We start from the raw sequence: 57671 nt of genomic DNA on the forward strand, positions 1-57671 counted from the left end.
ACTTCCGTCTGCAGGCGCGACGCATTGAGCAGCTTGCGTATCACGACACCCTCCTTCTGTTTCACCACGTTGCACCGCTGTGCTGTGTGCGGTTCAGTATTCGTTCAACGGCGGAAGCGGCGGCTTTTCCGCGCGCTTTTTGCGGGCCTTTTTCGTCGCGCGACGCAGCGCCGTCTCTGTCTCGTTCCATTGCAGCGAAGCACCCGCGCGGCCCGCATAGTACGCCCTGACCGCCTCGATCAACCGCTTGAGCGGCGCGCCTTGCGTGGCGTCGATGGCATCGACGCGCGCGGGGTGCGCGAAATCCGGGCTTCGATCCATCCATCGATAAAGCCGCGGAATGGTCTCCTCCAGCGACCCGTTGCGCGCCGCGCGTCGCAACGCCCGCCAGGCCGGCGCATCGCCCTGCGCGTAACGCCTGCGCGCCGCCGCAACCGAAGCGCTCACGCGCCCGAACAACGCGCGTAGCCGCGGATACGCCCACACAAGCGCAAGCATCGCGGTCAGCACGAGCGCCGCGATCACCCCCTGTGTCCGGTCGATCACGACGATGCGGTGCGCCGCGCCCCTTTCGATTGCGTCGACGGGAATATCGAAGAGCGGCTTTTCCTTCACTGCAACCGCCGAGAAACTCACCGCGGGCAGCACGATCGATTCTTTCTTCCGCGTCGTGGTGTTCCACCATTCGATCGTCACGGGCGCGAGCGTGTAGCGTCCGCTTCGATTGACGACATACGTCATCGTGTCGGTGCGCTCGCCAGCGACGAGCCCCACGCGATCCTGCACGACGTTCTTCGTCGCCTGCGGTTTCGGATACTGCTTGAGCCCTGCCACCGGTTCGAAATCGACCGGCGGAATCAGCATCGATTCAGTGCCCGCCGCGGTCTGTGTAATCGTGCGCGTGATCGCGTCGCCCACTTTCACGCGCGCTAATGATGGTTCGATTTTCTGCGTCGCGGTCAGCTTCGGCGTCGGGAAAAACACGCGCATGCCTTCGGCGCCCGCAGGCACCGTCGCGACGAGCTTGAGCGGCGGCGTCGTCAGTTTCGACGCGCCCGTCGCGCCGCTCATACCGCTCATGCCGCCGGGAAAGACATCGATGATCACGGGCGGAATGTCGAACGTCTTCGCGGTTTGCGGCGCGATCCGGTACGCGCGGCTCACGCCGAACCAGCTCACGCCGTTGATCACCTCGTGCAGATTCGCCGCCTGCTCGTCGGGCAGGCTGACAATCGCGCCCGGCACGGTGAAGAGCGGCCAGGCCGGCGCCTCGGTGAACCATGTGGTCGTCAGCAGATCGACGACCAGCTTGACCTGCGTTCCGGCCACCACCGGTCCCGCCGGTTCGAGATGCGCGCGCGCCAGCAACCGCGGCGCGGTGTCGGCGCGCGCGGAGCCCGTGGCGAGCAGCACGACTATCGCGCACGTTGTGGCAAGCAGCAGGCGGATCAATCCCGGCAGCCTCATTGCGCCGTCCCCGTCGTATCAGCACCCGATTCCTGCTCGAAGCGTTGACGCAAAAACGCCGCCGGCGACGTGTTGAGGCTTCGCATCCATACGTCCTCCGAAGGCGTCGCGATCAGCGTGCTTTGCGCGAGCTTGCCTTTCTTCTTCTCGATCTTCACTTCGTCCGACTCTTCGTCTTCCTCGTCCTTTTGCGGTTCCTGTTGCGGCTGTGCGAGCAGCTTGCGCATCAGGTCGCGATTGCCGGTGGCCTCGCGAAACACGGGCTGCATCGCAAGCGCCCTTTCGTATGCCTTGAGCGCACCCGCGTAATCGTCGAGATGCGCGAGCGTGTTGCCGATGTAGAAATACGCCTGCGCCGTTTTCAGGCGCGAGAACGATTGCAACGCGGCGGCGTAGTCGCCGTCGAGATACTGCGCGCGGCCTTTCCACATCGGATCGTCGAAGTGCCCGGCCGCCGCCTTGTAATCACCGTGTTCGAAATACCAGCGGCCCTGCTGGTCGTGCGTGGCAAAAAGATCGAGCCGTTGCCACGACGCCGTCGGCGAAGCCGCGTGCGCTTCGCGCGGTGCCGAACTGAAGGCAAGCGCGATCAGCACGACCGGCAGCCACTTCACCGTCCAGCCGCGCCGGAATGCGAGCAGCGCCAGCGCGAGCAGCGGAATCACCAGCCAGTAGCCGGTTTCCTTCCAGCGCGGAATCCGCTTCGATTCATCCGCTTCCTCAAGCGCGGCCTGCGCGCGATGCTGTACCCACGCGACGTCGTCATCGTCGGCGCGCATGCTCGCGAGCGGAATGCCAGCTTCGTGCGCGGCCTTGCGGATACCTTCCGCGTCGAACGTGCCCATCAGCGGCAACCCTTGCGCATCCATTTCGATGCGCCCGTCGGCACCGCGAATCGGGCCGCCGTTTTCGGTGCCAACCGCGAGCCACAGCAACTGATGCTGCGTATTCTTCGCCTTCTGCACGAAGGCCTCGGTCTGCTTTTCATCGAAGCCGTCGCTCATGAAGACGATCGTGCCCGTCGCCGGATCTTTCGCGAGCAGATGCTCGGCGATGTCGAGACCCGCGGCCGCATCCTTCCCGTCACGCGGCATCACGGAAGGCGACAGCGCGGGCAGATACAGTTCCAGCATCGCGGGATCTTCGGTGGGCGGCACGACGAGATGCGCGGAGCCGGCGAACACGACCAGCCCCGTGCGCGCGCCCTTGCGTGCGTTCGCGAGATCGAGCACCTTCTGTTTCGCTCGCTCCAGACGCGTCGGCGCGACATCGGTCGCGTCCATCGAACGCGCCACTTCGAGCACGACGACAAGCGGCGCCTTGTCCTGATCGAACGGCGGACGCTCCTGCTCCCACGTCGGCCCGGCCACCGCAATCGCGCCGATCGCGATGAAGAGCGCAAGCGTATGCACGGGCTGAATCCGCCGGCGGCCCGCGTCGCTCACGATCAGGTGTTCCAGCAACTGCGGCGCGATGATGTTGCGCCAGCGCGCGCGCACGTTGTTGCGACGAAACCAGAGCACGGGCAGCAGCACGGCAGGCACGAGCAGCCACAGGAAGAGCGGGCGCAGGAAATGAAACGCGGTGAGATCAATCGCCATGACCGGCCTCGCCCATCTTCACACGCCCGGGCGCCGCTTCCTCGCGCGGCGCGCGGATCATCGCGATCACCAGCGCGAGGCAGTGATACAGCGTGTAGACCAGCAGCGCGAGCGCGAGCGGAATCCAGTAGTAGTCGCGTTGCGGCCGGTAGATTTCACGCTTCACCTTTTCCGGCGTGATGCGGTCGAGCGTCGTATAGACGTCGGCCAGTTCCTGCTGGTTGCCGAGCGCGCGAAACGCGCGGCCGCCCGTGATGTCGGCAATTTTCTGCAGTGCGTCCAGGTCGACCTTGTCTTCGCCGGTTGCATCGGGGTTGCCGATACCGATCGTGTACACCACCAGCTTGTGGTCCTTCGCGATTTCGGCGGCACGTTCAGGCGGAATCGCGCTGCTCGTGTCGTTGCCATCGGTCAGCAGGATCAGCACCTTTTCCTGCGCGGCCGATTTGTCCATCAGCTTGACCGTCAAGCCGATCGCATCGCCGATCGCGGTGCGCTGCCCGGCCATGCCGATCTGCATCTGGTTCAGCAGGATCAGCACGCTGTCGTGATCGAGCGTCAGCGGCGCCTGCGGATAAGCGGCCTGTCCAAAGACGACAAGGCCGATGCGATCGCCCTTGCGTTTCGCGACGAAATCCGCGAGCACGCGTTTCACCGCCGTGAGACGGTCCATGCGCTCGCCCGTCGCGGTATTGACGAAGTCGCGCGTGCTCATCGAGTCGGACAGATCAATGCCGAGCATCAGGTCGCGCGCGGGTTCCTCGTGCGTGACAGGCGCCTCGACATAGACCGGCTTCGCCGCCGCGCCGACAAGCAGCACCCACAACACCGGCATCATCAACCGCTGGGCCCAGTTACGGCGCAGGCGCACGCCACCGGGCGCCGGCCTTTCGCCGGCCGCCTCGGCCATTTCGTGGAAGAACGGCATGCGCACGGCAGAGGCCGTCGTGCGCCACGCGGGCACCAGCGACCACACGAGGAGCGGCACGGGCAGCAGCAGGAACGCCCACGGAAAATCAAATTTCCACATGATGATCGCGGATCCAGTCGCGGGCGTGTCCGACCAGCGCTTCGGCATCGTGTTGTGAAACCGTGGCAAGCGTTTCGGGCGGCGCGTAACTCAGAAGCGACAGCAAGGCGCCGCTTCGCGCGTCGAACTGCCCGCGCGTGCGCGCGAGAAACGCGAGCCACGCGTCGCCCGTCAGCGCCGCGACGCGCTCGCGCGGCGCGGCGGCGAGCGCGGTCCGCTTGATGAGCGGCGCAATGGCAGCGAGTGCGGCGGCGCGATGCGGCGCGTCGTTCAGGCGCGCGGCGAGCGCGTCGAGTTCGGCGAGTGCGATCTTCCGGTAGCGTTCCCTCTGGTGACGACGCCACGCGATCCAGGCCGCCCACGCCGCGAGCGCAAGCAAAGCGAGCGCGACGATCAGCCAGCCAGCGGTTTGCGGCGCCCACGAAACCGGCGCCGGCAGTGACAGTTCCTTGAGCGGCTGCAGCGCGAGCGATGTGTTCGCGGGCGCCAGCGCAGCAGCTAAAGCAGCATCCGCAGCGGCGCTCATATGCCGCTCCCGGCAGACGGTCTTGCCCTTTCGCCGAACAGACGCCGCACCTGCTCGACCGTGGGCTCGTCGGTCGAGAGCGCCATCAGCGGCACGCCGCTCGAACGCAGCAGCTCCGCGACTTCAGCCGTGCGTCCGCTGAAGAGACTCGCGAGCGGCGCGCGCACGCGCTCGTTCTGGATACGCAGTTCCACCTGCAACTGTCCTTCGCTCACCACCAGCGCGCGATGGTCGGGCATGCGCTGCCAGAGCGGATCGAAGATCATCGTCGCGATCACGTCGTTGTGCCGGGCGAGTTGCCGCAGCAGCTGGCGTGTACGCTCGCCCGCACCGGCAAAATCGCTCATGATGCACACCAGATAGTCGTGCCCGGCGAGCTGCAGCACGCCTTCGAGCGCATCGTCGAGCTGGCTGTAGTTCGTGCGCGCCGCGCTGTTCGCGTGCAGCGCGTGGTTCATGCGGGCAATCGTGCCGAAGAGCGTCTTGATGCGGGTCCGGCTGCGCAACGGCCGCACGGGGACCACGGAACTGTCGTTGAAGATCACGCCGCCCACGCGATCGCCCGCGGCAAATCCCATCCATACCGCAAGCGCCGCCGCTTCGGCCGCGACGACCGATTTGAACGCACGCGACGAGCCGAAAAACATGCTCATGCGCTGGTCGACGACGACCAGCAGCGGCCGGTCACGCTCTTCGGTGTATGCGCGGATCTGCGGCTTGCCGGTGCGCAGCGACACCTTCCAGTCGAGATGCCGGATGTCGTCGCCCGGCAGATAGCCGCGGATTTCCTCGAAATTCAGCCCGCGCCCGCGCAGCCGCGACGCATGATTGCCCGACAGAATGCTCGACACCGGCGCGGGCGCGACGAAGCTCAGACCGCGCGCGCGAAACTCCAGCCTCGCGAGATGCGCGGCGTCGACGTACACGCTGCCGGTTGCCGGTCCCAACTCCGCTGCCACGACATCTCCCCTTTCCAGTGTGTCGACTGCGTCAGGCGTGTCGCGCCCGGCTCACGCCGGCACCGCGACCTTCTCGATCAGCCGGTCGATCACCGCATCGGCGCTGACGTTTTCCGCGTTCGCGTCGTACGACAGGATCAGCCGGTGCCGCAGCACCGGATGCACGACCGCGCGCACGTCGTCGGGCGTGACGAACGTGCGGTCATCCAGCCAGGCGTGGACCCGGCTCGCGCGGTCGAGCCCGATCGCGCCGCGCGGGCTCGCGCCGATTTCGATCCATTTGCCGATGGCGGAATCGAGCGCGCCGGCATGGCGCGTCGCATTCACCAGCGACACAATATATTCATCGATGGCGGGCGCCACCGTAATCTGTCCGATCGCCTTTCGCGCGGAAAAAACAATCTCCTGTGAAAGCGTATCGACTGCCGGTTTCGCGTCGTTATTTTCGCGGCGCAATAACCGCAGCATTTCCCGCTCGCTTTCCGGCGACGGATAGCTAATCAACACCTTGAACAGAAAGCGGTCCATTTGCGCTTCGGGCAATGGATAGGTACCTTCCTGTTCGATTGGATTCTGCGTCGCCATTACCAGAAAAAGATCGGGCATCGTGTGTGTCTTTCCAGCCACGGATATCTGGCGTTCTTCCATCGCTTCAAGCAACGCAGATTGAACCTTGGCCGGCGCGCGATTGATTTCGTCGGCGAGAATCAGATTGCCGAAAATCGGCCCGGGCTGAAACGTGAGAATCCGCTCGGCGCCCGATTGCAGGAGCGTTTCGCCGCCCGTGATGTCGGACGGCAGCAGGTCGGGCGTGAACTGGATGCGCCGCATGACCGCGGCAAGCCGTGCCGCGATGGCCTTGACCGTGCGTGTCTTGGCTAGCCCCGGCAGGCTTTCGAGCAGCACGTGCCCGTCGGCCAGCAGCGCGATCAGGATCTGCCTGACCACCGCCTCCTGCCCGACCACCGCTTCGTTCACGCCCGCCTCGAAGCGCAGGATAGTTTCACGCATGGCTGTCTATTCCCCTGATTATTTCATTTTAAATCGAGCGCGGTCGTACAACGAAAGCCTGACGCCAGAGACGTTAAAGCAGCTTGAGCCATTCGTCAAAGCGCATCGCACATTAAAAAAAGCGTGAAATGTCATCAGAAAATTGTTAGCCTGTTTCCGGAAATTACCATGCAGCGCAAAATCAAACGGCAACGGTAAATGCCCGCTGCATTGAAACGCGAATGCTGGAGTTTCACCGCTTTACCTGCACGTGCCATCTCGCATCCAAACGTGCGTCGTTCAGAAACAGGCAGACAGTCAAGGGTGGCCAGCGCTCAGAACGGCACCCACGCGGTTACGAATCTGTTTCGCCGGACCCGGCTCACGAGCCTGCGTCAAGACGAAGCGTTGAGGGTTTAAACGGGTGCGGGTGCAGCGCGTGGCAATCGACGCCGTGCGGCACGCTCACCGGCGTACAGGACGAGAGCCATGAGCGGAAGAAAGCGGGTAGCAGCAGGCGGCGCGGCGACCCTTCAGCCCGGTGTATCCCCTCCATCCCAACGTCCTTCCCAGGCGGGCCCAACGCCCTTTCGCAGGCTGCTGCTGTGGGGCGCCGCGCTCGTGCTGCTGCCTGCCGCCATCGGCGCGGGTGTCGTATGGGCGCTTTCATCGCATGCGCAGCCGCATCCGCAGGTTGTCTACGGTGACGGCACGCACGGCCCGCTCGGCATGGCGCTCATTCCCGGCGGCCAGTTCCTGATGGGCAGCGACGCAAAAATGGCGCAGGCCAACGAACGCCCCGCGCACAGCGTGCGCGTGCATGCGTTCTGGATGGATCGCCATCACGTCACGAACGCCGAATTCCGCAAGTTCGTCGAAGCAACCCATTACGTCACGACCGCAGAAAAAAAGCCCGACTGGGAGACGCTCAAACCCCAGTTGCCACCTGATACGCCGCGTCCCCCGGACAGCGCGCTGGTGGCGGGCGCGATGGTGTTCGTCGGTACGAACCAGCCGGTCCCGCTCGAAGACTACTCGCGCTGGTGGCGCTATGTGCCGGGCGCGAACTGGCGTCACCCGACCGGACCGGACAGCACGATCGAAGGCAAGGACGATCACCCTGTCGTGCAGGTTTCGTACGAAGATGCCGAGGCCTACGCGAAGTGGGCCGGCAAGCGCCTGCCGACCGAAGCCGAGTGGGAGTTCGCCGCGCGCGGCGGGCTCGACCAGGCAACCTACGCATGGGGCAACCAGTTCTCGCCGGACGGCAAGCAGATGGCGAACGTCTGGCAGGGCCAGCAGCCGCAAGCCTTCCCGGTCGTCAATCCGAAGGCGGGCGGCGCGCTCGGCACGAGCCCGGTCGGCAGTTTCCCGGCCAACGGCTACGGCCTGTCGGACATGACCGGCAACGCATGGCAATGGGTCGCCGACTGGTATCGCGCCGACCAGTTCCGTCGCGAAGCGTCGACGGGCGCTGTGATCGACAACCCGAAAGGGCCGACCGTTTCGTGGGACCCGGCCGATCCCGGCGTGCCCGTGGATGCGCCGAAGCGCGTCACGCGCGGCGGCTCGTTCCTCTGCAACGAGGCGTACTGCCTGAGCTATCGTCCGAGCGCGCGGCGCGGCACCGACCCGTACAACAGCATGTCGCATCTCGGCTTCCGGCTCGCGATGGACGAAGACAAGTGGGCCGAGCTGCACAAACGGCAACAGATGGCCGGTCAGGCCACATCGCCAGGCGGTTGAGCCACCCCTCTGCTACCCGTTTCCGCCTGTGCGCTTCGGATACACACCATCAACGGGAGTCTGGATGAAGTTGCCTCGTCGTCGTAGCGGGTTGCGTCGTGTGTGGCGTGTGGCGGGTGCCGCACTGGTCGCCTTCAGCCTCGCGGGGTGCGCGGGCCAGGGCGGCACGGCCGCATCGGCGACGAACGCCACCGGCGCGACGAACGCGGCCACGGCGCTGCCCTCGTGGCGCGATGGCGCGGCGAAACAGTCGATCGTGAAGTTCGTCGGCGACGTCACGCGCGAAGGCTCGCCGACGTACGTGGCGCCCGCCGCGCGGATCGCGGTCTTCGATAACGACGGCACGCTGTGGAGCGAACAGCCGCTCTACTTCCAGTTCGTGTTCCTGCTCGACCAGGTGAAGGCCGCCGCGCCGAACCATCCGGAGTGGAAAAACAATCCCGCCTGGAAGGCGCTCGTCGCGAAAGACCATGCCGCGCTCGCCGGCCAGCAGAAGGCGCTGATGGAACTGGTTGGCACCGCGAACAGCGGCATGACCGTCGACGAGTACGACGCGACCATCCGCAAGTGGCTCGCCACCGCGCAGCATCCGAAGTTCAGGCGGCCGTACACCGAACTCGTGTATCAGCCGCAGCTGGAGCTGCTTGCGTATCTGCGCGCGAACGGATTCAGGACGTTCATCGTGTCGGGCGGCACGATCGAGTTCATGCGGCCGTGGGCGGAGACGGTGTACGGCATCCCGCCCGAGCAGGTGATCGGTTCCAGCCAGCTCGTGCAGTTCGAGACGCATGACGGCCAGCCCGTGCTCGTGCGCATGCCGAAACTCGATTTTGTCGATGACGGTCCGGGCAAACCGGTCGGCATCTATCGCAACATCGGTCGCAAGCCCATTCTCGCATTCGGCAATTCCGACGGCGATCTGCAAATGCTGCAGTACACCGCGTCGGGAACGGGTCCGCATCTGGCGCTCCTCGTTCATCACGACGACGCGGCGCGCGAATTCGCGTACGACCGCCAGTCGAAGGTCGGCAAGCTCGACAAGGCGTGGGACGAGGCCGTCGCCGATGGCTGGACGGTCGTGAGCATGAAGGACGACTGGGCAACGATTTATCCGGCACCGAAGCAGTAGACAACCCGCGGTGCGGGATGAGAAAGCGGTGGGTACGAGGCCGTTCGCAGACATCGCGATCCATGAGAAAGCGCCCGCCAGGCGCGCCGTTCGAGCTGGAGCCAACTCCATTGGAGCAACACGATGAACCTGTTCTCTAGAAAAGGGCGATACGCGATCGGGGCGTCGATGTTCGCGCTTGCGGTCGCCTTCGCGGTTGTCGAGCCCCCTGTTTCCGAAGCCCAGACGCAGACCCAGGGAGCGGCCAAACCCGCACCCAAACCCGCGCCGGCGGCTCAAAAGACAGCAAAGCCGAATATTCTCGTGATCTTCGGCGACGATGTCGGGCAGGCCAATATCAGCGCCTATACGCGTGGCGTGGTGGGATACAGGACACCGAATATCGATCGCATCGCGAATGAAGGCATGATCTTCACGGATTATTACGCCGAGAACAGTTGTACCGCGGGCCGTTCGTCCTTCATCACTGGCCAGACTCCGCTGCGCACCGGACTATCCAAAGTCGGCGCGCCCGGCGCACCGGTCGGTCTGCAGAAGGGCGACATTACCATCGCCCAGGCACTCAAGCCGCTTGGCTATGCAACCGGCCAGTTCGGCAAGAACCACCTTGGCGACAAGAACGAGTACCTGCCGACCAATCACGGTTTCGATGAGTTCTACGGCAACCTGTACCACCTGAACGCCGAGGAAGAACCGGAGCGCCCGTACTGGCCGAAGGACAAGAACGACCCCTACGTGAAGAACTTCTCGCCGCGCGGCGTGATTCACGCCACGGCAGACGGCAAGGTTCAGGACACGGGGCCGCTAACGACCAAGCGGATGGAAACGATCGACGACGATACCGGCGCCCACGCGGAAGAATTCATCCGCAAGCAGGTCAAGACCGGCACCCCGTTCTTCGTCTGGATGAACTACACGCGCATGCACGTCTTCACGCACGTTCGTCCTGAATTCAGAGGCAAGAGCGGTATGCCGGGCAACGAGTACGCCGACGGGATGTGGGAGCACGATCAGGATGTCGGCAAACTGCTCAAGCTGCTGGACGATCTGAACATCTCCAAAAATACCATCGTCGTCTACACCACCGACAACGGGCCGAATGCGTTCTCCTGGCCTGATGCGGCGACCACACCATTCCGCAGCGAGAAAGACTCGAACTGGGAAGGTGCATTCCGTGTACCGGCAATGGTGAGATGGCCTGGGCATATCAAACCGGGCGAAACGTCCAACCAGATGTTCTCGGGTCTCGACTGGTTCCCGACGCTGCTCGCCGCAGCGGGCGACAGCGGCGTCAAGGACCGGCTACTGAAGGGATGGGCCCCCAAGGCGGGTGGCACGAACTTCAAGGTTCACCTCGACGGATACAATCAGTTGCCGTTCCTGACCGGACAGACGAACAAGGATCCACGCACCGAGTTCTACTATTTCGACGACGACGGACAACTGGTCGCCATGCGATGGGATCAGGACGGTAACGCCTGGAAGGCGGTGTTCTGTGAGCAGCGCGCGAAGGGCAACCTGAATATCTGGCAGGACCCGCTAGTCTGTCTGCGTCTGCCGAAGCTCTTTAACCTGCGCATGGATCCTTATGAGCGCGCGGACATCACCTCGGATCAGTACAACGACTGGGTCACGAAGAATGCCTATCTTGACGGCATCGCGACGATGAAAGCGGCGACGTTCCTGGAAACCTTCGTCGCCTACCCGCCGAGCCAGCGCCCCGCGAGCTTCAGCGTCGACGGCGTGCGCCGCCAGGTCGACAAAAAGATCGACGAGTCCTTCAAAAAGCGTGGCCTCGAGTAAAGTAAAGTAGCGGTGCCCGATGCGCCCACCGGCCCTCTGGCGGTGGGCGCCGTTATTTGCAGCATCACCTTCCCGAGGTTGAGTTCCGCTTGCCGATCGACAAACCGACAACCTCCACGCTGGCGAGCCACGCCAGAACCCCACGTCGCGAGCGGCGCGAACAGGAGCGCGCGCTACGCCGCGCCGCGCCCGGTTCGAACGACAGCGACACGCACACGCGGCCGGATCAATCTTGCGCTCCGACGCTGCCCGTCGCGTGGCCCGCCCTGCTGCTTTTTGTTTCGGGCGCCGCGGCGCTCATCTATCAGATGCTGTGGATCAAGCAGCTTTCGCTTGTCGTCGGCGTCGAGGTGCAGGCGGTGACGGCCGGCGTCAGCGCGTTTTTCGCGGGCCTCGCGCTCGGCGGCTGGCTGTTCGGGCGGCTCGCTGACCGCAGCACGCGCCCGCTTCGCCTGTATGCGCTGCTCGAGGGCGGCACGCTTCTCATCGCCGTGACCAGCACGTTCGCGCTGGCGCACGCAGCCGCGCCATTCGCCGTTCTGCAGAATCACGCCGGGCCGGTGGCGTGGGTGATTCCGTTCGCGCTCGTCGGCGTGCCCGCCGTGCTGATGGGCGGCACGCTCCCCGTGTTGATGCGCTCACTCGCGCCGCGCGAAGGCGGCGTCGGACGCGCGGGCGGGCGGCTGTATTCGGCCAATACGCTGGGCGCGATCGTGGGCACGCTGGCCGCGCCATTCGTGCTCATTCCCTCGCTCGGCGTGCAGGGCAGCGGATGGGCCGCCGCCGCGTTGAACGGCGTCGCTGGCGTCGTCGCGATCGGGCTCGCGCGCGGCAGGCGCGCGGCGTTGCCCATTGCGTCCGTTGCGCCCGTTGCATCCGTTGCGTCGCCTTCGGTCGAAGACAAGGATGCGCGCGATGACAACGCGCAGCCACACGGTTCGCGCCTCGCGCTCGTGCTGTATGCGGCGGCGGGCGGCATCGCGCTCGGCTACGAAGTGGTCTGGTCGCAAGCCATCGTGCAGTTCATCAGCACACGCAGTTTCGCGTTTTCCATCGTGCTCGCCACCTACCTGTGCGGCCTCGTGCTCGGCAGCGCCGCCGGTTCACGTTACGTCGAGCGCGCGCGCGATCCGTGGGGCGTATTCGCGATCCTGATCGCGTCGGCGGGCGTGGTCGCGCTGCTCGAAATCGCGGGCCTCGGCGGATGGCTGCTGCAAGGGCAGTCGGCGGTGGCGGCCATGGTGTTCGAATCGACCGGCAGCCTGCTCGCTGCGATGTGCGCGCGTTTTGCACTCGCGGGCCTGTGCATCGTGTTCATCCCGACACTGCTGCTCGGCGCCGCGTTTCCGTTCGCGCTGCGCCTTGGCGTGGACGCGCGGCGCGTGGGACGCGACGTCGGCGCAGTCGTCGCGCTGAACACGGCGGGCGGTATCGCCGGCACGGTGATCGCGGGCTTCGTGCTCGTGCCGGTGCTCGGTCTCGTGCGCGCGCTCGCGGCGCTCGCGGTTGCGGCCGCGGTCGTGGGCGTCGTCGCTGCTTGGGGCGGCTCGCGCGTGGCGCCCGGTGACTCACGCGTAGCACTTGATGGCTCGCGCGGCACATCGGGCGCGCCGCATGTCACGCGCTGGAGCGTGGCGGCACTCGCGCTGGTCGCGATCATGGCGGGCGTGCTGACGCCAGCGGACCGGCTCGCCTCGTTGCTGACGGCGGCGCGCGGCGGCACGCTCTCGTTCTACGAAGAAAGCGCGGGCGGCACGGTTGCCGTCGTCGAACAGTCGGGCGGCGAGCATCCGTTCCGGCGTCTCTACATTCAGGGCGTGTCGAATTCCGGCGACGCGATGACGTCGCTGCGCTACATGCGCCTGCAGGCGCTGCTGCCGCTCATCATCCATCGCGACACGCCGCGCTCGGCGATGGTGATCGGCCTCGGCACCGGCATCACCGGCGGCGCCCTGCTCGCCTATCCCGGTCTCGATCAACGCGTGGTCGCCGAACTGCTGCCCGCGGTCAAACGCGCGGTGCCGCAATTCAAGGGCAACTACGGCATGAGCACCGATCCGCGCATCGACATCCGTCTGCGCGACGGGCGCCGCGAGCTGCTGCGCAGCACGCAGCGCTACGACCTGATCACGCTGGAACCGCCGCCGCCTTCGGCGGCCGGCGTGGTGAACCTGTACTCGACGAATTTCTACACGCTGGCGGCGTCGCGTCTTCAGGCGGGCGGCATCGTCGCGCAATGGCTGCCGCTGCCGACGCAGAACGAAGAGGACACGCGCGCGCTCATCAAGAGTTTCGTGCAGGTGTTTCCGTATGCGTCGCTCTGGACGACCGAGCTGCACGAGATGATGCTGGTCGGCTCGATGCAGCCGATGGAGCTCGACGCGACGCGCATCCAGGCCCGCTTCAGCCAGCCTTCGGTCGCGGCGGCGCTGCGCGAAGTCGGGATCGACTCGCCGGCCGCGCTGCTCGGTACATGGATCACGGATCGCGCAGGCCTCGAGTATTACGCAGCCGATGCGAAGCCCGTGACCGACAACCATCCGCGCATCGAATACGCCACGTGGGTGCGTCGCGACGATTTTCCGCAGACGCTCACGCACCTGCTCGCGCTGCGCACCGAGCCGCCGTTGCGCAACGCCAGCGACGCCCTGCGCACCGCCATGCAGCTCGAACGCAACACGTTGCAGACGTTCTACGACGCGGGCCTCGATGCGTTGCGCGGCGACCGCGACGCATGGCAGCGCGATATCGGCAACGTCATGCACGCGGACCCGGATAATCCTTACTATCGCTGGTTCGTCGGCGGCCCCGGCTGACAATCTTCAAGATTCCGGCACACTCCGGCACACATACAGCAGTGCTACTACGATAAAGTACGCTGCACAGCACCAACCCGTTCAGGAGGGTAACTTGAACCAGCGCGATTCAACCGACATTGCCCGCACACTGCTTGTGATCGTCATCCTGGTGGCACTGACGGTCGGAAGTATCTACGTACTGAGTCCGTTCATTCCTGGCCTCATCTGGGCAACGACCATCGTGGTCGCCACGTGGCCGTTGATGCTCGCCATCCAGCGACGCTGCGGCAACCGGCGGTGGATCGCCACGCTCGTGATGCTGCTCTGCCTGCTCGTCGTGATCATATTGCCGTTGTACCAGGCCATCTCGACGCTTGCGTTGCACGGCAGCGAGATCATGGCGGCCATCAAGAGCCTGCCCAGCTACGCTCTCGCGCCGCCACCCGACTGGATCAAGGACATTCCGCTGATTGGCGCGCGCATCGGCACGGAATGGCAAGTGCTTTCCGATGCGGGTCCAGGCGGGCTGCTCGCCAAGCTCGAGCCGTACCTGAGCATCGGCGCGCGCTGGATGCTCAGTCATGCGGCCGTGGTCGGCGTGTTCGTGATTCACATGTTCATCACGGTCATCATCTCCGGCATTCTCTACATGAACGGCGAGCAGGCGGCGGCATTCATGACGCGCTTCGCCGGCCGGATCGCCGGGCAACGCGGCGAAGGCGCGATCAAGCTCGCGGGCCTCGCGGTTCGCGCCGTGGCGCTCGGCATCGTGGTCACGGCGGTCACGCAATCCGCGCTGGGCGGCATCGGCCTGTGGGTGGCCGGCGTGCCCGGCGCGGGCATCCTGACAGCCCTGATGCTGATGCTGTGTCTCGCGCAGATCGGGCCGCTTCTGCCGTTGCTCGGGTCGGTCGCGTGGCTCTTTTTCCACTCGTCGCATGTGGTCGCGATCCTGCTGCTCGTCTGGTCGATCATGATCGCGATGCTCGACAACGTACTGCGCCCGATGCTGATCAAGCGCGGCGTGAACCTCTCGATGCTGCTGATCCTGTCGGGCGTGCTGGGCGGGATGTTCGCGTTCGGCATCGTCGGCCTTTTCATGGGGCCGGTGATTCTCGCCGTCACGTCGACGCTGCTGAACGCGTGGATCAACGAAAAGCCGGTGACGCCAGGCGTTCAGCCCGCCGGCGATCCAGCTCAGGTGAAGGGAGAAATCTAGCGGGTGACAGATGGATGCCTGTCACCGTCACGCCCGGTGCTTCGATCCGGCGACGACCCTTACGCGTAACGCAGGTGTTCGTCCTTGAGCTCGGGCGAAGCGGCGATCGCCGCTTCGAGTTTCCTGCATAGTTCTTCGGCGTGACGGATGCCTGGCAGACGACGCATCGGGCGCCGTCCGTCACCCGTGTCGAGCACGATCGAACCCGTGCCGAACGCGCGCTGCCACCGCGGATACACCACCGTCACGTTACGGATGCGTGTGAGTTCGAGACTCGAGGTGCGCCGGCTGAAAATGCCCTGCGTCCAGGTAATCCGCCCGGTATCGATCACGATTTCGGTGGACGCCGTCTTGAGAAACGGCAGCGCGACGCCGATCATGACCGCCGCGGCCTGCACCAGCACGAGCGACCACTGGAACTGGAAATCGCCCCTCGTCACGAGATCGATCGCGCCCACCAGCGCCATGACAACGCCGCCCTTCAGAAAGGCCGGGATATTGATGACCTGTGAAGGCGTGCCGCTGTAAATCACCTGCCTCGTCATCGCATGTGTCCTGTTGATGATCGCTTTTGATCAACTGCCGTGGTTTTCCGCCGAAAACGGCAACTCGCCCTGAACCGGAGCCGGAGCCGGTACAGCAGGCTCGCTGCCTGCGGGCGACAGCGCCGAAACGCGCACGCCGAGCAGACGCAGTCTTCGATCGAGCGGCACGCGCTTCAGGCATTCTGTTGCAGCGCGGCGAATTTCGGTTGCATCCGCCGTCGGGTACGGAATGGTCAGATCGCGCGTGACCGTCCTGAAGTCGTCGTAGCGCAACTTGATGCCCACGGTCTTACCAGTATAGCCTTTGCGCCGCAGGTCGTCCGCGACCCGCACGCACAGCCCGGTGAACGTCTCGGAGAGCGTGGCCCTGTCCCGGCGAGGGTGCAGGTCGCGCTCGAAGGTCGTTTCGCGGCTCATCGAGCGCGGCTCGGAACTCACCACCACCTGCCGCGCGTCGATGCCCTGCGCGACGTCGGCAAGCCACGCGGAATAACTCCGGCCGAAGTGCGACTGCAGCAATTCCGGCGCGGCCGCCGCCAGATCGCCGACCGTCGCGATGCCGATGGCCGCGAGTTTTTCGCTCGCTTTCGGGCCGATGCCGTTCACCTTGCGCGCGGGCAACGGCCAGATCCGCTTTGGCACGTCGTCCATGGTCAGCAGCGTGAGGCCGTCCGGCTTGTCGAGTTCGGAGCCGATTTTCGCGAGCAGCTTGTTCGGCGCAATGCAGATCGAACACGTGAGGCCGGTCGCCGCCCGAACCGCCGCCTTGATGCGCGTACCGATGTCGGCCGGCTCGCCCGGAACGTCGGTGAGATCGATGTAGATTTCGTCGATGCCGCGGTCCTCGATCTGCGACGTAAACGTTGCCACGGCCGTCTTGAAGAGGCGCGAATAATGGCGGTAGGAATCGAAATCGGTGGGCAGCAGGATCGCGTCGGGCGCAAGCTGCGCCGCTTTCATCATCCCCATCGCGGAGAACACGCCAAGCGCGCGCGCCTCGTACGTCGAGGTCGTCACGACGCCACGCCCCACGTAGTCGCGCAGCTTTCGAAAGCGCCGGGTGCCGTCCTCGAGCGTTTCGGGCACAGCATTGCGCCCACCGCCGATCACGACCGCCTGACCGCGCAGCTCGGGATAGCGCAACAGCTCCACGGACGCGTAAAACGCGTCCATGTCCAGATGCGCGATGCGGCGCGTGCCAGAAGAAGCGGGAACGGAAGCGGGAACAGAAACGGGATTCATCGTCCGGATATCGTACCTGAAGCGGCGAGCGCCGGCGCCTCGTCGCGCGGGCGATCCGGCCGGGCGTCCACCGCCCGGCCGGAGGTTGCTCAGGGCTGATCGCCCGGCGCCGCGCCGGAGGTTCCGCCGATGCCCGGGGACGGCGCATCGGGCGTCGGCGTCGGCGCCGAGGCGGGCTCGCCGCTGTCGAATCCGCCGCTTCCCTGCGGCTCACTGGAAATGATCGGCGGCAGAAGCGGCGGCTGCGCGCTTGTTGCCGCCGCCGGCGCGGATGCGGGCGTCGACGGCGGCGCCGGCGGCGGCGCTGCAATCGCCGGACGCGGGCGCGGCTTGTGACGCGTGCCGCTCACCACTTCAGGTTTCGGCTTCGCGGAAAAAAGCTGCCCGGCCCATTCGCGCGCCTTCGCAAACCACACGGAAACCGCGCCCGGCTCCTCCTTCGGGAAACGCGCCTGCGGATCGATCACGCGCGAGCGGAGCGCGCGCTGGTAGAAATCGCCGACGATCGGCAACGCGCTGTGCGCGCCCTGCCCCCAGTAGTCGCTGCGCAGCGTCACGCGGCTGTCGTTGAATCCGACCCACGCGCCCGCAACCAGTTGCGGATGCATCAGGATGAACCAGCCGTCGGCGTTGTCCTGCGTCGTACCCGTCTTGCCCGCGACATCCGCGCGAATGCCGAAGCGCGAGCGGATCGTCGAACCGGTGCCGCGATTGACGACGTCGCGCATCACGTCGAGCAGCGTCTGGTCCGCATCGGCCGACAGCGCCTGGCTGCCGGCCACCGGCGCGAAATCGGCCAGCACGTCGCCGTTGCGGTCCTCGATGCGCGTCACCATCACCGGCTCGATGTAGGCGCCGCGATTGGCGATCGTCGCATAAGCCGAGACCATTTCCTTCAGCGTGACGGGGCTCGTGCCGAGGGCAAGCGACGGCACGGCGTCGAGCCTGCTGTCGCGCACGCCCATCGCGCGCGCGAGACGCGCGACCTTCGAAGGCCCGACTTCCTGCATCAGCTGCGCGGTGATCCGGTTGCGCGAATACGTGAGCGCATCGCGCAGGGTCATCGGGCGGCCAGTGGGCGCCACGTCGTCGGAAGGCTTCCAGACTTCGCCGCCCGCCAGCGAGATTTCCACGGGCTGGTCGATGAACGTGTCGTCGGGTGTCGCGCCGTTCTCGAACGCCGCGCCATACACGAACGGCTTGAACGTCGAACCGGGCTGACGACGCGCCTGCTGCACGTGATCGAACGGATCCTGACTGAAATCGCGGCTGCCGACCCACGCCCGGATCTGGCCGTTGCGCGGGTCGATCGCGAGAAAGTCGGCCTGCACACGGGTCTTGCTGTCGCACAGCGCCTGCATGAAGTGCCGGTCGGCGGCGAGATGCTTGAGCGCGTCCGCGTCGTCCAGCCCCGAATCTCTCGCCGCACGATAGTCGGGCGTTTCACGCACGAACGTCTGCATCAGGTCGCGCCCGTTCGCGCATCCCGCACGCGTGCCCCACGCCGAATTCGCGATGCCCTGCAGCGCATTGCCCTGCAGCACGACGGCCTGGGTCGCCATCGTCTGAAGCCGCGAATCGATGGTCGTGCGCACGACGAGGCCGTCGGAATACACGTTGTAGTCGTTACGGTCGGCCCACGAAATCAGCCATTTGCGCAGTTGCTGCGCGAAATGCGGCGCGGGGCCAGGCGACTCGATCTGGCGTTCGAAATCGACTCGCAGCGGGCGCTTGACGAGCGACGCATACGACGCCTGCGAGAGACGCCCGTATTTCACCATTTGCGCGAGCACGATATTGCGCCGCTGCAGCGCGCGTTCGGGATTGATGACCGGGTTGTAGTAGCTGTTGCCCTTCAGCATGCCGGTGAGCGTCGCGCTTTGCAGCACGTCGAGATCGTGGGCGGATTTGTCGAAGTAGGTGCGCGCCGCCATCTCGATGCCGTACGCGTTGTAGAGAAACGGCACCGTGTTGAGGTACGTCTCGAGAATCTCGGGCTTCGTGTAGACCGCTTCGATCTTGAACGCGGTGATCGCTTCCTTGAGCTTGCGCGTGAGCGTGGGCGCGCGGCCGATTTCGTCGGGATACAGGTTGCGCGCGAGCTGCTGCGTGATGGTCGAGCCGCCCTGGCGGTCGCCCGAGAACGTATGCAGCGCGGCCGAAGCCGTGCGCCGCCAGTCGAGGCCGTGGTGCTCGTAGAAGCGGTGGTCTTCGGTCGCGATCAGCGCATCCACCACGTGCGGCGAGATATCGGCAAGCTTGACCCATTCGCGGTTGCTCGGCTTGAACTCGGCGAGCAACTTGCCGTCCGCGGAAAACACGCGCGCCGGCTGCTCGACCTTCGCCTTGCGGATATCGCCGATGCCGGGCGTAAACGGAATCAGCACCAGCACATACAGCAGCATGAGCGCCGGGAAGGCGGCGAACGTGAGCGCGACGCCGCGCAGCGTCGGATGACGCATGCGTTGCAGCCGGTCCGTCACGACAGGCTTGATCCGGGCGAATTGAGCCAGGCAATAGTCACGAACAAACGACGTGTTTCTACGGTCCACGCGGGCCTGCCATCAGCTTGAAAAGGCTGAATCGTACCAAATGCCGTGCGACGTCAAGGCTCAGGGCCAGAAATGGCATGGTGCGAAGGCGCCACGGTTCGTCTGTCAGTGAGCCGGGCCACGCGCGTCGGCGTAGGTATCGCCGACCATCAGGCGCACGATCTCGTCGCCATTCGTGTCCGCGACGCGCCGCTCGCCCGCCACCTCGCCCCGCCGCAGCACGACGATGCGATCGGCGATCGCGAAGATGTCGTGCAGGTTGTGCGAGATCAGGACGACGGCCACGCCCTCCGCCTTCAGCGCGGCGATCAGCTCCATGACCTTGCGCTGCTCGGGAACGCCGAGCGCGGCCGTGGGCTCGTCCATGATCAGCACGTGCGCGTTCCAGTAGATCGCGCGCCCGATCGCGATGGCCTGGCGCTGGCCGCCGGAGAGCATCTTCACCGGACCGCGCAGCTTGCGCGCGGGGATCACGATATCGAGGCGCTCCAGCACTTCGCGCGCGACCTGCGCCATGCGTTCCCGGTCGATCACCTGGATGCCGAATTGCCGCCGCACGGGTTCGCGTCCGAGAAAGATGTTGCTGCCGACGTCGAGATTGTCGGCCAGCGCGAGATCCTGATAGATCGTCTCGATGCCCTGCGCGCGTGCGTCCTGTGGATCGCGCAACTGCATCGGCGTGCCGTTGAACAGCAACTGGCCGGCGTCCGCATGATAGACGCCCGAGATGATCTTGATGAGCGTCGACTTGCCCGCGCCGTTGTCGCCAGCGAGCGCCAGCACTTCACCCGGCATGACATGCAACGAAACGCGCCTGAGCGCCTCGACGCCGCCAAAGCGGATCGAGATGTCGCGCGCCTCGAGAATCGGCGTGCTCATTGTGCTCATTGCGCTCATTGCGCACCTCCGAGCCGTTCCTTGTACTGGTCGATCAGCACCGACATGATGATCACGATGCCCACCACGATGAACTGCCAGAACGCGTTGACGTCGATGAACACCAGCCCGAATTCGATCACCGCGATGATCAGCGCACCGATCAGCGTGCCGATCACATTGCCCGTGCCGCCAAAGAGACTCGCGCCGCCGATCACCACCGCCGCGATCGAATCGAGCAGCATCGGCTCACCGGCGTTCGCGGCACCTGCGGCAAAGCGCGACGTATAGACGATGCCGCCCACCGCGGCAAACGCCGCGGCGATCAGATAGATCACGACCAGATGCCGCCGCACGTTGATCCCCGCGCGAATCGCCGACTGCGGATTGCCGCCGATCGCGTACGTGTACTGCCCGAAGCGTGTTTTCGACAGAATGAAATGCATGACGAGCAGCAGGACCAGGGTGAGCACGACCGGCGTCCAGCCGTGCCCGAGCCACGCGAGACCCGTGTTGTTCACCGCGACCGTCATGCCGCTGCCCGCCGCGAGAAACCCCACGCCGCGCGCGACGCCATACATACCGAGCGTGCCGATGAACGCCGGCACGCCAAGCCGCGCGATCAGCACGCCGTTGACGAACCCCGGCACGAGACACACGACGATCGTCGCGGGAATCGAGAGCAGCACGATCCACGGCGCGTTGCCGCCGGGAATCGTGAACTGCGCGATGCACACGGCCGCGAGCCCCATGACGAAGCCGACCGACAGGTCGATGCCCGCCGTGATGATCACGAACGTCTGCCCGATGGCGAGCAGCAGCGGAGCGCTGGCGGCAAGCCCGATCGATTGCAGGTTGTACGCGTTGAAAATGAACGAACGGTGATCCGATATCCGCGCCCAGACTTCGAAGAACACGAGCAGCGCGCACAGGAAGAGCCAGGGCCAGATCTTGCTGATCAGCGCGAGCCGGTCGAGACGTGAGTTGTCCATGAGTGGTCCGGTAGTCCGGTGGTCCTGGATGGCGGGAGCGGCGCCCGTGCGCGCGTGATCACACGCACGGGGCGTAGGGCCTGCTTCGCTGGCGCTTCGCCAGTCCGGCTAGTTCGAATAGATGTACTGCTTCATCTCCGGCTTGTCGATGTTGTTCTTGTCGAGCACGATGAACCCCGTGCTCTTGAACGGCGGAATCTTCTTGCCGCGAATCGCGTCGGCGGCGAACTTCACGCCGTAGTAGCCGATTTCATCCGGACGCTGCGCGATCGCGATGTCCACGAGGCCGCTGCGGATCTGTTCGTCGATGCCCGGCACGGCGTCGAACACGACGACCTTCACCACGCCCTGCTTGCCCGCCGCCTTGACGCCCTGCGCCGCGCCGCTGCCCGAGAACGTATTGGCGCCGAACACGCCGGCAAGATCGGGATTGCGCGCGAGCACGGCGGCCACGTGCGAGGCGGCCCGGTTCGCGTCGTCCTCGTTGTACTGCGTCTGCAGCACGGTGATGTTCGGATGCTTCTTCATTTCTTCCGCGAAGCCTTCGGCACGCGCGTCGGTGCTCGAGATGCCAGGCTTGTTGTTCTCGCAGTACACGGTGCCCTTGTCGCCGATCGCTTTCGCGAGCGCGCGTGCCGCGACGCGTCCGCCTTCGAGGTTATCGGAAGCGATATAGGAAAGCGGGAAATCCGCGTCGCCCTTGCCGGTCTGGTAATGACCGTCGCCGATGTAGGTATCGACGGTGATCACCTTGATGCCCGCGTCGGCGGCTTCCTTGAGCGGTCCGATCATCTGCTGCTTGTCGACGGGCGAAACCAGCAGGACGTCAGGGTGTTTAGCGATAAACGCCTTGAGAATGGGCACCTGCTCCGTGGTGTTCCATGCCTTCGGCACCTGGAACAGCAACTCGACGTGCTCTTCCTTTGCGGCGCGCTCAGCGCCACGGTGCATCGTGAAATAGAAAGGATCGGTGACGCCGGGCAGCAGCGCGACGACCGGATGCGCGGCGTCCGCGTGCGCGAGACCGGCAAATGAACAGCCAACGACCGTTGTAAGGGCAACCAGATAGCGGGATACGATGCGCTTCATACCTGTCTTCCTCCTGTTGAGTCCGACTGACGGTGCCTGGCCATCCTCATCTTCCCAAGGCTTTGACGCCGGGCAGTGGGCCAGTATACCCACGCACGCTTCACGCGGCCATGGTGTTTTCCTGCATCGATTCCGCATGAATGCTTTCACTTTCCGGCAGACGCGACGCTGCACCGCGATAACTTTCGTTGTCGCGATTGCAGCGTTCAAATCGTGGGATGCGCTGGGCGCGCCTAGAAAATGAAACCAGTATTCAGGAACTTCGACTGATGGTCGTTCACGATGGCGTCGAGCAACACCTTGCTGTCATCGGTCTGCTTCGCGGCGACCATCGACCGGATCGAAAACGCGCGCAACGCATCGGTCACCGAGAGCGTGCCTTCCGCCGAATCCTTGCGGCCGGCAAACGGAAACACATCGGGCCCACGCTGGCACTGACAGTTCAGGTTCACGCGACACACCTGGTTGACGAGCGGATCGACCAGCTCGCCGATCTGCGCCGGGTCCGAACCGAAGATGCTGACCTGCTGGCCGTGATCGGACGTGATCACGTATTCCAGCGCGGTTTCGATATCGCTGAACGTCGTCACCGGGATGAGCGGGCCGAACTGCTCCTCGCGATAGAGCTTCATGCCTTCCGTGACCGGATAAACGACGGCCGGATAAAACAGCGTCTGGCAGAACGTGCCGCCGCCCTCGTTGACGATGTGCGCGCCCTTCGCCTTCGCATCGTCGATGGCGTCCGTCATATACGCGGTTCTGTGCAGGCCGGGCAGCGGCGTGATGTTTACACCCGGTTCCCATGGCATGCCGACCTTCAGCTTGCCTAGCGCTTCGGTGAAACGCGCAAGGAACGCGTCGACAATCGATTCGTGGACGATCAGCATCTTGAGCGCCGTGCAACGCTGACCGTTAAACGACAATGCGCCTAGCAGGCATTCCTTCACCGTCAGGTCGAGATCCGCATCGGGCAGGATGATCGCCGCGTTCTTTGCGTCGAGACCCAGAATCGCGCGCAGGCGGTGCGACTTCGGATGCTGCTTCTTCAGATGGTCGGCGACCTTGCTCGAACCGATCAGCGCGAGCACGTTGATCTTGCCGGTGGCAAGCATATGCGGCACGACCACGGCGCCTGGCGCATAGATCGTGTTGATCACGCCTTTAGGGAACGCATCGCGGAACGCTTCAAGCAGCGGATAAAACAGCAACGTCCCATATTGGGGCGGCTTGAACACCACCGTGTTGCCCATCAGAAGCGCCGGGATCAGCGTCGCGAACGTCTCGTTCAAAGGATAGTTGTAAGGGCCCATGCACAGCACGACGCCAAGCGGCGTGCGGCGGATCTGGCCGATGGTGCCTTCCGCGATGACAAAGCGCGAATTGCTGTTGTCCTGCTCCTTGAGCGCCTCGATGGTCGCCGCCATGTATTCGACGGTGCGGTCGAATTCCTTTCGCGAATCGGCAAGGCTCTTGCCGATTTCCCACATGATGAGGTTAACAATCAGCTGACGCTGCGCGACCATGCGCTTGATGAAATCCTGCATGCACGCGATGCGCTGCGCGACGGCCATCGTCGGCCATTCGCCGCGGCCGGAATCGTACGCGTTGACTGCCGCATCCAGCGCGGCCTCGCTTTCCGTGTCGCCCATCACCGGATAGCTGCCGATCTCGACCTGTTGCACGGAGCCGTCCGGCTGCTTCACGCAAATGGGCGACAGCACGGTCTTGCATGTGCCGTCCCATTTGACGAACTCACCGTCGACGAGCGAAACACGCTGATGGATCGGTGCAGCGAGGCGAAACTCCTCCGGAATGTCACCGGACGCGGGAAAGCGTTGCTTCAGCGTTTCGAAATCGATCGTGGACATGGCCTTGCGCTCCGTTCGTTCGCGTGAACGGCCATTATCGCGTCAAAAATCGATTGCTTGCAGCCTCGACGGGCAGACAGGTAACCTCGCCGCTGCGTCAGCCCGGGGCGGGAATCGCACCGGACTGCACGGCAAGCAGGCGCCAGCCATCGGGCTTGCGGACCCACACGGCGAGCGCGCGGCTTTCGAACGCCTTATGCACGCCACGGGTGGTCATGCGAATCGCCAGCTTGCCGAACACGAGCACGATGTCGCCGTCGGCCTGGTATCGTCGTTCCGTGCGACCGACCTCGTGATAGTCCCAGACACCCGTGCGCAGGCCCTCGATGTAGCTGGATTTCGTGTCGGCGACGCCCGTCGAGTGCATATAGATCAGCTTGTCGTCCAGCAGGCGGTCGAGCACGGGAATATCCTTGCCGAGCATCGATGCGTAGCGTGCGTCTTCGAGTTGCTTGATCTCTTCGATGGCCTGATTTTCTTCATTCATTTTTCATGCTCCTGGATAGGCGATCAGGGCGGCTTCGCCGTCGCCCGTGGTCCGCGGTGCTATACCTTCAAACCCGAGAGACCGGCGATCACCTTCGCGCAGGCAAGGTAGTCTTCGTCACCAAAGCCGGAGGCTTCCGAGGCAGCCATGATCTGTTCGACTGTCGCCCCCAGCAGGACCGGTACGGCAAGCTCGCGCGCGCTGTCGGCAATCAGCTTCAGGTCCTTGCGCATCTGCGCGACGGTAAAGGCCGGCGTGAAGTCGAGGCGTTCGAGCGCGGCTGCTTTCACTTTCAGGTGCGGCGAGCCAATCGCGCTCTCGCTGATGGCATCGAGCGCGACCTTCGGTTCGATGCCGCCCTTCGTGCAGAGTGCGTACGCTTCGCCCAGACTCGCGACGAGCGTCGTCACCATCAGGTTGACCGCGAGCTTCATCACGCGCGCCTGCTCCGCGTCGCCCACCACGCGAATCGTCGATGCCCAGGCCGACACGACCGGCCGGGCGCGCTCGACCACCGCTTCGGGACCCGATACGAACGTTGTCAACGCACCGTTCGCCGCCGCCGCGACGGAGCCGGAGACCGGCGCACGAAGATAGCCGATCTCCCGCGCGACAGCGCTGTTCGCGATGGAAGCGGACGCGCCAACCGAAATCGTGCTGGTCTCGATCAGGAGCGCGCCGCGTTTCGCGTGCCGCAGCGCGCCTTCCTCGCCGGCCAGGATGTGCAACGCGGCACCGTCGTTGGGGAGCGAACTCACGATCGCGTCCGCGCCGGCCACCGCGTCCTTGAGAGAGTCGACCACGTCCAGATTCAGGGCGCGCGCGGCGGCGCGACTCGCCTCGCTGATGTCGAATACGTGAAGGATGTGTCCGGCCGCCGCGACACGCGCGGCCATCGGTTCACCCATCTTGCCGAAGCCCAGCCATACAATGTTCATCGCTTTACCTCGTGTGTCGTTGCCGCTGCATTTGCATTCGCGCCCTCTGCCAGATACGGATTGCCGCGACGCCATGCCCACTGCCGGATCTCCACCTGTGCAAAGAGCCCGGCCTGGGCATACGGATCAGCCTTCATGAAGGCCTGGACGGCCTCTATCGAAGTGGCCTCGAGTATCAGCAACGATCCCGCCTCGGCGCCCTTTTCATCGAGCAGCGGTCCGGTCTGAAGCACCCGCAAACCGTCGGCGGCGGCATCGAGATGGACGACGTGGCGCGCCTTCGTCCGTGCCCGTAGCGCGGTGCTGTCGGGATGGTCTCTCGCAATCACGGCAAAGAACATGGTTTTATCCGTTCCGGGTGAGCACGAAGTCGTTCGCGAGCTCCCAGAAGGGTCCGCGAACACCGAATTTCTCCGCTGCCTCCGGCGAGTCATTGCGCCTGAACTCACGGATCAGCGACGATTTCACCGCGAATACGACGTCCGAATCGAGGTAGGGGTCTTCCGCGTCGAACAGGTGCGTGGTGAGCTTCCTGAATCCCGGCGCGGACACGATCGCGTGCAGATGGGCGGGACGAAACGGAGACCGTGCCGTTGCGCGCAGCAATTCTCCGACCGGGCCATCCGTCGGAATCGGATAGGAGGTGGGCCGGATGGTTTTCATCAGAAATGCGCCGTCCGGCTTCGCGCGATACCAGCCGCGCAGGTTGTCCTCCGGTTGCGACTTGTCCTGGATGTCGTACATGCCGTTCGCGTCGGTCTGCCAGATTTCGATCGTCGCGTCGGGCACCGGCTCGCCGTTGCCGTCGACCACGCGGCCGTGAATCACCAGCGGCGTGTCGTCGCCATCGCGCAGCAGCACCGATTCACCCCATTTGCGCTCAGGCGACCCGGGCACATAAAACGGACCGAGCACCGTCGATTCCGTCGCGCCCTCTTTCACGCCGGCGCTGACCATGTTGACGAGCGCGGAAACGCCGAGGTTGTCGGACAGCAGGATCATCTCCTGCCGCTTGTTGTCGCTGATCTGGCCTGTCCGGGTCAGGAATTCGATTCCCGTGTTCCATTCGCTTTCGGTCAGGCGCACGTCGCGCACGAACGCGTGCAGATGGCGGATCAGCGACTGCAGGACCGTGCGCAGGCGCTCGTCAGGCGTGTTCGAATACCGTTCGAGCACCACTTCGGTCAGTTCAGTTTCGGTCATGTTTCTCATAGCGTCTCCGTTTTTCGCTGGAATTCAAAAGTGTTTCCTGATCTGCATCGGGCGGCTCGCCCACTTTCCGTTCGGCAAGGTGTCATGGCGGCCCGCCTGCCCGCAGGCTCATCGCCCGTTCAATTCGTCGGCCTGAGCAGGCAGGTCGGTCACGGGCAAACGGCTGTGCCGCTTTCTCCCCTCGCCGGCAATCATCACGTTATCGACGTTCGCGAGACTGGTCTGCATCACGATCCCCGAACATCGGCGACATATCCCCGATGCGCGAAGGAGCGAGCAACTGCCGGTTGCTGCACGCTGTCAGCGGCGCGATCCCGTGCATGAAGCTGTTCCATTTCGCGGACGCCTGCAATGCCACGCGATGCGACGACCACGCTTCCACGTCAGGAAAGAACCGGTATAGCAGAACCTGATTGAGTGCGCCGACGACGCTGCTGAAGCCGCCAAAGAGCCCTTCCATCGCAGCCGGGTCTTCGGCGAGCGCGTGCTGCCGGAACGCATTCCAGCAGGCTGGCACCCCACCGGCGGCAAAGTCCAGCGTGGTCTCCTCGACAACACCCGCGCGTCGCGGCGCGCTGAACAACGGCCCCTGCGAGGCAAGCCAGTCATGGCCGTTTCCCCAGTGAGGCGTCAATTCGGGCAGGGGCGCGGGCACGAGAAACCGGCTTTCCTGACGCACGATCAGCGGGCGAACGCGCTCGAAATACGCCTGTAATTCCGCACGCCCGTAAAGACCCAGCAGACGCGTTTGCCAGTCATCGAAACTGTCGTAGCGATACAGGCTGACGATCTGGTCCAGCGAGCCAGTACACGTCGCGAACGAGCCGATCAGGCGCTCGAGTATCGGCTGCAAACCGTCGTCGCCGCGTTCGCGCTGCGCATCCCAGAACAGGTCGGCAGCACCCGGTCGAAGCGTGTAGGAGCGGTGTTCGATCAACATTGCGGCATCCCCTGTGACGGATTCGCGCGGAGCATGCGGCATCAGCCGGGCCCGGCGCCTTCGTAAGCGCGCTGCAGCAGTGCGCGGATCGCCGCCCGTTCGAGCGGGCGGGGATTCGGATACGGCGTTTGCACCACGAGATCAGCGGCACGATCGAGTGCGTCCGCCGCCATGCCGAGTTCCCGCAGCGAACGCGGCACGCCGAGCGACTCACCGAGCGCGTGGAGCCCGGCGACTGCCTGCGGACGCCCGAGCGCGCGCGCGATGCGGGTCAGCGCCTCGCGCGCCGCATCCGCGTTGTAGGCGAGCGCATGCGGCAGGATCACCGTATGCACTTCCGCGTGAGGCAGATTGAAACTGCCCCCAAGCGTGTGGCACAGCTTGTGGTGCAGCCCCATCTGCACGTTGCCGAGCACCGTGCCGCACAGCCAGGTGCCGTATTGCGCGTCGCTGCGCGCATCGAGGTCAGCCGGCGCCGTTCGCAGCCGCGGCAACGCATGCGCGAGCGCGCGAATGCCCTCTTCGGCCATCAGGCTGTAGACCGGATTGCCGTCCTGTGCATACAGCGCTTCGGCCGCGTGCGCGATCGCGTTGATGCCGCTCGTCATGCTCAGGGCCACGGGCAGCGCAAGCGTCAGTTCGGGGTCGTAGATGACGTTGCGGGGCAGCACGCGCCAGTCGCGCCCGGTCTTCTTGATGCCGTCCTCGGTGAGGCCGTATAGCGGTGTCATTTCGGAGCCCGCATAGGTCGTCGGCAACGCGACGATCGGCAGATCCGATTCGAGCGCGATCGCCTTGGCAAGGCCGATCGTCGAGCCGCCGCCGGCCGCGACGCAGCCATCGGCGCCGAGGCGCCGGGCGGCGTCTATCGCACTGCGCGCGACTTCGACCGGCACGTGCATGACCGCGCTGCCCAGCACGCCGGCACATCGGTCGCCGAGAATCCCGGCGATCTCCTCGCCGAGCGCCGTCTGCTCCGGCGTGGTCAGCACGAGCGCGCGCCGTATGCCGCGCTGGTCGAGTTCGCGCGGCAGGAACTGACGGCTGCCGGCGCCGAAGACAACCCGGGTCGCATGGGTTTCGTGGACGAATGACTGCATGACGCGCATTCCTCAATTAATTTGATGAGCAGGATGACGCGGCCGCCGCGAGCATCTCACGCGCATAGCCGATCTCGGCGTCGCGGATGCCGTGCCCTGTTGCGCCCTCGATCTTCAGGGTCACGGCCGCGCCGGCCCTGTCGAAAAACGCCGCGCTTTCGCGCACGCTGCCGGCGGGCACATAGGGGTCATCGTCCCACGTCGACAACAGCACCGGCATGTGCCGCAGCGCGCCGCACACGACGTCGCGATGCATGCCAGGCGGGCCGATCAGGCCGCCGGTGAACGCGACCAGCGCGCGATAGCGCCGCCCCATGCGCCAGACAAACTCGCTGCACAGGCACGCGCCCTGCGAGAAACCCATCAGCACCTGTGCTTCGTAGGGGATGCCCTCTTCACACAGCACGCCGGACACCGCTTCGAGCCGTGCCAGCGCCTGTGAAAGGCGCGGCTCGTTCGCGTCGAGCGGCTCGATGAAGCGCTGCGGATACCACGAACCGTCCGCCGCGGCCGGCGCGTGCCACGCAATCCCGGGCCGCGCGAAACGGCGCACCACCTGCTCGTGCATCCACCCTGGCGACTGCCCGCGGCCATGCACGAGAATGACGGCCAGCGCCGCATCGCGTGCCGGCGTGCCGAACACGCTCAACGGCGTTTGAAGGTGCGGATTGAGGTTCGACATCGGCACGTTCAATACTTCAGCGTTTCCAGCGATTCCATGATCGTCGCCCGCTGGCTTTCGAACTGCGGCGCAATCTGCACTTTCGAGCCGAGTTCCTCGTAAGGTTCGTCGATCAGGAAACCCTCGGGCTTCGACACCGTCGCCTCGAACATCGCCCCGCTCGGCGTGCGCACATAGATCGATTCGAAGTAGCCGCGATCCTTGCGCTCGGAGGTATCGGTGAAGCCCATGCCTTCCAGGTTCGCCTTGACCTTGTCCTGCACCGTGCGATCCGCGACCTGAAACGCGCAGTGATGCACGATGCCCGCGCCGTACGTCCAGCTGGCCTGCGGCAGGTCCGGCTCGACCACGTAGTCGACGAACCTGCCCGAGCCGCCGTCGCCGAACGCGTAGCGCGCGTACTTGCCGTCGCGCGCCGATTCGTGCGCCGCCCAGCCGTTTTCCATGAATTCCTGCGACGTTTCGGTCTCGCGCACGTTCACGCCGATCGTGTGCAATCCGCGAATCGCCAGCTCGGCCGGCACCTCGCCGTTCGAGTACGGCTTGCGTGCGTCGTCGGCGATGCCGATCAGCTCGTAACCGACACCGCACGGATGCGCGAAGCTCAGCACGTGTTCGCCGAAGCGCTCAGAGCGCCTCACGTCGAAACCGTGCGCGGCGAGGCGCTGTGCCCAGAACGGAATGGCCGACACCGGCACCGACAGCGCGAGGCTGTCGATCTGCCCGGTGCCGCGCTGTCCCTTGCGGCCGGAATGGGCAACAGGAAAACAGGTGATCAGCGTGCTTTCCTCGCCGAGGTCATTGCCGTAGTACAGGTGATAGAACGGCGCGACGCCGTCGTAAATCAGCGTCTTCTTCACGCTCTTGAGCGACAGCACCTTCGTGTGGAAGTCGTAATCTTCCTGCGCCGTGCCGACGCACAGCGTGATGTGGTGATGACGCTGGATTGTCTGGCTTGCCTGAGTCATGCCTGTCTCCTTCAGCTGGATCGTGATGGGTGTCGCGCGCGCAGGTCCGGATGGCTTGCGGTGCGGCTGGCGGGATCAGTCCGCCGGTTTTTCAGCCTGTTTTTCAGTTCGTTCAGATGTCATCGCGCCGTCGACCAGGTCCCAGATGAACCGGCCCGAAGGCTCGCGCTGCTCCTCGGCGATGTGCGCGATCAGCCCGGCCGCCCGGCTCAACACCGCGAAGCCGCGCATCAGCGCAGCGGGAATGCCGATGTCGCCGAGCACCGCCGCCACCGCGCCGGTCGCGTTGATCGTGACGTGACGCCCCACCGCCGCGTCCACTTCGGCGGCAAGCTGTTCGAGCGCCACGCAGCGCGCGCCGAACGTGCCGCCCTCGCGCGCGAGTTGCAGTAACGCGATGGCGCGCGGGTCGTCCGGCTTGTGCAGGTGATGGCCAAAACCCGGCACCGCCTCCCGCCGCGCGCGGTAATCCATGGCGATGCGTTGTGCTTCGGCGGCGCCGTTTCCGCCCGCCGCGACGATCCGGTCGAGCAGTGCCGCCGCCGGCTCCATCGTGCCGACAAAGCGGCTCGCGACCGCCAGCAACCCGGCCGCGACGCCGGCCTGCAGATTCTCCGGCGAGCTGGCATAAACCATCCGCGTGGCGATGGCGCTCGGCGTCATGCCGTGCTCCATCAGCGTCACCAGCACCGCATCGACGATGCGGCGCTCCGCGTCCGTCGGCATCCTGCAGAAGGTCTGTTTCATGAACACGTCGACAAAGCTCGCGCGGCCGAGCAGGTCGCCCACCAGATCGTCGTCGCCGTAGTACACGGCGCGCGTGGTGTAGCGGCACAACGCGGTGCGCGGAGCGTGTTTTTCGTGCGGCGCGTTCATCAGTGGCTCCGCTCGTTGAGGATCGTTTCGCGAATCGCCGGCTTGAGCACCTTGCCCACCGCGCTGCGCGGCAGCGATTCGAACAGGTGAACGTGCTTGGGCGCCTTCACCGAACCCAGCTCGCGCTTGACGAGGCCGATCAGTTCGTCGGCGTCCACGCTCATGCCCGGGCGCAGCTGCACCGCCGCATGCACCGCCTCGCCCCACTTCTCGTCGGGCACGCCGACCACCGAACAGTCCGCGACCGCCGGATGGGCGGACAGCACCACCTCCACGTCGCCCGGATAGACATTGAAGCCGCCCGTGATGATCACGTCGCGGATCCGGTCGCGCAGGAACAGATAGCCGCGTTCGTCGAACACGCCCGCGTCGCCGGTCCGCAGCCAGCCGTTGACGAGCGTCTTGCGCGTTTCCTCCTCGGCGCTCAGGTAGCCGCTCATCACGAGGTCGCCGCGCACGGCGATCTCGCCCTCCTCGCCGACCGGTAGCGGCAGGCCGTCCTTGCCCACGATGGCGACACGCGTCATCAGCGACGGCCGTCCCACCGAAGCGAGATGCGCTCCGGTCATCGCGGCCGGCGGCAGGAACGTGATGATCTGCGGCGCCTCGGTCTGGCCGAACGACGTACACAGCACCGGCCCGAACACCGATTGCGCCGCGCGAATCTGCTCGGGCCGCATCGGCGCGCCGCCGTACACGAGATAACGCAGCGCGGCGAGCCGGCGCGGCGTGCGACGCTGCTCTTCCACCAGCGCGAGGATCAGCGTGGGCGGTGCGAAGAAGATCGTCGCGTCGTGCGCGGCGGCGGCATCGAGCAGACCCGCGGGCTTCGTGTCCTCGGGGAAAATCAGCGCGCCACCGGCGCCCAGCAACGGCAGCATGTAGGTGGACGTCCCGTGCGTGAGCGGCGCGGCGACCAGATAGCGGTCGTCGGGCGTGAGGCCCAGCTCGTGAATCTGCGTCGCGATGTTCGCGTTCCATGCGCGCAGCGGCTGGATGACGCCCTTCGGGAATCCCGTCGTGCCGCCGGTGAACTTGATCGCCTGCGCATCTTCGAGGCTCACGCCGCCCCGCGCATACGGGCCGAACGCGACCGCGCCGGTGTCGCCAGCGTTGCGCGTCAGGTCGTCCAGCGGCCGCAGCGGCGCCGGCACGCCCGCGAGCCGTTCGAGCATCGCCGCATCGGCGAGCACGAGCGTCGGCCCGACAAACTCGACGATGCGCCGCAGTTCCGGGTCGCCGTTGCGCGGATTGAGCGGCACCCAGACCTTGCCCGCGGCGAGGATCGCAAGAATCGCCAGCAGGTGCTCGACGCTGTTCGCGGCGCCGACGCAGACGCGGCTGCGCGGCAACGGATCGAGACGCGTGAGCGCCGCCGCGCGGGCCAGCACCTGCTCCGCGAGCACGCTGAACGTCAGGTTGCCGGACGGGCTCACCACGGCGATCCGGTTCGGATGCCGATGGGCCGCGCGCCAAAGGAAATCAACTGGGTACATACGGACTTTCTCCCGGAATGAGGTGGGCCGACCTGGCCGCGAATAGCGGCGGATGTTCAGCCCCTGGAGACAAGAATACTTGTTTATCTGAATGTTCGAATATTCGGATATACCCTGGCGTGGCGGGCGTTCCGTTAGCGCATCCGGTGGAGGCGCTTCATTGCGCTTCGGCGAAGGCGGCATTCATCGGCACGCCGGCAATGCGCGCCGCCGCGTGTTCGGCGAGCATCAACGTCGGCAGATAGGTGTTCGCGCTCGGGATGGCCGGCATCACCGATGCATCCACGACACGCAACCCCTCCACGCCATGGACCCGGTAGTTGTCGTCAACAACCGCCAGCGGATCGCGCTCGCTTCCCATCGCGCACGTGCCGACCGGATGGCCCATCGGCGCGATCGACGACATCAATTCCGCATCGGACAGCGCCACGTCCCCATGCGGCCCGGCGAGCGGCCGCGCGCCCGGAAACGCGAGGCCAAACGCGCGCCGTCGCACAGCGCCCGGCGAATTGAGCGCGGCCTTTGCACCCGCGGCGATCAGCGCGCCGGTCATGCCACTGCGATTGAACTGGTTGAGTGCGAGACCCGCAGGCAACAGGAACGCCTCGCTGTAACTCGCCGCGACCGCCGGATCGCGCAGCAGGCGTTCGGCGAGCCGCGCCGCCTTCAGCACGCGCGGCGCGTCGCGCGGGTCATCGAGCATCTGGAAGTCGATGCGCGGATTGACGTGTGGACTCGCGCTCGCAAGCGTCACCGCGCCGGTGGAGAACGGCGTATAGAGCGCCGAGCCGACCATCGCCACGTCGACACCGAACGCACGCGGACTCACGCGCCCCAGCATGAAGAGCATCAGGTCGCCAGCCGGACAGTCGGGCAGCCCCGACGACGCGCGCAACCCGGCAACGGCGAAGCGGCGCACGTGCGCCGCGAGGCGCGTCGCGGGCGGCAGCGTCAGCGCGAAGAACTGGTATGCATGGTTCTGCAGGTTGCGTCCGACGCCGCGCCGGTCCGCAACCGGCTGTATGCCGAGCCGCATGAGGTCGTCGACCGGTCCGATGCCGGAGCGCATCAGGAGCGCCGGCGAATGGATCGCGCCCGCACTCAGGATCACCTCGCGCGCAGCGAGCGCGAGCGTTTCGCCGGCGCGGATCGCGTTGACGCCCGTCACGCGGCGTCCGTCGAAACGCAGCGACGTCACACAGGTACCCGACAGGATCGTGAGGTTCTCCCGCGCGCGCACTTCGCGGGTCAGATAGCACCGCGCGCTCGACGAGCGCGCGTGTGCGTCGCAGCTTGCGGGCATCGCGAAGAAGCCGTCACCGGCCGTCGCGTTGATGTCGTCGGCGAACGGGAAGCCGAGCCCGGCCGCCGCGTGCTCCATGCGTCGCACGAATTCCGGCCATTGCCCACGCGGCGTCCGGCTGATCGGGCACGCGCCGCGCGGTGCATCACGCGCCGGGCGGTCATGGTCGTCCTCGACCTTGCCGAAGCACGCGGCGACGTCGTCCCAGCCGAAGCCGCGCGCGCCGCGCGCCGTCCAGCGCGCGTAATCGGAGGGCAGCCCGCGCAGCGCGAACATCCCCATGATGCTCGAGCCCCCGCCCATCACACGGGCCTGTGGATACGGACGCGGCGCTGTGCCCGCCACCGCCGTCGCTTCCAGTCCCGGCCAGAAGTAGTGCGGATTGAGCGTGGAACTCGGAAACGTGTCGTCGATGTCGGCGGGCGTCGCGCCGGGCGGCGTGTCGTCGCCGGCCTCGACCAGCACGACGCGATGCGCGCGATGCGCCGAAAGCCGCGCGGCGAGCGCCGCACCCGCGCTGCCGCCGCCCACCACGAGAAAATCCGTTTCCGCTGTTTCCACGCTGCCTCCCTTTATTGACCGCTCAAGCGAAACAGCACGTTCAGCGCGGCTTGTACGGCGCGGGAATGAAGCGCTCGCCCGGCTTCACGCCCGCCTTCGACAGCACGTAGTCGCGCGAGCGGGTCAGGTCGCCGAGCACCTGGCGCTCGTCAATTCCAGTCAGCTTGCCGCCGCGCTTGACCACCCGTCCGGCGACCCACACCGTGTCGACGAGCCCTGGATGCCCCGCGAGAACCACCGCGCCGACCGGATTGTTGAGCGGCGCCATTTCGAGGTTGTCCGCGCGGATCATCACGATGTCGGCGTCCTTGCCCGGCGTGAGCGAGCCGATCCGGCTGTCGAGACGCAGCGCCTTCGCGCCATTGATCGTCGCGAACTCGATCGCGTCCTGGGTATTGACCGGCAGACGCTCCACCGAATAGCCGCCGTGATCCGCACGGTCGTGCGCCCATGCGCGCTCGACGAGCAGCACCGTGCGCATCACCTGAAAGAGGTGACCGCTGTTGCAGGTCGCGATGTCGATGCCGAGCGTCGGGCGCATGCCGACCTTGAGGAGACGCCCGGTCACCGGCCAGCCGTGCCCCATCTGCAACTCGATTTCGGGCGTCATCGACGCCGAACATCCCGAGTCGGCCATCAACTGGAATTCGTCGTCGGCGAGCGAATTGCAATGCGAACAGATCACGTCCTCGCCAAGCAGGCCGTTCTCCGCGAGCCACGCGACCGGACGCCCTTTTCCCCACGCGCCGTCGCCGACGTGAACCGAAATCAGCGCACCGAGATCGCGGGCGAGCGCCCAGTCGTCGCGCGTGACGGCTTCGGTCGCGTACTGCGGGCCGCGCAACGCCATGCCGAGCTGCACCAGATCGTCCGACGAGGAGAAGTGTTGCAGCTTCACGCGCCGCACGTCCTCCGAGGTCGGCAGGTTGCTGACCGGCAGCCATTCTTCGTTCGAGTTGCCGTAGCACATCACGAAGCGGCCGCGGGATGCCTTCAGCGCTTCGACCGCCGCGTCCGTGTGCTCGGGCGTGTTCATGTTGTGCGACCAGTCGAGCACCGTCGTCACGCCGCCGTTCAGCGCTTCGTACGCGCCCGCGAGATTCGAGATGTAGATGTCCTCCGCGCGGAAGTGCTCGCCGAGCTGGCCGCGCACGCCCGCGAAGTACTGGTCCAGCGTCCAGTCCGCCGCGATGTTGCGCAGCGTGGTCTGCCAGATGTGCCGGTGCGTGTCGACCATGCCCGGCATCACGATCGTGCCCGTGCCGTCGACGGTTTCGGCGCCGCCGGCGTCGAGTCCGCGCCCGACTGCGCGGATTTTCGTGTCTTCGATCAGCACGTCGCAGTGGTCGACGTTGCCGATCGCCGGGTCCACGCTGATGACGCTCGCGTTGCGAATCAAGGTGCGCTGTACCATCATCCCCTCCATCAATGAATAAATAGAACTACCGGTCGTTTGCAGGCCGGCCCGCGTTACAGACCCGTAACGGTTTCAGAAATAGTGAACAACGCCGGCATACGCCCCCTGCTGGCTGCGGCCTGACTTCGGCGGCGCGTCGCTCACCTCGACGGGAAACGCCGCGTTGCCGCCGTTGAACATGCTGCCGAACGTCGCGTAGAGATTGGTCCGCTTCGACAGGAAGTAGTTGGCGCCAATCACGCCCAGCGTGCCGCTGCCGCCGCCGTGATTCACGTTCGCGTGATAGACGGCGGCGATCAGCTGCAACTCCACGTTCACCTGGTAGTTGACGCCGAGCCATTCCATCTGGTTGCGCGTGGATGCGGTGGGATTGGTCGCGTCGGCGATCGTGTCTTCACCCGACGATGCGATCAGGCTATACCCCGCATAGACTTTCGCGCTGCCGATCTTGTAGCTGCCGCCAACGAGGTATTCGCGCGACGCGCCGTAAAGGCTCGACAATTTCCCGTTCGCGTCGCGCAGCTCCTCGTACAGCGCGCGGACGTCCAGCGTGCCGTCCGTATAGCTCACGCTGCCGCTCAACTGGTGATTCGCGCGGAAGTTGCCCGCCTCGTTGCCGAGGCCCGTTTGAAGACGGAACGCGAACCCGCCGAATTTCGCCGAATTGAACGTGATCGCGTTCGACCGCGGCCCCCAGTTGCGGCCGTAGACGAGCGTTTCGAGACCCATTGCCTGCATCCCCGTCGGATCGATCGCCCAGCCTTCGCCGTCCGTGAGACTCATCGCGCGGCCCAGCAGGATCGTGCCCCAGCTGCTGCCCGACAGGCCGACCACGGCATACCGGTTGAACAACCCGTCCGACACGCCGGTTCCGGCCGTGAACATGTTTTCGAGGTTGAAGACCGCATGCAGCCCGCCGCCGAGATCCTCGTCGCCTTTCAGGCCCCACATGCTGATGCCCCACTGGTTGCTGCCGAAGCGCAGCGCGTCGTTCGACTGCCCGTTCGCCGTCGCCACGTGATTGACGTAATCGACGCCCGCCACCACACGCCCGTACAACGTAGCGGACTGTGCGTGGGCCCCGCTGACCGAGAACCCCATGGCCGCGGCCATCAACATCCTCTTCGACACAATCAATTCGATCTCCAATGTTCCTGACATGAATAAATCTGACCTGAGCCGCCCGCCGGCCCGCCGCACTTCTATCGGGTGCTTGATCCGGACTGTATGATTCATTCAAATGTTCGAACATTCGTGAAAACCCGTGGGTTATGCTAGGATCGCGAAAAGCGACGCTTTTGCGTCTTTCGTGTGCCGGTTCATTGCGAACCCTTCATTGCGAACCCCTTACCCGCCCTCGTTGCCATGACCGTTATCCAGGACGACGCCGTCGAAGCCGCCTTCGCGACTACCCAGCCCCGCCATGTCGATCTCGCGCGCGCGCTGATGCAGGACATCCGCAATGGCAAGCCGCCCGTCGGCGAGTTGCTGCCGACCGAGGCGGAGCTATGCGAGACGTGGAATCTGAGCCGGTATGCGGTGCGCCAGGCGGTGCAGAAGCTGTGCAACCTCGGGATGATCAGCCGCCAGGCGGGCGTCGGCACGCGGGTCATCGCGGACCGCCCGCAGACGCGCTATGTGCAGTCGATGGATACGTTGAGCGACCTCGTCCGCTATGCGCAGGGCACGACGCTTCAGGTGTCCGCGCGCAGGACGATCCAGGCCGACGACGCGCACGCCGCGCTGCTACACGGTTCGCCTGGCGCGAAGTGGTTGCATATCGCCGGCGTGCGGCACGGCGACAACGCCGCGACCGAGCCGATCGCGCTGGTCGACATCTACGTCGACAAAGCCTTCAGCCAGTTGCCGGGGCTGACAAAAACGCTCGATACACCGGTCTATACGATGGTCGAAGAGCAGTACGGCATCAGGATGACGCGGGTCGAGCAGGAAGTTCAGGGCTGGCTGATCGAGGGAGAACAGGCGCGGACGTTGCAGGTGAAGCCCGGCTCCGCGGGGTTGCGCATCATCCGGACTTACTTTGTCCGCGACAAGGCGATCGTGGTCACGACCGGCATCCACCCTGCCAGCCGCTTCAGCTATTCGACGACGTTCCAGCTGGCGCAGACAGCCGGTTAGCGATGAGGGGTGAAGCGGGGCCCACGTGAGCGCCACCGCCCCATCCGGGCGACGCTATGACTCTTCGATCTGACTGAATCGCACCGCCAGAAAATCGATCAGCTTTCGCACCGAGGGCAACAGGCCACGTCGCGAAGGGAATACCGCGTGGATGATTCCACCCTTCGGTTTCCACGCGGGAACGAGCCTGACGAGCGCACCGCTCGCCAGCTCGTCGCACATCATCATCACGGGCAACTGGACAATGCCCGCGCCCGCCACGGCGGCCTGCCTCAAGGCGATCATGTCGTCCGTGACGAAGCGCGGCGTATGACGAATCGCCGCCGACCCCGCCGGCCCTTCGAGGTGCCAGACATGCTCGCCGTGCGGCGGTCCAAAATCCAGGCTGGGCAGCACGGCCAGATCGGCCGGCGTGGCGGGCACGCCGAGCCGGTCCAGCAGCGACGGGCTCGCCGCCAGACACCAGCCGCGTTCACCCAGCACTTTCATCACGAGATCGCTGTCTTTCAGAGGCGGCGGGCGCACCCGTATCGCCACGTCGATGCCCTCGCCGATCACGTCGACCGCGCGATTGGTCGCCTCGAGATGCACCGTGACGCGCGGCGTTTCCGCCATGAAATCCGCTAGCATCGCGCCCACGCGCGCGTGCAGCAGCGCCACCGGGCAGGTCAGCCGGACAATGCCCTGCGGCTCGGAACGGTTGAGTTCGATCGACTGTTGCGCCGCTTCCGCCTCGACCAGCATGGCCTTGCAATGGCTGTAGTAGCTCTGGCCAGTTTCGGTGACCGTGAAACGCCGCGTCGAGCGCTGGATGAGCCGCACGCCGAGGCTTTCCTCCAGCAGCGCGATTCGTCTGCTGAGCGTGGACTTCGGCATGCCGAGCGCCCGCCCGGCCGGCGCGAACCCCTGATATTCGACGACCTGCGCGAAGAAGTAGAGATCGTTGAGATCCTGCATCGGGTGCCGTCCAGCGTTCCATTCATGAGACACAGAGGATAACCCACACCCTCTACCGGACAGCGTGCCGCGGGCCTATCTTGTTGACATGCAAACGAGGTCGATGCGGCCTCAACCATGAACAGGAAACAACACCATGAAGAAGATTCTCGGCTTGTACAGCAACACCGGCTCGCACTGGGTAGGTGACGGTTTTCCGGTGCGCACGCTGTTTTCGGACGGCACGGTGGGAAGCCATCTGAGCCCATTCCTGATGCTCGACTACGCCGGCCCGACGCACTTCACGCCGACCGCGCAGAAACGCGGCGTCGGCCAGCATCCGCACCGCGGATTCGAAACCGTGACGATCGTCTATGACGGCGAACTCGAGCATCGCGATTCGTCCGGCGGAGGCGGCCGCATCGGTCCCGGCGACGTGCAGTGGATGACGGCCGGCGCCGGTATCCTGCACGAGGAATTCCATTCCGGCGCATTCGCGAAGAATGGCGGCACGCTGGAAATGGTGCAACTGTGGGTGAACCTGCCGGCAAAGGACAAAATGACGTCGCCGCGCTATCAGACCGTGCTTTCGACGGATATCCCCTCAGTCGCGTTGCCTGACGGCGCGGGCCGCGTGCGGGTCATCGCGGGCGACTACGAAGGGCACACAGGTCCGGCATCGACATTCACGCCGATGGACGTGTGGGACGTGCGGCTGAACGGAAAGCACACAACCCGTTTCACGCTGCCCGCCGGGCGCCCGGTTGCGATTGTCGTCCTGCACGGCCAGGTACGGGTCAACGGCGAGGAGACGGTCGGCGAGGCGCAACTGTCCCTGCTCGGGCGCGAAGGGACGGAGGTGCAGCTCGATGCGACCGGCGACGCAACGGTGCTCGTCCTGAGCGGCGAGCCTATCGAGGAACCGGTTGTCGCGTACGGACCGTTTGTCATGAATACGACGGAGGAAATCCGTCAGGCGGTTCATGACTTCAATGGCGGGCGCTTCGGGCAGATAGCGGCAAGATGACCCGCGTGGCCCAGTTGTTCTGCGAACCGCAGGACGACTGGGCACACCGCGAAACGGCACTGGGACAATGTCGTGGAGTCGTGCGGCGATTTTTGAGCGGCTTCTGAAGGCATATCGAACGCCCGATGCCAGCGGACGGCGCACGGTCGCACCGATGTTATGATCGGCAACACCTTGCGCCCCAGAGCGCGCTTTCTGCATCGTTACATGGATACCCACACCTTCAAGCCGGCCGAATCGCCCACGTCCGATCTCGGACGACGCGTCCGTGCCGCACGGGTCGCACACGACCTGACGCTGGAAAACGCGAGCCGCCTGTGCGGCGTGTCGCGCTCGACGCTGTCGAAAGTCGAAAACGGCCTGATGTCGCCGACCTTCGACGTGCTGCAGAAAATCGTCAACGGCCTGAAGATCGATCTGGGCGAACTGTTCGGCTCGACGCAGAAAGTCAGCGCGAGCGGGCGGCGCGCACTCACGCGCAAGGATGCGGGGCAACGTCACGCGTATCGCGGCTATCAGATGGAACTGCTCGCCACCGACCTCGCGCACAAGGCGATGCTGCCTTTTCGTATCCGCATTTCCGCGCACACGCTGGACGCGTTCGACGACTGGGGTCGTCACGAAGGCGAGGAATTCCTGTATGTGATCAGCGGCAGCGTGTGCCTCTATTCCGAGCTGTATGCGCCAACGCATCTGAACGCCGGCGACAGTCTTTACTTCGACAGCCGCACAGGGCACGCGGCGGTGTCCACCAGCGAGGAAGACGCCGAAGTGCTGTGGATGGCGACGGGCTCGGATGCCCCGCAACCACCCGTCGAAGCCGCGGCGAAGAAGTAAGTCGCGTTGCCTCCGGGGCGCCTTAAGCCCCACCATCAGTCACCATCAGCCCCACGCATCGGTACCGGCTGAAGCACCCCCCAAGCGGAAACGCCTGCGCTAGAATTACTGTATATTTATACAGTATTTGGTGAGCGATCCCGTGAACTCCGCCTCCGGCAATTCCGAGCAGTTCCCGCAGCCCGGTAAGGCGTCGTGCCGGCTTGATGCCGTAATCGACTCAACGCTGTATCCCGGCTCGGGGGGCATAACGCTCTGGCGGGCGTCGCAGCTTGCGCGCAGCCGGGGCCGTACCGTGGACACCGGGTATGCAGCGTTGTCGGCGGAGCTGCCAGGCGGGGGCTGGCCCGTTGGCGCGCTCGTCGACCTGCTGGTCCAGCAGGCCGGTGTGGGTGAAATGCGGCTGCTTCGTCCGGCGCTCAGTGAAATGGGCAAGCGGCCGGTCGCGTTGGTGCAACCCCCGCATGTTCCGAACGGACCTGGCCTTGAGTACATCGGCCTTTCCCCACAGCACCTGATACAGATTCGGGCCTCGAAGACAGCGGACGCGTTGTGGGCAGCAGAGCAGATTCTGCGCGCCGGCAGTTGCGGCGCACTGCTGTTCTGGGCGCAACACGTTCAGACTTCGTCGCTGCGGCGGCTGCATCTCGCGGCACAGTCCTCGGAAACGTTGTTCTTCATGGTCCGCCCACTGGCATCCGCACAGGATGCCTCTCCAGCCGTTTTACGGCTGGCGCTCCGGCCAGAGCGCGACGGTCTGACCGTCGACATCACGAAGCGACGAGGTCCAGCACGCGCGGAACCTCTGTCCATTTCTCTTCAACCAGCACCCGTCCTGTTTTCGCACCATGCGCGTATTTCTCGCCATTCACCTGCCCCGGTTGCAGCTCGAGGTCTTCCGGCCAAAGTGGCTGCCTGAGCCCGCACACGGCTGCGTGGTCCTCGACCGGGACAAGGTACGCATCGCAGACGGGGTCGCCCGGTCCGCGGGCGTGCGGGTCGGCATGAAGCGCGGCGGTGTGTTGACGCTCACGCCGGAGGTAGAGCTGTATGAGCGTGAACCCGGCCGTGAACATGCCGCGCAACGCGAAGTGGCAGTGGCGCTCATGCGGTTCTCACCCGATGTCGTGGTGCTCGAAGAGGCTGTTGTCATCGTGGACATCGGCGCAAGCCTGCGTCTGTTTGGCGGACTGCCTGCTGTATGCCGGCAGGCGAAAGCGATACTCGACGCCATTGGACTGACCGCGCGGATCAGTGCCGCGCCCACTGGCCAGGGCGCATGGCTGCTGGCAAAGCACCGGAACCGGCGCGTACTCAAGGTCGACTCGCTCGAACGGCAACTGTCCGCATTGCCGCTGCTGTCAGTACCGGAAGTGCGGCCGTTTGCAGACTGGTTCGCAGGACTGGGCTGCGAAACGATTGCAGATGTGCGACGCCTGCCGCGTGCCGGACTGCAACGCCGTTGCGGCGAGCACCTGCTCGATTCGCTGGACCGCGCTTTCGGCACGGCGCCCGAACTGTTTGACTGGCTGGAATTGCCGCCAACGTTTTCCGCGCGCATTGAAATGCCCGACCGCATCGAGCATGCGGAAGCGGCGCTTTTCGGCGCGCATCGCCTCGTCGTGCAACTTTGCGGCTGGTTGTGCGCGAAGCAACTGGCGCTCACGGGCGCTACGCTTCTGCTTGAGCACGAGCGTGGCAGGCAGGCCATCGAGCCGACACCCATTGAAATTGCACTGGGAGAGCCGACGTGGCGCGAGGACCATCTTGTGCGGCTCATCAAGGAACGGCTTGCCCGCGTGGAACTGACCGCGCCCGTTATCGCGCTGCGACTCGATGCATCGAACGTGCAACCCGCGGTACCGGCGTCCGGCACGCTCTTTCCAGAGCCTGGCGGCTCGACCGGGGACCATGCCCGTCTTGTCGAACTACTGGTGGCAAGGCTCGGCGAAGAAAACGTGCTTCGCCCCGCGCCGACCGCGGACTATCGGCCTGAAGTTGCGAATCGATGGGTGCCGGTCGGCAGCGCGTCGAAAAGCACCACGCTTCCAGAGGGGCTCCCACGGCCGACCTGGCTTCTGGAAAAGCCCGTGCGCCTGCTGATGCGCAAGCACCGGCCTTTCTATGGTTCACCGCTGCGCCTTGTGTCGCCGGGAGAGCGCATCGAAAGCGGGTGGTTCGATGGCGAACTCATGACGCGTGATTATTTCGTCGCCCAGGGCGAAGACCAGAGCTGTTTCTGGATATATCGTGAGCGCAAAAGCAGCCGCGACGCCGAAGAAGAGCCGCGCTGGTTCCTCCATGGCCTTTTCGGATGAAGCGCCATGGACACGACCTTCAACGTTCTGCCGGCGTACGCCGAACTGTTCTGCTTTTCAAATTTCACGTTCCTGCACGGCGCTTCCCATGCAGAAGAGCTGGCCAAACGCGCGGCGCAACTCGGCTACTCGGGTCTGGCGATCACTGACGAATGCTCGCTTGCGGGTATCGTGCGGGCGCACGTCGCGGCGAGAGAAGCCAGGCTTCCGCTCGTCATCGGCTCGTACTTCCGGCTCGTCAATGCCGATGACTCACCGGCGTTCGGCCTTATCCTCCTTGCCCAGAACCGCGAGGGATACGGGAACCTCTGCGAACTGATTACGCTTGCCCGCACGCGCGCGCCCAAAGGCCAGTACCGGCTGACGCCGCAGGACCTGTCGCGGCCGGACCGCGAAAACAGCCACCTGCGCGGCATGCCAGACTGTCTCGCGATACTGGTACCCGACTTTCCCGCGAAAGAGGATGTGCTGGATGCGCAGCTTGAATGGCTCGACCAGACGTTTTCGGGGCGCGCGTGGTGCGGGTTGGTGCTGCATCAGCGGGCGATGGATGACATCCATCGCGGCGCCGTCGAATACGTTGCCGACAGGCACGGCATCCCTGTCGTCGCGCTCGGCCACGTGGTGATGCACGTGCGCTCGCGCAAGCCGTTGCAGGATACGTTGACGGCCATTCGCACCGGCCGGCCGGTGCATGAATGCGGGTACGACCTGGCGCCAAACGCGGAGCAGCATCTGCGGTCCCGTCTGCGACTCGCAAACCTTTATCCGGAGTACGCGCTTGGCGAGACGACCCACATCCTCGCGCATTGCACGTTCTCGCTGGATGAACTCCGGTACGAGTATCCCGACGAACTGGTGCCACCCGGATTTACCCCTGCGTCCTATCTGCGGCAGGAGACGTACATCGGCGTACAGCGGCGCTTCCCTTCAGGCATTCCGCACAACGTTCAGGCGCAGATCGAGTACGAACTCGAGCTGATTGCAGACCTGCAATACGAGCCTTACTTTCTCACCGTATATGACATCGTGCGGTTTGCGCGCAGCCAGCACATTCTGTGTCAGGGACGAGGTTCAGCCGCCAATTCAGCCGTGTGCTACTGCCTGGGCGTGACGGAAGTCGACCCGGCGCGCGGCAACATGCTTTTCGAGCGTTTCATTTCGAAGGAGCGTGGCGAGCCGCCCGACATCGATGTCGACTTCGAGCACCAGCGACGCGAAGAGGTAATCCAGTACATCTATCGCAAGTACGGCCGCAACCGTGCGGCGATTGCGGCGGCCGTATCGACATACCGTGCGCGCGGCGTGTTGCGGGAAACGGGCAAGGCGCTCGGCGTCGACCTGCAGATAGTCGATGCGGTGGCGAAGTCACATCAATGGTTTGATCACAGTGCGGGCCTGCTCAAGCGCTTTGAAGAGTTCGGGCTGAATCCAGAGACGCCTGTCATCCGGGCGTGGGCATCACTGGCCGCGCAGTTGCATGGTTTCCCCCGGCACCTGTCGCAGCACTCGGGCGGTTTTGTCATCAGTCGCGGAAAGCTCACGCGCCTCGTGCCCGTTGAAAATGCGGCCATGGCCGACCGCAGTGTGATTCAGTGGGACAAGGACGACCTCGAGTCACTGGGCCTCCTCAAGGTTGACGTGCTGGCGCTCGGCATGTTGTCGGCAATTCGTCGCACGCTGGACCTGATATCAGACCAGCGCGGTGAGCGATTCGAGATGCAGGACATCCCTGCCGAGGACCCGGAAACGTACGAGATGATTTCGCGCGCAGACGTCGTTGGCGTGTTCCAGATTGAGTCGCGCGCGCAGATGAGCATGCTGCCAAGGCTCAAGCCTCGCATTTTTTATGATCTCGTCATCGAGGTTGCGATTGTTCGCCCGGGACCCATTCAGGGTGGCGCCGTTCACCCATATCTGCAGCGCCGGCAGGGATTCGAGCCGGTGACTTTTCCCAGCAAGGCACTTGAAACGGCATTGGGCCGCACACTGGGTGTGCCGATTTTTCAGGAACAGGTGATGCAAGTGGCCATTCTGGCCGCAGGCTTCACCGCCGGGGAAGCGGACCAGTTGCGAAGGGCGATGGCAGCCTGGAAGCGCAAAGGTGGCCTGGATCAATACTACGATCGCATCGTCAATGGCATGCTTGAGCGCGGGTACGACAGGACATTTGCCGACGGCATCTTTCAGCAGATTCTCGGCTTCGGCGAGTACGGTTTTCCAGAGAGCCATGCGGCTAGTTTCGCGCTGCTGGTATACACGAGCAGCTGGCTAAAGCGTCATGAGCCTGAAGCGTTTCTTGCGGCGATGCTGAACTCCCAACCCATGGGTTTTTACTCGCCGTCGCAACTCGTTCAGGATGCGAAGCGCCATGGAGTCCAGGTACTGCCGGTGGACGTCACGATAAGCGGCTGGGACTCGTCGCTCGAGCAAACAGATGGCGCCGGGAAGCCAGCCGTCAGGCTGGGCTTGTCACTGCTCCGGGGCATGCGGGACGGCGCGGCGGAGCGTATTGAGCATGCACGCGCCGTGCGGCAGTTCACAACCGTGTCCGACCTCGCGCGACGCGCCCAGCTGGACCGTCACGACCTGCAGGTGCTTGCCGCGGCGAATGCCCTGTCATCTCTTGCCGGCAATCGACGCGAAGCGCTGTGGCAGTCGGTTGCCTCGGTGCCTGACAAAGACATGCTCCCGGGTGCAAAGATTGAAGACGACACGCCAAAGCTGGGTGCGCCCTCCGAAGCGGAAGATATCGTCGGTGACTACCGGTCCATGGGACTGACACTTGGGCGACATCCTCTTGCACTGCTGCGCCCGCAGTTGCTTGCAAAAAAACTGATGCCAGCCTCGACGTTGCAGACCTACCGGAACGGCCGGCTCGCGCGCGGCTGCGGCATCGTCACCGTGCGTCAACGGCCAGAGACCGCGAAGGGCGTTATTTTTATCACCATCGAAGACGAGACCGGCAACGTCAACGTTATCATCTGGCCCAAGGTGCTTGAGAGGCAGCGCAAGGAAGTCCTTGGCGCATCGTTGCTCGGCGTGCTGGGTGTATGGCAGTGCGAAGGCGAGGTACGACATCTCGTGGCTCAACACCTCATCGACATGTCGCGTCTCCTCGGCGAGCTGCCATCCATGAGCCGTAATTTCCATTGATTACGTAACCCTGGGCCCAAAACCGACATCGGACACACGTCGCCGTTTCAATCGATTCGTTTCAACATCCCTGGCGTGCTTCGGCAAGCGCCTTGAGATTGCCTTCGCCGAAACCGTGATGACCACGCCGCTGGACGATTTCAAAGAAGATCTCGCCCGGATTGCGTCTGACAAACGTCTGGAAGAACAGCAGCGGCACGCCATCGGCGCCGATCTCGCCATCCACGAGAATGCGGCCGCGCCGCAGCTGCTCGATATCGAGTCCGTGTCCGGGAAGCCGCGCGTCGATCTGCTCGTAGTAGCGCGGCGGCGGCTCGACAAACGCCAGGCCGTTCGCGCTTAACGCCTCGACGCACCTGAAAATATCGTCGGTGGCGAGCGCGATGTGCTGCACGCCCTCGCCCGGATGATCGGGCAGATAGTCGTGCATCAGGTTCGTACGCGGCGTGCCTTCCTCATACAGCGGAATGCGGATCGCGCCGCATGGCGACACCATCACGCGCGAATCCGCCGACACGTGCCAGTTCGCGTGCAACTCATGAATCTCGCGAAAGTTGAGCAGCCCGCGATAGAAGTCGAGCCATTCCTGCATGCGGCCCGCGCCGACCGTCTGCGTCAGATGGTCGACCGCGACGAGGCCGGTTCCCGCGTGGCTCAGATCGGCCTGCGCGGTGTCGACGTCGATCGGCCGGAAGTCGATATCGAAGATCGAGATATCGCCAAGGCCGCCCTGCTGGCCACCGCGTCCGCGCCAGCGATCGACGAAATAAATGTGCGAATCGCCGATGCCCTGAATGGCGGGAATCCACAGCTCGTTTCTGCCGACGCTCTCGCCTTCGAATTCCCACGCACCGAACTCGATCGCGCGATCGAACGCCTGCTGCGCGTTCGCCACGCGAATGCCGATCGCGCACACGCCCGTGCCGTATTCCTCCGCGTAGCGCGAGGCGAACGAATCCGGCTCGGCGTTCAGCAGAAAATTCATCTCGCCCTGCCGGAACAGCGTGACATCCTTGCTGACGTGGCGGGCAATGGCCTTGAAGCCGAGCTGCGTGAACGTGCGGCCAAGCGCCTGCGGATCGCGCGCGGCGAACTCCACGAACTCGAGGCCGGCCGTGCCGAGCGGATTGTGTTCGACGTCGGCGATGGCGCCGAGGGCAGCGGTCGGACTGGGCAGATCGCTGGACATGGTTTTCTCCTTGACTGATGCGGTAACGCCTGACTGCCGTGCGCGCCGATGACCCCATAACGCCCGGCGCCTTGTGAACCGTGTTTGTACACCGTCCGCGTGATCTCCCGCAACCCGCATTTTGTACCGGCCGGTTCACGCCCGTCCAGATTCGCTAGCGCTGTGCTGTCATGGCAATCAATTGCGATCAGCGTGCCGGGTCGCGGCGTTTGCGCGCCCGCGGCTTCGCGGCGGCGGGCGCGATGCGCTGCCGCGTGACGGCGCGCACGGCGTCGATCAGCGCGCTTGCAACCGGCGAGGGCTGCGTATCCGTGCGCAGGATCAGCCCGACCGGCTCTTCTGTTCCCGCGAACGGCAACGCGAGGCGCACCAGCTCACCGCGCGTCAGATCGTATTCGACCGCGCTGACGGGCACGAACCAGACCGCGTCGTTCTCGAGCGCCAACGCGCGTCCGATGGACACCGACAGCATTTCCACAAACGATTTTAGCGGCGGCGCGCCCCACGCCGCGAGCAGGCTTTCCGCCGACTGCCGGATCAGCGTGCCGTACTGCGGCAACACGACCGGAAAGCCTTCGAGCAGCGCAGCGGGCGGTGCCGTACGCGTCGCGAGCGGATGCCCGGCGCGCACGACCGCGACGAGCGGCTCGCGATACAACTGTTCGAAGCTCAGGCCGACCATCCGCTCCGGATCGGCGAGTCGCCCGATCGCGCATTCGATCGCGCCCGCCTTCAGCCGCGCGAGCAGATCCGCGTTCGACGCCGTCATGAGCCTGACCACGACCTGCGGCCACTGCATCGTAAAGCGCTTCAGAACCGGTGGCACGAGCGCGTTGGCAACGGTCGGAAGAATACCGACGTCGAGCGTGGCGGGCGCCGCGCCCTCCTCGCGCGCGAGCAGATCGACGCCCTGACGCAGCGCGCTGACGCAGGCGCTCGCGTGCGGCATGAAAAGCTGCCCTTCGCGCGTGGGCACCGCGCCGTGCCGGCCCCGCTCGAAGAGCCGCACGCCGAGAATCGACTCCAGCTCGGCGACCGTCTTCGAGACGGCGGGCTGCGTAATCGACAGGCTCTCGGCGGCCTTCTGCACGCCGCCGAACTGCGCGACGGCAAGAAAGCACTGGAGATGACGGAATTTGACGCGGCTGTCCGCGAGACTTCGTTGCATAACTACAGGTTATACGAAAGACAAGAAAACGTCATTTTGCATAACCGCCCAGGTTAGATAAAGTCGCAAACATCCCCGGTCATTAAATCAACATCAGGAGACACCCGATGGACGAGTCCCCCCTTTTAGCGCCGCGCGACTTCGCGTCCCATCCTGCGTATGTTTATCCCGGTTATGGATCTTCCGTGAAGCGTGGGCCGACCCGCCCGCTGATTCCGCTGAAGGAACGGCTGCGTGACCAGCACGTTCCCGTCTATGGCGCCGAGGCGCTTGACGCGCTCGACAACGACCTCACCCGCAATGCAGCAAAAAACGGTGCGCCGCTTGGCGAGCGCATCATCGTGACGGGCCGCGTGCTCGACGAAGGCGGCCGGCCGGTGCGCAACACGCTGGTCGAAGTGTGGCAGGCGAACGCCGCGGGCCGCTACGTCCACAAGACGGACCAGCACGACGCGCCGCTCGATCCGAATTTTCTTGGCGCGGGACGCTGCCTGACGGACAACGACGGCCGCTATCGTTTCATGACGATCAAACCGGGCGCGTATCCGTGGGGTAACCATCCGAATGCGTGGCGTCCGAATCACATTCACTTCTCGCTCTTTGGCGATCACTTCGGTTCACGCCTTGTGACGCAGATGTATTTCCCCGGCGACCCGTTGCTGGCGTTCGACCCGATTTTCCAGGGCACGCCGGAACAGGCACGCGAACGCCTGATTTCGCGCTTCTCGCTGGACGTTACCGAAGAAGGCTTCGCGCTGGGTTACGAGTTCGACATCGTGCTGCGCGGCCGCGACGAAACACCGATGGAGCGTTGATCATGACTCTCAAACAGACGCCTTCACAAACGGTCGGCCCGTACTTCGCTTACGGCCTGTGCCCGGAGCAATACAACTTCGATTTCAAAAGCCTGTTCACACCAGCGCTCGTGGACCACGCAACGCCGGGTGAGCACATCACGATCGTCGGCCAGGTATTCGACGGCGACGGCAAGGTGATCGGCGACGCGATGATCGAACTGTCGCAACGGGATGCCGCCGGGAACTACCCGAAATCGCAGGCCGATATCGAGCGCACGGGCTTTCGCGGCTTCGCGCGGGTGGGCACGGGAACGGACCCGGAAAAGCGCTTTATCGTGCAGACGGTAAAGCCGGGCACGGCGGGCGGCAATGACGGTGGCGACGCCCCGCATCTGAACGTGATCGTGCTGATGCGCGGGATGCTGCTGCACACGTTCACGCGCCTCTATTTCGAGGACGAAGCGGAAGCGAACCAAAAGGATGCCGTGCTGGCATCGGTACCGGCGGACCGCCGGCATACGCTGATTGCACGACGCGAGGCGGGTACGGGCAGCACGGTGTACCGCTTTGACATCCACATGCAGGGCGAGAACGAGACCGTGTTCTTCGACCTGTGATGAACGTGGCGGCGAGCGGCCACTAAAAGGCCGCGAAACGCCTTCACGAAAATTTCATACGCGCGAATCAGAATGCGGGTGCGAAAACTTCGCGAAACTCCAACGTAACCTTTTAGCCCGCCGCGAGCGGGCTTTTTTTCGGCTCTTTGCAGATGTAGCGGAAACGCGGCGACCGGCAAGGCAGCAAACCTAGCTCCGGTAATCCACCGCCCCGTGATCGATGAGCCTCAGCGCCGCCTGCCAGGCAAGCTCGGCAATTCCGTCGGAATCGTCGCGATGAAACTGGTCGGCGGTCAGCCTGCAAACCGCTTCGGAGGGAAAGCTCAACTCCGCGCCGCCAGCAAGCGCCTGCACCTGGATCTGGCACGCCCTCTCGAGAAAATGAATTTCCTGGAACGCCAGCGCGGCGGTGCGCCCGCCCACCAGCAAGCCATGGTTCCTCAGGATCATCGCGTTACACGAACAGAGATCGGCAACCAGCCGCTCGCGCTCGGCGAGATCCAGCGCGATGCCTTCATAGTCGTGATACGCGAGACATCCGTAAAACTTGAGCGCGTGCTGGCTGACCGGCAACAAGCCCTGCTTCTGGGCAGACACAGCCGAACCCGCAGCCGTGTGCGTATGAATCACAAAATGAAGATCGGACCGCGCGGCATGCACGGCGGAGTGAATCGTAAAACCCGCGGCATTCACGCGATATAAAGCCGGATCGCGCGCGGCGCTGTCCGTATCCACGACGCGCCCTTCGCCGTCGATTTTCACCAGGTCGGACGCGCGCATTTCATCGAACAGCACGCCATAGCGGTTAATCAGAAAGTGATGCCCGGGGCCCGGCACACGCGCGGTGATATGCGTGTCGATGAGGTCCGTCATCCGAAAATGGGCGATCAGGCGATAAAGCGCTGCAAGCTCACAGCGGGTAGCCCATTCTTCAGCGCTAAAAGCGTGCGAAGGCGCGAGCGTTGCCATTCTGTCTCTCCATTAATCGCGCACTGACGGCGCGTTTAATTCAGCACCTGAAATGATCGATATTCTGTCCGGCGTGAATGGCGCGCGTCAGCCATTCCGGCCTGTCGCCTTCACCGTCCCAGGTATTTCCGTACGCATCGCGATACATCGGCGCCTTTAATGCGGCTGCGTCGGCTTCAAGGGCCGCCGCGAGATCCGTCATTGTGATGCCGTACTCTTCCATGCGGCGGCGTATCCACACGATCAATCGATCGCGCGCTTCTCCGTCGGCGTCGAACATCCGCTGTTCCTCCCGCTCCATCATGATGCACCGCTTTCCTTGCAGAAAAGGCGTGCGCTTGAAAGACAAAGGCCTCGCAATTGCCAGCGAAGCCTTTTGTTGGTGTTGACGCGGCCCCGGTGAATTCGATTCACGCGGCTTGTCCGGCGAAACCGGGTTCCGGAACGTCCGAAAACGAGAGTGGGCCAGTCAGCCTGTCAGAAAATCCGGTCGGCGTGGCGAAACCGGATGACCCCAGCACCGCAATTGTAAAGCAACCCGCACCGCGCCGCCTTTTCCCGCGCCACTATCGTTCCGGCGAGCGCCGCGCGGCAAGCTTTCGTTCGACATAACCGCGAATGGCCGCCGCCATCTGCGCATATCGATACCCCGGCACCGCGAACAGCACGAGCGCGCCCAGCGCCAGCAGTCCGCAAAACATAAACGTGCCGCGATAACCGAACGTGCCGACGAGCACGCCCGACAGCACGCCTGACAGAATCGACCCGAGCCGCGCCGCGTTGAAGAACAGCGCGGTCGCCTTGCCGGGCGTCGCGGGCATCAGGTCCTGCACGTAGGTCATGCCAAGACACGACGTGACGGCGACGACAAACGCGTTGAGCAGCTGCATCGGGATCAGCACGTCCACGTTGCCCGCGAACGCCATCGCGACGAAATACACCGCGTGTACCGCCGCGCACGCGGCCAGCCAGTTCGGCTTGTGCAACGTGGACGAGCGCGCGCCGAGCGCGAGCATCATCGGAATTTCACTCAGCGCGCCGAGCCCGAGCATGATCGACACGTCGATCCGCGAACCGTTCAGGCCATGCACGATATAGAGCGGCAGCACGATCATGGTCGCGTTCGCGGCGAGCCCGATCAGCGTCAGCGCGACGACCGCGCGCCAGATTTCGTTCGCCGAGGCGGCGGCAATACCCGCTTCGTGGGCATCGTCGGCGGGCGCCTTCAGCGGCGGCACGGTGATCGACGAAGCCGGCTCGGACGCCGTGTCCTCGACCGTATGATCGCCGAGGTGCCCGGTCGGCTCCTTCGTGCGCGAGACGATCGCGGCACACACCGCGAAGCTCGCGGCGGCGAACAGGAAGAGCCCGTAAAAGCCGGTGCCCGCCAGCACGAGCGCGCCCACGGCCGGCCCGAACACCCACGCGGCCGACAGGATCGTTCGTAACGACGCGCTTGCGAACGCGCGTCCAGAGTCGTCGGCGACGGGAAGCGCTGCGCGGCTGAACGAGAACACCAGCGAAATCGCCGAGCTGCCCGCGCCGATAAAGACGACGCCCACCACCAGCAGCAGCCGGTAGTCGCGCACCACGCACAGGCACAGGTAGCCAAGCGTCGCCGCGGCGAGCGAGGCCAGCAAAAGCGGCCGGTGGCGCCCGCTTGCATCGCTCCAGCGGCCCGCGAGCGTGCTCGCCAGCACGCCGCTGGCCGCGATCAGCGTCATGAAAAGACCGAGACGAAACGGCGTCATGCCGGCACGTTCGATACCGAACAGCGACAGATACGGGGCGGTAAACGACATCGCCACGCCGAGCATCAAGGTTGCGCCCGCAAGCGGTTTGAAACCGGGGATGCGCAACAGATCGAAAAAACGTGAGTTCTTCAGCACGGCGCGAAAGTCAGATGAAGGCGCTACAAGGGGCCCGGCATGGGCAGAACGCTGGAGACGGCCGCCTGGAACGCAGCGCCGGCGGGATCGCCACGGCACCGCGGCCGCGCTCGATGACGAAGCATTATCGGGTGTACCGGTCCGATCAGCAAACCCGCAGTCAATGTTCCCAACATGCATGGTTGCATGCATGGTCGCGCGGAGAATACATGTCGCATCGAAGCGTCAGCGGGCTCGCCCGGCTGCACGCAGGCAACGGGCGGGTGGTACATAATCCCGTGGGACGCCGCAGGCACCCCGGATGACGGCCGACCGGCACGGATTCCGCGGCACGGCCTGGATCATCGAACCTCAACCGGACTCACCATCATGCCAACATCATCTGTCAGCCGCCGCGCCGCGTTCCGACGCAGCGTGAATGAACGCCGGGGCCTCCTCGTACCCGGCGCGTTCAATGCGATGAGCGCACGCATCATCGAGGACGCCGGCTTCGAGGCGCTCTACCTCACGGGCGCGGGCGTCACGAACATGTCGCTCGGCCTGCCCGATCTGGGCTTCGTCGGGCTGAACGAGATCGCCGAACACACATCGCGGGTGCGCGACGCGGTCGAGTTGCCGCTGATCGTCGACGCCGACACGGGCTTCGGCAATGCCCTGAACGTGCGTCACACGGTGCGCACGCTGGAGCGCAGCGGCGCCGACGCGATCCAGTTCGAAGACCAGGTGATGCCGAAGAAATGCGGTCACTTCTCTGGCAAGGAAGTCGTCTCGACAGGCGAGATGACCGGCAAGATCCGCGCGGCCGTCGATGCGCGCGAGGACGGCAACCTGCAGATCATCGCCCGCACGGACGCAGCCGCGGTGGAAGGGATCGAAGCGGCGATCGAGCGCGGACACCGTTTTATCGAAGCCGGTGCGGACATCCTCTTTATCGAGGCCACCGAATCGCTTGCCGACATCGAACGCCTGCCGGGTCTCTTCGCCAATACGCCGCAGCTCGTCAACATCGTGATCGGCGGCAAGACGCCGGTGCAGTCGCGCGACGTGCTCGGCAAGCTCGGCTACGGCGTCGTGCTCTATGCGAACGCCGCGCTTCAGGGCGCGGTGCTCGGCATGCAGCGCGCGCTCGGTGCGCTCCGGGATAACGGCCGGCTCGATGAGGATCCTTCGCTCGTCGTGCCGTTCAACGAGCGCCAGCGGCTCGTCAACAAACCGCTCTACGACCAGCTCGACAAGCAGTACGCCGACGACAGTAAATAACACACGCCTCACGACATGACCCACACCGCCCCACCCGCCTCACCGGTTTCGCACACTGGCTGGTTGCCGTATCTCGTCGCGGCGACGTTCTTCATGGAGTATCTCGACACGACGGTGATCGCCACGGCGCTGCCGCAGATGGCACACTCGTTCGGCGTCGGACCAAACAGCCTGAGCCTCGGCATGACGGCCTACATGCTCGCGCTCGCGATCTTCATTCCCGCGAGCGGCTGGGTGGCGGACAGGTGCGGTTCGCGCACTGTGTTCTTCAGCGCGGTCGTCGTGTTCACACTGGCTTCGGTGCTGTGCGGAATGTCGCAAAACGTGGTGCAGTTCACCGCGGCGCGCGTGTTGCAGGGCATCGGCGGCGCGATGATGGTGCCGGTCGGCCGGCTGATCGTCGTGCGCAGCACCGAGAAAAGCCGCCTCATGCAGGCGATTTCGACGATCACGTGGCCCGCGATCGTCGCGCCCGTGGTCGGCCCGCCGATCGGCGGCTTCATCACGACTTACGCGTCGTGGCGCTGGATCTTCCTGCTCAACGTGCCGTTCGGTCTTGCCGTGCTGGTCGCCGTGGCCGCGCTCGTGCCGAACCTGCGTGGCGGCGAACGACGTCCGCTGGATGTCGTCGGACTCGTGCTGAGCGGCACGGCGCTCACCGCGATCCTGTATGGCGCCGAACTCGCGAGCCAGCCCGGCGACAACGCGTGGCAAGCCGTCGGATTGATCGTCGCGGGGTTCGTGCTGGGATGGATCGCGTTCCGGCACGCGCGCACTCATCCGCATCCGCTCATCGACGTGTCGACGCTGAAAATCCCGACGTTCTCCGTGACGATCGTGACGGGCTCGCTCACGCGCATCGGCATCGGCGCGGTGCCCTATCTGATGCCGCTGCTGTTCCAGATCGGCTTTGGGCTCTCCGCGTTCAAATCCGGGCTGCTGCTGCTTGCGAGCGCACTCGGCAATCTCACGATGAAGGCGCTCACGACGCGCATCCTGCGACGCTTCGGCTTTCGCTACGTGTCGATTGTCGACGTCGCGCTGGCGGGTCTTTTCATCGTCGCGATCGGCCTGCTCACACCCGCGACGCCGCTCGCCCTGGTGCTGCTCGTTATATTTGTCTACGGCCTCGGGCGTTCGATGCAGTTTTCGCTGCTCGCGACGCTCGCCTATGCCGATGTCCCGCAGCCGCAGATGAACGCGGCGAGCACGCTGTGGAGCGCGGCCGCGCAGATGACCATCGGTCTTGGCATCGCGTTTGGCGCGGTGTCGTTACGGATCGGTGCGTTGCTGAACGGCGAAGCGAGCGGGCATGCGTTCACGCTCGACGACTTCCGTCTCGCCTTCCTGTTTGCCGGTGTCGTGACGCTCGTTTCCATCGTCGGCTATATGCGCATGGCGCACGATGCGGGCCAGAGCGTCGGTGGCGGTGCGCTCCGGCAGAACGCGTCATGATTGGGTGATTCGGGGGAAAGCGGGCGATATCGGCACGCTGGACCGCGCCAGCGCGATAGCATGGCGACCAGCGCGGCGACAACCAGGAATGAGCGAATGGCGTTCGATGAGCGGGTGCTGAACGGAATGGGCGTGTTCACAGCGATCGTCGACACCGGCAGTTTTGCCGCGGCGGCCGAAACGCTCGATATGTCGCAATCCGGCGTCAGCCGCTCCATTGCGCGGCTCGAAGCGCGGCTCGGCATTCGCCTTTTCGATCGCACGACGCGCGCGGTCACGCTCACCGACGAAGGCCGGCGTTTCCACCAGCAGATCATGCCGCTGCTGTCGGGTCTCGAAGAAGCCGCGGCATCGGCGGCGCTCGGTGCGACTGCCGTGCGCGGCCGCTTGCGTATCAACGTCGATCCGTTTTTCTCGCGGCTCTTTCTCGGACCGCATCTCGGCGCGTTCATGGAACGCTATCCGGATCTGCACGTCGACCTCGTGACGCGCGACCAGCTCGGCGACATGGTGGCGGATGGCTTCGATCTCGCGATCCGTTTCGGCGAACCGCGTGCGTCTACACTGATTGCCCGCAAGCTGCTCGACACACGCGTCGTCACGGTCGCGTCGCCGACGTACATCAAACGACACGGACGTCCGCTGGCGCCCACGGATCTCGAACGCGAACCGCACGTCTGCATCAAGTTCCGCGAGCCGGAAACGGGGCGGCCGTTCCCGTGGGAATTTCACCGCGGCAAGAAAAAAGTGGTGATCGAAGCACGCGGGCATCTCACGATGAACGACGGCGGCACGCTGCATAGCGTGTGCCTCGCGGGCTATGGCATCGCGCAAATGTTCGCGCTGGGCGCGGAACAGCTGATAGCGGGCGGCAAGCTCGTCGAGCTCTTTCTCGACTGGGCCGACGAATCGTATCCGCTCTATGCGATCTATCCTTCGCGCCAGCATGCGCCCGCGAGGGTGCGGGCGTTCTTCGAATTCATTGCCTCGCTGACGGGCAGTCCTTTCGATACACCCGCGACGTAGCGCCGACATCGTTCACGTCGCGCGCGCAGCGGGTCAATCAGTTCGTGCGTTTCGCAGCGGAAGCAGCCGCCGGCGCCGTTCCGTCAGCCGTCAACTGCGCGTACACGTCATGCGATAGTTCAAGCAACGTCTTGCGGTCGATCCCGCCCGACACCGCATAGCCGAAGTCGCCGTCCACCCAGTAGAACACGTTCACCGACCCGTCCTGATAGAGCTTGAACGCGGTCGTGTCGGCGCTCACCTTGCGGTGCGAAATGCACAGCGTGATGCGCTCGCCTCTCGCGTCGTGATACATGAACTGCGCGACCGGACCATCGGCGCCCGGCAGCAGACGCCCGCCCATCAACTCGAAGCCGGTCCGCGTGAGAACCGGCGGCCGCACGTTCGTGCCTATCCGGTTCGACACCCACTTCACCAGTTCCTGTTCACGGTCGGCGCCCAGTTCCACCGGCCGCGTCACCTCGGGTGCGTACAGC

General features: G+C 64.9%; 50 protein-coding genes and 1 pseudogene (2 of these 51 running past the window's edge). 17 read left to right on the plus strand and 34 right to left on the minus strand.

What is annotated here, in order from left to right:
- The 7 genes and pseudogenes from BLV45_RS20870 to BLV45_RS20900 form a co-directional block, all read right to left on the minus strand.
- Nucleotides 1-44, minus strand: a pseudogene (locus BLV45_RS20870) (hypothetical protein) (its annotated part extends 223 nt beyond the left edge of the window); the annotation flags it as partial.
- Between the two features lie 49 nt (nucleotides 45-93).
- A complete protein-coding gene (locus BLV45_RS20875; protein ID WP_090535995.1) occupies nucleotides 94-1467 on the minus strand; it encodes a BatD family protein in 1374 nt (457 codons plus the stop codon).
- The gene (locus BLV45_RS20880; protein ID WP_090535997.1) at nucleotides 1464-3068 is read right to left on the minus strand and encodes a vWA domain-containing protein; all 1605 of its coding nucleotides are present in this window, start codon (nucleotides 3066-3068) and stop codon (nucleotides 1464-1466) included. The genes BLV45_RS20875 and BLV45_RS20880 overlap by 4 nt, the downstream gene beginning before the upstream one ends.
- Nucleotides 3058-4098 (minus strand): vWA domain-containing protein, encoded by a 1041-nt coding sequence (locus BLV45_RS20885; protein ID WP_090536000.1) that lies wholly within the window; start codon nucleotides 4096-4098, stop codon nucleotides 3058-3060. Before BLV45_RS20885 ends, BLV45_RS20880 begins: the two co-directional genes overlap by 11 nt.
- Complete coding sequence (locus BLV45_RS20890) at nucleotides 4085-4624, minus strand: DUF4381 domain-containing protein (RefSeq protein WP_090536002.1); 540 nt, start codon at nucleotides 4622-4624, stop codon at nucleotides 4085-4087. The genes BLV45_RS20885 and BLV45_RS20890 overlap by 14 nt, the downstream gene beginning before the upstream one ends.
- Entirely contained in the window at nucleotides 4621-5571 is a 951-nt protein-coding gene (locus BLV45_RS20895; protein WP_407671046.1) for a DUF58 domain-containing protein, read from the minus strand. The genes BLV45_RS20890 and BLV45_RS20895 overlap by 4 nt, the downstream gene beginning before the upstream one ends.
- Before the next feature lie 63 nt (nucleotides 5572-5634).
- Nucleotides 5635-6594 (minus strand): AAA family ATPase, encoded by a 960-nt coding sequence (locus tag BLV45_RS20900; protein ID WP_090536005.1) that lies wholly within the window; start codon nucleotides 6592-6594, stop codon nucleotides 5635-5637.
- On the opposite strand from BLV45_RS20900, the gene BLV45_RS28125 reads away from it, so the two are divergent.
- From BLV45_RS28125 to ydiK, 6 genes are all read left to right on the plus strand, one after another.
- Nucleotides 6593-6721, plus strand: coding sequence for a hypothetical protein (locus BLV45_RS28125; protein ID WP_281246324.1), 129 nt, complete (start codon nucleotides 6593-6595; stop codon nucleotides 6719-6721). The two genes, BLV45_RS20900 and BLV45_RS28125, sit on opposite strands and share 2 nt — an antisense overlap.
- A 341-nt stretch (nucleotides 6722-7062) precedes the next feature.
- Nucleotides 7063-8319: a formylglycine-generating enzyme family protein gene (locus tag BLV45_RS20905; RefSeq protein ID WP_090536007.1), complete on the plus strand. Its 1257-nt coding sequence runs from the start codon at nucleotides 7063-7065 to the stop codon at nucleotides 8317-8319.
- Nucleotides 8320-8383: 64 nt separating this feature from the next.
- Complete coding sequence (locus BLV45_RS20910; protein ID WP_090536009.1) at nucleotides 8384-9448, plus strand: HAD family hydrolase; 1065 nt, start codon at nucleotides 8384-8386, stop codon at nucleotides 9446-9448.
- A 168-nt stretch (nucleotides 9449-9616) separates the two neighbouring features.
- Nucleotides 9617-11251, plus strand: a complete 1635-nt coding sequence (locus BLV45_RS20915) for an arylsulfatase (protein WP_407671047.1) — start codon at nucleotides 9617-9619, stop codon at nucleotides 11249-11251.
- 308 nt (nucleotides 11252-11559) lie between these two features.
- Nucleotides 11560-14067, plus strand: coding sequence for a fused MFS/spermidine synthase (locus BLV45_RS20920; protein ID WP_090536333.1), 2508 nt, complete (start codon nucleotides 11560-11562; stop codon nucleotides 14065-14067).
- Nucleotides 14068-14161: 94 nt separating this feature from the next.
- Nucleotides 14162-15268, plus strand: coding sequence for an AI-2E family transporter YdiK (gene ydiK / locus BLV45_RS20925; protein ID WP_090536013.1), 1107 nt, complete (start codon nucleotides 14162-14164; stop codon nucleotides 15266-15268).
- Nucleotides 15269-15327: 59 nt separating this feature from the next.
- On the opposite strand, the gene BLV45_RS20930 is transcribed toward ydiK, so the two are convergent.
- From BLV45_RS20930 to BLV45_RS21025, 20 genes are all read right to left on the minus strand, one after another.
- Nucleotides 15328-15813: a PH domain-containing protein gene (locus BLV45_RS20930; protein ID WP_090536015.1), complete on the minus strand. Its 486-nt coding sequence runs from the start codon at nucleotides 15811-15813 to the stop codon at nucleotides 15328-15330.
- A 30-nt stretch (nucleotides 15814-15843) separates the two neighbouring features.
- The gene (gene dinB / locus BLV45_RS20935) at nucleotides 15844-17055 is read right to left on the minus strand and encodes a DNA polymerase IV (protein WP_090536017.1); all 1212 of its coding nucleotides are present in this window, start codon (nucleotides 17053-17055) and stop codon (nucleotides 15844-15846) included.
- Between the two features lie 89 nt (nucleotides 17056-17144).
- Complete coding sequence (locus BLV45_RS20940; protein WP_090536335.1) at nucleotides 17145-19517, minus strand: penicillin-binding protein 1A; 2373 nt, start codon at nucleotides 19515-19517, stop codon at nucleotides 17145-17147.
- Nucleotides 19518-19712: 195 nt separating this feature from the next.
- Nucleotides 19713-20504 (minus strand): ATP-binding cassette domain-containing protein, encoded by a 792-nt coding sequence (locus BLV45_RS20945; protein WP_176954221.1) that lies wholly within the window; start codon nucleotides 20502-20504, stop codon nucleotides 19713-19715.
- Nucleotides 20501-21475, minus strand: a complete 975-nt coding sequence (locus BLV45_RS20950; RefSeq protein ID WP_090536019.1) for an ABC transporter permease subunit — start codon at nucleotides 21473-21475, stop codon at nucleotides 20501-20503. The genes BLV45_RS20945 and BLV45_RS20950 overlap by 4 nt, the downstream gene beginning before the upstream one ends.
- A 108-nt stretch (nucleotides 21476-21583) precedes the next feature.
- The gene (locus BLV45_RS20955; RefSeq protein ID WP_090536021.1) at nucleotides 21584-22564 is read right to left on the minus strand and encodes an ABC transporter substrate-binding protein; all 981 of its coding nucleotides are present in this window, start codon (nucleotides 22562-22564) and stop codon (nucleotides 21584-21586) included.
- A 233-nt stretch (nucleotides 22565-22797) separates the two neighbouring features.
- The gene (locus BLV45_RS20960; RefSeq protein ID WP_090536023.1) at nucleotides 22798-24432 is read right to left on the minus strand and encodes an NADP-dependent glyceraldehyde-3-phosphate dehydrogenase; all 1635 of its coding nucleotides are present in this window, start codon (nucleotides 24430-24432) and stop codon (nucleotides 22798-22800) included.
- Between the two features lie 97 nt (nucleotides 24433-24529).
- Nucleotides 24530-24919 carry a nuclear transport factor 2 family protein gene (locus BLV45_RS20965; protein WP_090536025.1) on the minus strand — a complete coding sequence of 130 codons (390 nt, stop codon included), beginning with the start codon at nucleotides 24917-24919 and terminating at the stop codon, nucleotides 24530-24532.
- Between the two features lie 59 nt (nucleotides 24920-24978).
- Nucleotides 24979-25932 carry an NAD(P)-dependent oxidoreductase gene (locus BLV45_RS20970; protein WP_090536027.1) on the minus strand — a complete coding sequence of 318 codons (954 nt, stop codon included), beginning with the start codon at nucleotides 25930-25932 and terminating at the stop codon, nucleotides 24979-24981.
- Nucleotides 25854-26198: a YciI family protein gene (locus BLV45_RS20975; protein WP_090536029.1), complete on the minus strand. Its 345-nt coding sequence runs from the start codon at nucleotides 26196-26198 to the stop codon at nucleotides 25854-25856. The genes BLV45_RS20970 and BLV45_RS20975 overlap by 79 nt, the downstream gene beginning before the upstream one ends.
- A gap of 4 nt (nucleotides 26199-26202) precedes the next feature.
- A complete protein-coding gene (locus BLV45_RS20980; RefSeq protein ID WP_090536031.1) occupies nucleotides 26203-27069 on the minus strand; it encodes an intradiol ring-cleavage dioxygenase in 867 nt (288 codons plus the stop codon).
- 199 nt (nucleotides 27070-27268) lie between these two features.
- A complete protein-coding gene (locus BLV45_RS20985) occupies nucleotides 27269-28009 on the minus strand; it encodes an NIPSNAP family protein (protein WP_090536339.1) in 741 nt (246 codons plus the stop codon).
- A 41-nt stretch (nucleotides 28010-28050) separates the two neighbouring features.
- A complete protein-coding gene (locus BLV45_RS20990; RefSeq protein WP_090536341.1) occupies nucleotides 28051-29109 on the minus strand; it encodes a maleylacetate reductase in 1059 nt (352 codons plus the stop codon).
- A 16-nt stretch (nucleotides 29110-29125) separates the two neighbouring features.
- Nucleotides 29126-29791, minus strand: a complete 666-nt coding sequence (locus tag BLV45_RS20995; RefSeq protein WP_090536343.1) for an alpha/beta hydrolase — start codon at nucleotides 29789-29791, stop codon at nucleotides 29126-29128.
- An 8-nt stretch (nucleotides 29792-29799) separates the two neighbouring features.
- Nucleotides 29800-30759, minus strand: coding sequence for a VOC family protein (locus BLV45_RS21000; RefSeq protein ID WP_090536033.1), 960 nt, complete (start codon nucleotides 30757-30759; stop codon nucleotides 29800-29802).
- 75 nt (nucleotides 30760-30834) lie between these two features.
- Nucleotides 30835-31635, minus strand: a complete 801-nt coding sequence (locus BLV45_RS21005) for a citryl-CoA lyase (protein WP_090536035.1) — start codon at nucleotides 31633-31635, stop codon at nucleotides 30835-30837.
- Nucleotides 31635-33131, minus strand: a complete 1497-nt coding sequence (locus BLV45_RS21010; RefSeq protein WP_090536038.1) for a class I adenylate-forming enzyme family protein — start codon at nucleotides 33129-33131, stop codon at nucleotides 31635-31637. Before BLV45_RS21010 ends, BLV45_RS21005 begins: the two co-directional genes overlap by 1 nt.
- A gap of 157 nt (nucleotides 33132-33288) precedes the next feature.
- Nucleotides 33289-34995: a GMC family oxidoreductase gene (locus BLV45_RS21015; protein ID WP_090536041.1), complete on the minus strand. Its 1707-nt coding sequence runs from the start codon at nucleotides 34993-34995 to the stop codon at nucleotides 33289-33291.
- 40 nt (nucleotides 34996-35035) lie between these two features.
- The gene (locus BLV45_RS21020) at nucleotides 35036-36409 is read right to left on the minus strand and encodes an amidohydrolase family protein (protein WP_090536043.1); all 1374 of its coding nucleotides are present in this window, start codon (nucleotides 36407-36409) and stop codon (nucleotides 35036-35038) included.
- Nucleotides 36410-36484: 75 nt separating this feature from the next.
- Nucleotides 36485-37573 carry a porin gene (locus tag BLV45_RS21025; protein ID WP_090536045.1) on the minus strand — a complete coding sequence of 363 codons (1089 nt, stop codon included), beginning with the start codon at nucleotides 37571-37573 and terminating at the stop codon, nucleotides 36485-36487.
- Between the two features lie 204 nt (nucleotides 37574-37777).
- On the opposite strand from BLV45_RS21025, the gene BLV45_RS21030 reads away from it, so the two are divergent.
- Nucleotides 37778-38551 (plus strand): GntR family transcriptional regulator, encoded by a 774-nt coding sequence (locus tag BLV45_RS21030; protein ID WP_090536046.1) that lies wholly within the window; start codon nucleotides 37778-37780, stop codon nucleotides 38549-38551.
- A gap of 54 nt (nucleotides 38552-38605) precedes the next feature.
- Here BLV45_RS21030 and BLV45_RS21035 read toward each other — a convergent pair whose 3' ends face one another.
- Nucleotides 38606-39508, minus strand: coding sequence for a LysR family transcriptional regulator (locus BLV45_RS21035; RefSeq protein WP_090536048.1), 903 nt, complete (start codon nucleotides 39506-39508; stop codon nucleotides 38606-38608).
- Between the two features lie 136 nt (nucleotides 39509-39644).
- On the opposite strand from BLV45_RS21035, the gene BLV45_RS21040 reads away from it, so the two are divergent.
- From BLV45_RS21040 to BLV45_RS21060, 5 genes are all read left to right on the plus strand, one after another.
- Entirely contained in the window at nucleotides 39645-40514 is an 870-nt protein-coding gene (locus tag BLV45_RS21040) for a pirin family protein (protein ID WP_090536050.1), read from the plus strand.
- A 207-nt stretch (nucleotides 40515-40721) separates the two neighbouring features.
- Nucleotides 40722-41351 (plus strand): helix-turn-helix domain-containing protein, encoded by a 630-nt coding sequence (locus BLV45_RS21045; protein ID WP_090536345.1) that lies wholly within the window; start codon nucleotides 40722-40724, stop codon nucleotides 41349-41351.
- 214 nt (nucleotides 41352-41565) lie between these two features.
- Nucleotides 41566-42270, plus strand: coding sequence for a translesion DNA synthesis-associated protein ImuA (imuA, locus tag BLV45_RS21050; RefSeq protein ID WP_143130461.1), 705 nt, complete (start codon nucleotides 41566-41568; stop codon nucleotides 42268-42270).
- The gene (locus BLV45_RS21055) at nucleotides 42200-43669 is read left to right on the plus strand and encodes a Y-family DNA polymerase (RefSeq protein ID WP_176954223.1); all 1470 of its coding nucleotides are present in this window, start codon (nucleotides 42200-42202) and stop codon (nucleotides 43667-43669) included. Before imuA ends, BLV45_RS21055 begins: the two co-directional genes overlap by 71 nt.
- A gap of 6 nt (nucleotides 43670-43675) precedes the next feature.
- Nucleotides 43676-46825 carry an error-prone DNA polymerase gene (locus BLV45_RS21060; protein WP_090536052.1) on the plus strand — a complete coding sequence of 1050 codons (3150 nt, stop codon included), beginning with the start codon at nucleotides 43676-43678 and terminating at the stop codon, nucleotides 46823-46825.
- Nucleotides 46826-46886: 61 nt separating this feature from the next.
- Here BLV45_RS21060 and BLV45_RS21065 read toward each other — a convergent pair whose 3' ends face one another.
- A complete protein-coding gene (locus BLV45_RS21065; RefSeq protein ID WP_090536054.1) occupies nucleotides 46887-48014 on the minus strand; it encodes a 4-hydroxyphenylpyruvate dioxygenase family protein in 1128 nt (375 codons plus the stop codon).
- A 187-nt stretch (nucleotides 48015-48201) separates the two neighbouring features.
- On the minus strand, nucleotides 48202-49182 hold the full coding sequence (gene pcaQ, locus BLV45_RS21070; protein WP_090536056.1) for a pca operon transcription factor PcaQ: 981 nt from the start codon (nucleotides 49180-49182) through the stop codon (nucleotides 48202-48204).
- Between the two features lie 107 nt (nucleotides 49183-49289).
- Here pcaQ and pcaH point away from each other — a divergent pair, with 107 nt between their 5' ends.
- Complete coding sequence (gene pcaH, locus BLV45_RS21075) at nucleotides 49290-49997, plus strand: protocatechuate 3,4-dioxygenase subunit beta (RefSeq protein WP_090536058.1); 708 nt, start codon at nucleotides 49290-49292, stop codon at nucleotides 49995-49997.
- Nucleotides 49997-50596: a protocatechuate 3,4-dioxygenase subunit alpha gene (pcaG, locus tag BLV45_RS21080; protein ID WP_090536351.1), complete on the plus strand. Its 600-nt coding sequence runs from the start codon at nucleotides 49997-49999 to the stop codon at nucleotides 50594-50596. Before pcaH ends, pcaG begins: the two co-directional genes overlap by 1 nt.
- A gap of 189 nt (nucleotides 50597-50785) precedes the next feature.
- Here pcaG and BLV45_RS21085 read toward each other — a convergent pair whose 3' ends face one another.
- From BLV45_RS21085 to BLV45_RS21095, 3 genes are all read right to left on the minus strand, one after another.
- Nucleotides 50786-51565, minus strand: coding sequence for a class II aldolase/adducin family protein (locus BLV45_RS21085; protein WP_090536061.1), 780 nt, complete (start codon nucleotides 51563-51565; stop codon nucleotides 50786-50788).
- A 40-nt stretch (nucleotides 51566-51605) separates the two neighbouring features.
- Nucleotides 51606-51869: an H-NS family nucleoid-associated regulatory protein gene (locus BLV45_RS21090; protein ID WP_090536063.1), complete on the minus strand. Its 264-nt coding sequence runs from the start codon at nucleotides 51867-51869 to the stop codon at nucleotides 51606-51608.
- Nucleotides 51870-52131: 262 nt separating this feature from the next.
- A complete protein-coding gene (locus tag BLV45_RS21095) occupies nucleotides 52132-53454 on the minus strand; it encodes a sugar efflux transporter (RefSeq protein WP_090536065.1) in 1323 nt (440 codons plus the stop codon).
- Between the two features lie 369 nt (nucleotides 53455-53823).
- Here BLV45_RS21095 and BLV45_RS21100 point away from each other — a divergent pair, with 369 nt between their 5' ends.
- The 3 genes from BLV45_RS21100 (at nucleotide 53824) to BLV45_RS21110 (ending at nucleotide 57195) form a co-directional block, all read left to right on the plus strand.
- Nucleotides 53824-54714, plus strand: a complete 891-nt coding sequence (locus BLV45_RS21100) for an isocitrate lyase/PEP mutase family protein (protein WP_090536067.1) — start codon at nucleotides 53824-53826, stop codon at nucleotides 54712-54714.
- Nucleotides 54715-54729: 15 nt separating this feature from the next.
- Complete coding sequence (locus tag BLV45_RS21105; RefSeq protein WP_090536069.1) at nucleotides 54730-56169, plus strand: MFS transporter; 1440 nt, start codon at nucleotides 54730-54732, stop codon at nucleotides 56167-56169.
- Nucleotides 56170-56265: 96 nt separating this feature from the next.
- Nucleotides 56266-57195, plus strand: coding sequence for a LysR family transcriptional regulator (locus tag BLV45_RS21110; protein ID WP_090536071.1), 930 nt, complete (start codon nucleotides 56266-56268; stop codon nucleotides 57193-57195).
- 37 nt (nucleotides 57196-57232) lie between these two features.
- Here BLV45_RS21110 and BLV45_RS21115 read toward each other — a convergent pair whose 3' ends face one another.
- On the minus strand, nucleotides 57233-57671 hold the end of the coding sequence (locus tag BLV45_RS21115; RefSeq protein WP_090536074.1) for an anti-sigma factor family protein. Its footprint extends 440 nt past the window's final position; only the last 439 of its 879 coding nucleotides appear in the window; the start codon falls outside the window, past its right edge — the gene reads right to left on this strand; the stop codon is at nucleotides 57233-57235.

Origin of the sequence: Paraburkholderia sartisoli (genome assembly GCF_900107685.1) — a bacterium.
Lineage (GTDB): Bacteria > Pseudomonadota > Gammaproteobacteria > Burkholderiales > Burkholderiaceae > Paraburkholderia > Paraburkholderia sartisoli.

Excerpts from the sequence above, each read along its gene's own strand:
- BLV45_RS20885 (WP_090536000.1), bottom strand. The coding sequence starts at position 4,098 with ATGTGGAAATTTGATTTTCCGTGGGCGTTCCTGCTGCTGCCCGTGCCG.
- BLV45_RS21085 (WP_090536061.1), bottom strand. The coding sequence starts at position 51,565 with ATGGCAACGCTCGCGCCTTCGCACGCTTTTAGCGCTGAAGAATGGGCT.
- dinB (WP_090536017.1), bottom strand. The coding sequence starts at position 17,055 with ATGAATCCCGTTTCTGTTCCCGCTTCCGTTCCCGCTTCTTCTGGCACG.
- BLV45_RS20990 (WP_090536341.1), bottom strand. The coding sequence starts at position 29,109 with ATGCAGTCATTCGTCCACGAAACCCATGCGACCCGGGTTGTCTTCGGC.
- pcaQ (WP_090536056.1), bottom strand. The coding sequence starts at position 49,182 with ATGCAACGAAGTCTCGCGGACAGCCGCGTCAAATTCCGTCATCTCCAG.
- BLV45_RS21060 (WP_090536052.1), top strand. The coding sequence starts at position 43,676 with ATGGACACGACCTTCAACGTTCTGCCGGCGTACGCCGAACTGTTCTGC.
- BLV45_RS20945 (WP_176954221.1), bottom strand. The coding sequence starts at position 20,504 with ATGAGCGCAATGAGCACAATGAGCACGCCGATTCTCGAGGCGCGCGAC.
- BLV45_RS20930 (WP_090536015.1), bottom strand. The coding sequence starts at position 15,813 with ATGACGAGGCAGGTGATTTACAGCGGCACGCCTTCACAGGTCATCAAT.
- BLV45_RS20995 (WP_090536343.1), bottom strand. The coding sequence starts at position 29,791 with ATGTCGAACCTCAATCCGCACCTTCAAACGCCGTTGAGCGTGTTCGGC.
- BLV45_RS21110 (WP_090536071.1), top strand. The coding sequence starts at position 56,266 with ATGGCGTTCGATGAGCGGGTGCTGAACGGAATGGGCGTGTTCACAGCG.
- BLV45_RS21010 (WP_090536038.1), bottom strand. The coding sequence starts at position 33,131 with ATGTACCCAGTTGATTTCCTTTGGCGCGCGGCCCATCGGCATCCGAAC.
- BLV45_RS20975 (WP_090536029.1), bottom strand. The coding sequence starts at position 26,198 with ATGTTCTTTGCCGTGATTGCGAGAGACCATCCCGACAGCACCGCGCTA.
- BLV45_RS21105 (WP_090536069.1), top strand. The coding sequence starts at position 54,730 with ATGACCCACACCGCCCCACCCGCCTCACCGGTTTCGCACACTGGCTGG.
- BLV45_RS20965 (WP_090536025.1), bottom strand. The coding sequence starts at position 24,919 with ATGAATGAAGAAAATCAGGCCATCGAAGAGATCAAGCAACTCGAAGAC.
- BLV45_RS21090 (WP_090536063.1), bottom strand. The coding sequence starts at position 51,869 with ATGATGGAGCGGGAGGAACAGCGGATGTTCGACGCCGACGGAGAAGCG.
- BLV45_RS21065 (WP_090536054.1), bottom strand. The coding sequence starts at position 48,014 with ATGTCCAGCGATCTGCCCAGTCCGACCGCTGCCCTCGGCGCCATCGCC.
- BLV45_RS20915 (WP_407671047.1), top strand. The coding sequence starts at position 9,617 with ATGTTCGCGCTTGCGGTCGCCTTCGCGGTTGTCGAGCCCCCTGTTTCC.
- BLV45_RS21100 (WP_090536067.1), top strand. The coding sequence starts at position 53,824 with ATGCCAACATCATCTGTCAGCCGCCGCGCCGCGTTCCGACGCAGCGTG.
- BLV45_RS20920 (WP_090536333.1), top strand. The coding sequence starts at position 11,560 with ATGCTGTGGATCAAGCAGCTTTCGCTTGTCGTCGGCGTCGAGGTGCAG.
- BLV45_RS20905 (WP_090536007.1), top strand. The coding sequence starts at position 7,063 with ATGAGCGGAAGAAAGCGGGTAGCAGCAGGCGGCGCGGCGACCCTTCAG.
- BLV45_RS20940 (WP_090536335.1), bottom strand. The coding sequence starts at position 19,517 with ATGCGTCATCCGACGCTGCGCGGCGTCGCGCTCACGTTCGCCGCCTTC.
- BLV45_RS20875 (WP_090535995.1), bottom strand. The coding sequence starts at position 1,467 with ATGAGGCTGCCGGGATTGATCCGCCTGCTGCTTGCCACAACGTGCGCG.
- BLV45_RS28125 (WP_281246324.1), top strand. The coding sequence starts at position 6,593 with ATGGCTGTCTATTCCCCTGATTATTTCATTTTAAATCGAGCGCGGTCG.
- BLV45_RS21005 (WP_090536035.1), bottom strand. The coding sequence starts at position 31,635 with ATGAACGCGCCGCACGAAAAACACGCTCCGCGCACCGCGTTGTGCCGC.
- BLV45_RS21000 (WP_090536033.1), bottom strand. The coding sequence starts at position 30,759 with ATGACTCAGGCAAGCCAGACAATCCAGCGTCATCACCACATCACGCTG.
- BLV45_RS21040 (WP_090536050.1), top strand. The coding sequence starts at position 39,645 with ATGAAGAAGATTCTCGGCTTGTACAGCAACACCGGCTCGCACTGGGTA.
- BLV45_RS21045 (WP_090536345.1), top strand. The coding sequence starts at position 40,722 with ATGGATACCCACACCTTCAAGCCGGCCGAATCGCCCACGTCCGATCTC.
- BLV45_RS21055 (WP_176954223.1), top strand. The coding sequence starts at position 42,200 with ATGCGCGTATTTCTCGCCATTCACCTGCCCCGGTTGCAGCTCGAGGTC.
- BLV45_RS20970 (WP_090536027.1), bottom strand. The coding sequence starts at position 25,932 with ATGGCGTCGCGGCAATCCGTATCTGGCAGAGGGCGCGAATGCAAATGC.
- BLV45_RS21020 (WP_090536043.1), bottom strand. The coding sequence starts at position 36,409 with ATGGTACAGCGCACCTTGATTCGCAACGCGAGCGTCATCAGCGTGGAC.
- BLV45_RS20910 (WP_090536009.1), top strand. The coding sequence starts at position 8,384 with ATGAAGTTGCCTCGTCGTCGTAGCGGGTTGCGTCGTGTGTGGCGTGTG.
- BLV45_RS20890 (WP_090536002.1), bottom strand. The coding sequence starts at position 4,624 with ATGAGCGCCGCTGCGGATGCTGCTTTAGCTGCTGCGCTGGCGCCCGCG.
- BLV45_RS20880 (WP_090535997.1), bottom strand. The coding sequence starts at position 3,068 with ATGGCGATTGATCTCACCGCGTTTCATTTCCTGCGCCCGCTCTTCCTG.
- BLV45_RS21025 (WP_090536045.1), bottom strand. The coding sequence starts at position 37,573 with ATGTCAGGAACATTGGAGATCGAATTGATTGTGTCGAAGAGGATGTTG.
- BLV45_RS21030 (WP_090536046.1), top strand. The coding sequence starts at position 37,778 with ATGACCGTTATCCAGGACGACGCCGTCGAAGCCGCCTTCGCGACTACC.
- BLV45_RS20960 (WP_090536023.1), bottom strand. The coding sequence starts at position 24,432 with ATGTCCACGATCGATTTCGAAACGCTGAAGCAACGCTTTCCCGCGTCC.
- BLV45_RS20985 (WP_090536339.1), bottom strand. The coding sequence starts at position 28,009 with ATGTTGATCGAACACCGCTCCTACACGCTTCGACCGGGTGCTGCCGAC.
- BLV45_RS20955 (WP_090536021.1), bottom strand. The coding sequence starts at position 22,564 with ATGAAGCGCATCGTATCCCGCTATCTGGTTGCCCTTACAACGGTCGTT.
- BLV45_RS20950 (WP_090536019.1), bottom strand. The coding sequence starts at position 21,475 with ATGGACAACTCACGTCTCGACCGGCTCGCGCTGATCAGCAAGATCTGG.
- BLV45_RS21035 (WP_090536048.1), bottom strand. The coding sequence starts at position 39,508 with ATGCAGGATCTCAACGATCTCTACTTCTTCGCGCAGGTCGTCGAATAT.
- BLV45_RS20900 (WP_090536005.1), bottom strand. The coding sequence starts at position 6,594 with ATGCGTGAAACTATCCTGCGCTTCGAGGCGGGCGTGAACGAAGCGGTG.
- pcaH (WP_090536058.1), top strand. The coding sequence starts at position 49,290 with ATGGACGAGTCCCCCCTTTTAGCGCCGCGCGACTTCGCGTCCCATCCT.
- BLV45_RS20980 (WP_090536031.1), bottom strand. The coding sequence starts at position 27,069 with ATGAGAAACATGACCGAAACTGAACTGACCGAAGTGGTGCTCGAACGG.